This is a genomic window from Synechococcus sp. PROS-9-1 (assembly GCF_014279775.1).
Taxonomy (GTDB): Bacteria; Cyanobacteriota; Cyanobacteriia; order PCC-6307; family Cyanobiaceae; genus Synechococcus_C.
In genome coordinates this window covers 461,374-515,385 of the sequence record NZ_CP047961.1, presented here as the reverse complement: position 1 = coordinate 515,385, position 54,012 = coordinate 461,374, and the positions used below count along the sequence as shown (strand labels likewise).

At 49.6% G+C, this 54,012-nt stretch carries 70 protein-coding genes and 3 tRNA genes (2 of these 73 cut by a window edge); 50 read left to right on the top strand and 23 right to left on the bottom strand.

Going from position 1 to position 54,012, the window contains the following annotated elements; translation table 11 throughout:
* The 3 genes from minE to SynPROS91_RS02655 all read left to right on the top strand — a co-directional run.
* A protein-coding gene (minE, locus tag SynPROS91_RS02665; RefSeq protein ID WP_186518237.1) for a cell division topological specificity factor MinE crosses the window boundary here: on the top strand, positions 1-237 show its 3' portion. Its footprint begins 48 nt before the window's first position; only the last 237 of its 285 coding nucleotides appear in the window; the start codon falls outside the window, past its left edge; its stop codon occupies positions 235-237.
* Between the two features lie 6 nt (positions 238-243).
* On the top strand, positions 244-513 hold the full coding sequence (locus tag SynPROS91_RS02660; RefSeq protein ID WP_186518235.1) for a response regulator transcription factor: 270 nt from the start codon (positions 244-246) through the stop codon (positions 511-513).
* Positions 504-575 (top strand) — tRNA-Thr (locus SynPROS91_RS02655). Before SynPROS91_RS02660 ends, SynPROS91_RS02655 begins: the two co-directional genes overlap by 10 nt.
* Positions 576-624: 49 nt before the next feature.
* Here SynPROS91_RS02655 and SynPROS91_RS02650 read toward each other — a convergent pair.
* Genes SynPROS91_RS02650 through SynPROS91_RS02630 form a run of 5 tightly spaced genes read right to left on the bottom strand, consistent with a single transcriptional unit; the run spans position 625 to position 3,903 of the window.
* Positions 625-786: a hypothetical protein gene (locus SynPROS91_RS02650; RefSeq protein ID WP_186518233.1), complete on the bottom strand. Its 162-nt coding sequence runs from the start codon at positions 784-786 to the stop codon at positions 625-627.
* Positions 774-1,391 carry a Sua5/YciO/YrdC/YwlC family protein gene (locus SynPROS91_RS02645; protein WP_186518223.1) on the bottom strand — a complete coding sequence of 206 codons (618 nt, stop codon included), beginning with the start codon at positions 1,389-1,391 and terminating at the stop codon, positions 774-776. Before SynPROS91_RS02645 ends, SynPROS91_RS02650 begins: the two co-directional genes overlap by 13 nt.
* Complete coding sequence (prmC, locus tag SynPROS91_RS02640; RefSeq protein ID WP_186518214.1) at positions 1,388-2,308, bottom strand: peptide chain release factor N(5)-glutamine methyltransferase; 921 nt, start codon at positions 2,306-2,308, stop codon at positions 1,388-1,390. The genes SynPROS91_RS02645 and prmC overlap by 4 nt, the downstream gene beginning before the upstream one ends.
* Positions 2,309-2,317: 9 nt before the next feature.
* A complete protein-coding gene (locus SynPROS91_RS02635; protein ID WP_186519345.1) occupies positions 2,318-3,424 on the bottom strand; it encodes a DNA-processing protein DprA in 1,107 nt (368 codons plus the stop codon).
* A 29-nt stretch (positions 3,425-3,453) separates the two neighbouring features.
* Entirely contained in the window at positions 3,454-3,903 is a 450-nt protein-coding gene (locus SynPROS91_RS02630; protein ID WP_186519343.1) for an acyl-CoA thioesterase, read from the bottom strand.
* A 52-nt stretch (positions 3,904-3,955) separates the two neighbouring features.
* On the opposite strand from SynPROS91_RS02630, the gene SynPROS91_RS02625 reads away from it, so the two are divergent.
* A complete protein-coding gene (locus tag SynPROS91_RS02625) occupies positions 3,956-4,804 on the top strand; it encodes a universal stress protein (protein ID WP_186518212.1) in 849 nt (282 codons plus the stop codon).
* A 28-nt stretch (positions 4,805-4,832) separates the two neighbouring features.
* Here the strand turns inward: SynPROS91_RS02625 and psbM are convergent, their stop codons facing one another.
* Positions 4,833-4,943 (bottom strand): photosystem II reaction center protein PsbM, encoded by a 111-nt coding sequence (gene psbM / locus SynPROS91_RS02620; RefSeq protein ID WP_006854919.1) that lies wholly within the window; start codon positions 4,941-4,943, stop codon positions 4,833-4,835.
* Positions 4,944-5,003: 60 nt separating this feature from the next.
* Positions 5,004-5,471 carry a 2Fe-2S iron-sulfur cluster-binding protein gene (locus SynPROS91_RS02615; RefSeq protein WP_186518210.1) on the bottom strand — a complete coding sequence of 156 codons (468 nt, stop codon included), beginning with the start codon at positions 5,469-5,471 and terminating at the stop codon, positions 5,004-5,006.
* Positions 5,472-5,714: 243 nt separating this feature from the next.
* Here SynPROS91_RS02615 and psbB point away from each other — a divergent pair, with 243 nt between their 5' ends.
* The 11 genes from psbB (at position 5,715) to SynPROS91_RS02560 (ending at position 14,862) form a co-directional block, all read left to right on the top strand.
* Positions 5,715-7,277, top strand: a complete 1,563-nt coding sequence (psbB, locus tag SynPROS91_RS02610; RefSeq protein WP_186518208.1) for a photosystem II chlorophyll-binding protein CP47 — start codon at positions 5,715-5,717, stop codon at positions 7,275-7,277.
* A 21-nt stretch (positions 7,278-7,298) separates the two neighbouring features.
* Complete coding sequence (locus SynPROS91_RS02605) at positions 7,299-7,394, top strand: photosystem II reaction center protein T (protein WP_006854916.1); 96 nt, start codon at positions 7,299-7,301, stop codon at positions 7,392-7,394.
* A gap of 136 nt (positions 7,395-7,530) precedes the next feature.
* On the top strand, positions 7,531-8,007 hold the full coding sequence (nrdR, locus tag SynPROS91_RS02600) for a transcriptional regulator NrdR (protein WP_186518206.1): 477 nt from the start codon (positions 7,531-7,533) through the stop codon (positions 8,005-8,007).
* A gap of 101 nt (positions 8,008-8,108) precedes the next feature.
* Positions 8,109-9,209 (top strand): 30S ribosomal protein S1, encoded by a 1,101-nt coding sequence (locus tag SynPROS91_RS02595; protein WP_186518204.1) that lies wholly within the window; start codon positions 8,109-8,111, stop codon positions 9,207-9,209.
* A gap of 13 nt (positions 9,210-9,222) precedes the next feature.
* Positions 9,223-10,014: an HAD family hydrolase gene (locus SynPROS91_RS02590; RefSeq protein WP_186518202.1), complete on the top strand. Its 792-nt coding sequence runs from the start codon at positions 9,223-9,225 to the stop codon at positions 10,012-10,014.
* A 37-nt stretch (positions 10,015-10,051) separates the two neighbouring features.
* The gene (metK, locus tag SynPROS91_RS02585) at positions 10,052-11,278 is read left to right on the top strand and encodes a methionine adenosyltransferase (RefSeq protein WP_186518200.1); all 1,227 of its coding nucleotides are present in this window, start codon (positions 10,052-10,054) and stop codon (positions 11,276-11,278) included.
* 43 nt (positions 11,279-11,321) lie between these two features.
* On the top strand, positions 11,322-12,593 hold the full coding sequence (locus SynPROS91_RS02580) for an FGGY-family carbohydrate kinase (RefSeq protein WP_186518199.1): 1,272 nt from the start codon (positions 11,322-11,324) through the stop codon (positions 12,591-12,593).
* Between the two features lie 168 nt (positions 12,594-12,761).
* Positions 12,762-13,049 carry a DUF2470 domain-containing protein gene (locus SynPROS91_RS02575; protein ID WP_186518197.1) on the top strand — a complete coding sequence of 96 codons (288 nt, stop codon included), beginning with the start codon at positions 12,762-12,764 and terminating at the stop codon, positions 13,047-13,049.
* A gap of 88 nt (positions 13,050-13,137) precedes the next feature.
* Positions 13,138-13,698, top strand: a complete 561-nt coding sequence (locus SynPROS91_RS02570; protein ID WP_255439883.1) for a ComF family protein — start codon at positions 13,138-13,140, stop codon at positions 13,696-13,698.
* Between the two features lie 30 nt (positions 13,699-13,728).
* Positions 13,729-13,801, top strand: a tRNA-Phe gene (locus SynPROS91_RS02565).
* Between the two features lie 884 nt (positions 13,802-14,685).
* Entirely contained in the window at positions 14,686-14,862 is a 177-nt protein-coding gene (locus SynPROS91_RS02560) for a hypothetical protein (protein ID WP_186518193.1), read from the top strand.
* A gap of 193 nt (positions 14,863-15,055) precedes the next feature.
* Here SynPROS91_RS02560 and SynPROS91_RS12120 read toward each other — a convergent pair whose 3' ends face one another.
* A complete protein-coding gene (locus SynPROS91_RS12120) occupies positions 15,056-15,373 on the bottom strand; it encodes a hypothetical protein (protein ID WP_255439881.1) in 318 nt (105 codons plus the stop codon).
* A gap of 72 nt (positions 15,374-15,445) precedes the next feature.
* Between SynPROS91_RS12120 and SynPROS91_RS02550 the strand changes: the two genes are divergently transcribed.
* The 3 genes from SynPROS91_RS02550 to SynPROS91_RS02540 all read left to right on the top strand — a co-directional run bounded on the left by SynPROS91_RS02550 (position 15,446) and on the right by SynPROS91_RS02540 (position 17,520).
* Positions 15,446-15,985 carry a hypothetical protein gene (locus tag SynPROS91_RS02550; protein WP_186518191.1) on the top strand — a complete coding sequence of 180 codons (540 nt, stop codon included), beginning with the start codon at positions 15,446-15,448 and terminating at the stop codon, positions 15,983-15,985.
* A 212-nt stretch (positions 15,986-16,197) separates the two neighbouring features.
* Positions 16,198-16,860 (top strand): hypothetical protein, encoded by a 663-nt coding sequence (locus tag SynPROS91_RS02545; RefSeq protein ID WP_186518189.1) that lies wholly within the window; start codon positions 16,198-16,200, stop codon positions 16,858-16,860.
* Positions 16,861-17,265: 405 nt separating this feature from the next.
* Entirely contained in the window at positions 17,266-17,520 is a 255-nt protein-coding gene (locus SynPROS91_RS02540; protein WP_186518187.1) for a hypothetical protein, read from the top strand.
* Here the strand turns inward: SynPROS91_RS02540 and SynPROS91_RS02535 are convergent.
* On the bottom strand, positions 17,512-17,940 hold the full coding sequence (locus tag SynPROS91_RS02535) for a hypothetical protein (RefSeq protein WP_255439880.1): 429 nt from the start codon (positions 17,938-17,940) through the stop codon (positions 17,512-17,514). The genes SynPROS91_RS02540 and SynPROS91_RS02535 overlap by 9 nt on opposite strands.
* A gap of 509 nt (positions 17,941-18,449) precedes the next feature.
* Here SynPROS91_RS02535 and SynPROS91_RS02530 point away from each other — a divergent pair.
* The 11 genes from SynPROS91_RS02530 to SynPROS91_RS02480 all read left to right on the top strand — a co-directional run bounded on the left by SynPROS91_RS02530 (position 18,450) and on the right by SynPROS91_RS02480 (position 27,513).
* Complete coding sequence (locus tag SynPROS91_RS02530; RefSeq protein ID WP_186518186.1) at positions 18,450-18,878, top strand: hypothetical protein; 429 nt, start codon at positions 18,450-18,452, stop codon at positions 18,876-18,878.
* Between the two features lie 7 nt (positions 18,879-18,885).
* Positions 18,886-19,464, top strand: a complete 579-nt coding sequence (locus SynPROS91_RS02525) for a hypothetical protein (protein ID WP_186518184.1) — start codon at positions 18,886-18,888, stop codon at positions 19,462-19,464.
* A gap of 207 nt (positions 19,465-19,671) precedes the next feature.
* Complete coding sequence (locus tag SynPROS91_RS02520) at positions 19,672-20,502, top strand: phycobilisome rod-core linker polypeptide (protein ID WP_186518182.1); 831 nt, start codon at positions 19,672-19,674, stop codon at positions 20,500-20,502.
* Positions 20,503-20,754: 252 nt separating this feature from the next.
* A complete protein-coding gene (locus SynPROS91_RS02515) occupies positions 20,755-21,513 on the top strand; it encodes a phycobilisome rod-core linker polypeptide (RefSeq protein ID WP_186518180.1) in 759 nt (252 codons plus the stop codon).
* A gap of 4 nt (positions 21,514-21,517) precedes the next feature.
* The gene (locus SynPROS91_RS02510) at positions 21,518-22,207 is read left to right on the top strand and encodes a pentapeptide repeat-containing protein (RefSeq protein WP_186518178.1); all 690 of its coding nucleotides are present in this window, start codon (positions 21,518-21,520) and stop codon (positions 22,205-22,207) included.
* A 160-nt stretch (positions 22,208-22,367) separates the two neighbouring features.
* Complete coding sequence (locus tag SynPROS91_RS02505) at positions 22,368-23,252, top strand: phycobilisome linker polypeptide (RefSeq protein ID WP_186518176.1); 885 nt, start codon at positions 22,368-22,370, stop codon at positions 23,250-23,252.
* 51 nt (positions 23,253-23,303) lie between these two features.
* Complete coding sequence (locus SynPROS91_RS02500; RefSeq protein ID WP_186518174.1) at positions 23,304-24,950, top strand: phycobilisome rod-core linker polypeptide; 1,647 nt, start codon at positions 23,304-23,306, stop codon at positions 24,948-24,950.
* A gap of 78 nt (positions 24,951-25,028) precedes the next feature.
* Positions 25,029-25,763: a phycobilisome rod-core linker polypeptide gene (locus SynPROS91_RS02495; protein WP_186518172.1), complete on the top strand. Its 735-nt coding sequence runs from the start codon at positions 25,029-25,031 to the stop codon at positions 25,761-25,763.
* Between the two features lie 274 nt (positions 25,764-26,037).
* Positions 26,038-26,577, top strand: a complete 540-nt coding sequence (locus SynPROS91_RS02490) for a phycobiliprotein lyase (protein WP_186518170.1) — start codon at positions 26,038-26,040, stop codon at positions 26,575-26,577.
* Between the two features lie 14 nt (positions 26,578-26,591).
* Positions 26,592-27,218 carry a chromophore lyase CpcT/CpeT gene (locus SynPROS91_RS02485; protein WP_186518168.1) on the top strand — a complete coding sequence of 209 codons (627 nt, stop codon included), beginning with the start codon at positions 26,592-26,594 and terminating at the stop codon, positions 27,216-27,218.
* Positions 27,208-27,513: a CpeR family transcriptional regulator gene (locus SynPROS91_RS02480; protein ID WP_186518166.1), complete on the top strand. Its 306-nt coding sequence runs from the start codon at positions 27,208-27,210 to the stop codon at positions 27,511-27,513. The genes SynPROS91_RS02485 and SynPROS91_RS02480 overlap by 11 nt, the downstream gene beginning before the upstream one ends.
* Positions 27,514-27,522: 9 nt before the next feature.
* Here SynPROS91_RS02480 and SynPROS91_RS02475 read toward each other — a convergent pair whose 3' ends face one another.
* The 3 genes from SynPROS91_RS02475 to SynPROS91_RS02465 are packed head-to-tail and all read right to left on the bottom strand — an operon-like array spanning position 27,523 to position 28,403.
* Complete coding sequence (locus tag SynPROS91_RS02475) at positions 27,523-27,756, bottom strand: Nif11-like leader peptide family natural product precursor (RefSeq protein WP_186518164.1); 234 nt, start codon at positions 27,754-27,756, stop codon at positions 27,523-27,525.
* Between the two features lie 24 nt (positions 27,757-27,780).
* On the bottom strand, positions 27,781-28,089 hold the full coding sequence (locus SynPROS91_RS02470; protein ID WP_186518162.1) for a Nif11-like leader peptide family natural product precursor: 309 nt from the start codon (positions 28,087-28,089) through the stop codon (positions 27,781-27,783).
* Positions 28,083-28,403 carry a hypothetical protein gene (locus SynPROS91_RS02465; RefSeq protein WP_186518154.1) on the bottom strand — a complete coding sequence of 107 codons (321 nt, stop codon included), beginning with the start codon at positions 28,401-28,403 and terminating at the stop codon, positions 28,083-28,085. The genes SynPROS91_RS02470 and SynPROS91_RS02465 overlap by 7 nt, the downstream gene beginning before the upstream one ends.
* Before the next feature lie 174 nt (positions 28,404-28,577).
* Between SynPROS91_RS02465 and SynPROS91_RS02460 the strand changes: the two genes are divergently transcribed.
* The 5 genes from SynPROS91_RS02460 (at position 28,578) to SynPROS91_RS02440 (ending at position 33,220) form a co-directional block, all read left to right on the top strand.
* Positions 28,578-29,774, top strand: a complete 1,197-nt coding sequence (locus SynPROS91_RS02460; RefSeq protein WP_186518152.1) for a HEAT repeat domain-containing protein — start codon at positions 28,578-28,580, stop codon at positions 29,772-29,774.
* A 194-nt stretch (positions 29,775-29,968) separates the two neighbouring features.
* Positions 29,969-30,505 (top strand): bleomycin hydrolase, encoded by a 537-nt coding sequence (locus tag SynPROS91_RS02455; protein ID WP_041426329.1) that lies wholly within the window; start codon positions 29,969-29,971, stop codon positions 30,503-30,505.
* Positions 30,506-30,548: 43 nt separating this feature from the next.
* Positions 30,549-31,046 carry a class 2 C-phycoerythrin subunit alpha gene (gene mpeA, locus SynPROS91_RS02450; protein ID WP_186518150.1) on the top strand — a complete coding sequence of 166 codons (498 nt, stop codon included), beginning with the start codon at positions 30,549-30,551 and terminating at the stop codon, positions 31,044-31,046.
* Between the two features lie 275 nt (positions 31,047-31,321).
* The gene (locus SynPROS91_RS02445; protein ID WP_186518141.1) at positions 31,322-32,203 is read left to right on the top strand and encodes a phycobilisome rod-core linker polypeptide; all 882 of its coding nucleotides are present in this window, start codon (positions 31,322-31,324) and stop codon (positions 32,201-32,203) included.
* Positions 32,204-32,314: 111 nt separating this feature from the next.
* Positions 32,315-33,220: a HEAT repeat domain-containing protein gene (locus SynPROS91_RS02440; protein ID WP_255439878.1), complete on the top strand. Its 906-nt coding sequence runs from the start codon at positions 32,315-32,317 to the stop codon at positions 33,218-33,220.
* Here the strand turns inward: SynPROS91_RS02440 and SynPROS91_RS02435 are convergent.
* The 3 genes from SynPROS91_RS02435 to SynPROS91_RS02420 form a co-directional block, all read right to left on the bottom strand.
* Complete coding sequence (locus tag SynPROS91_RS02435; RefSeq protein ID WP_255439877.1) at positions 33,217-33,882, bottom strand: HEAT repeat domain-containing protein; 666 nt, start codon at positions 33,880-33,882, stop codon at positions 33,217-33,219. The two genes, SynPROS91_RS02440 and SynPROS91_RS02435, sit on opposite strands and share 4 nt — an antisense overlap.
* A gap of 40 nt (positions 33,883-33,922) precedes the next feature.
* On the bottom strand, positions 33,923-35,251 hold the full coding sequence (locus SynPROS91_RS02430) for a HEAT repeat domain-containing protein (RefSeq protein WP_186518139.1): 1,329 nt from the start codon (positions 35,249-35,251) through the stop codon (positions 33,923-33,925).
* 486 nt (positions 35,252-35,737) lie between these two features.
* Positions 35,738-36,166: a DUF2656 family protein gene (locus tag SynPROS91_RS02420; protein WP_186518130.1), complete on the bottom strand. Its 429-nt coding sequence runs from the start codon at positions 36,164-36,166 to the stop codon at positions 35,738-35,740.
* Between SynPROS91_RS02420 and SynPROS91_RS02415 the strand changes: the two genes are divergently transcribed.
* Positions 36,165-37,148 (top strand): HEAT repeat domain-containing protein, encoded by a 984-nt coding sequence (locus SynPROS91_RS02415; RefSeq protein ID WP_255439874.1) that lies wholly within the window; start codon positions 36,165-36,167, stop codon positions 37,146-37,148. The two genes, SynPROS91_RS02420 and SynPROS91_RS02415, sit on opposite strands and share 2 nt — an antisense overlap.
* Positions 37,149-37,202: 54 nt before the next feature.
* Here the strand turns inward: SynPROS91_RS02415 and cpeA are convergent, their stop codons facing one another.
* Positions 37,203-37,697, bottom strand: coding sequence for a class 1 C-phycoerythrin subunit alpha (gene cpeA, locus SynPROS91_RS02410; RefSeq protein ID WP_186518129.1), 495 nt, complete (start codon positions 37,695-37,697; stop codon positions 37,203-37,205).
* 59 nt (positions 37,698-37,756) lie between these two features.
* Entirely contained in the window at positions 37,757-38,311 is a 555-nt protein-coding gene (gene cpeB / locus SynPROS91_RS02405) for a class 1 C-phycoerythrin subunit beta (protein WP_186518127.1), read from the bottom strand.
* Positions 38,312-38,676: 365 nt separating this feature from the next.
* Between cpeB and SynPROS91_RS02400 the strand changes: the two genes are divergently transcribed.
* The 9 genes from SynPROS91_RS02400 to SynPROS91_RS02360 all read left to right on the top strand — a co-directional run bounded on the left by SynPROS91_RS02400 (position 38,677) and on the right by SynPROS91_RS02360 (position 44,899).
* Entirely contained in the window at positions 38,677-38,910 is a 234-nt protein-coding gene (locus tag SynPROS91_RS02400) for a hypothetical protein (RefSeq protein ID WP_041426326.1), read from the top strand.
* Entirely contained in the window at positions 38,907-39,509 is a 603-nt protein-coding gene (locus SynPROS91_RS02395) for a phycobiliprotein lyase (protein ID WP_186518125.1), read from the top strand. The genes SynPROS91_RS02400 and SynPROS91_RS02395 overlap by 4 nt, the downstream gene beginning before the upstream one ends.
* A gap of 13 nt (positions 39,510-39,522) precedes the next feature.
* The gene (locus SynPROS91_RS02390; RefSeq protein WP_186518123.1) at positions 39,523-40,230 is read left to right on the top strand and encodes a 15,16-dihydrobiliverdin:ferredoxin oxidoreductase; all 708 of its coding nucleotides are present in this window, start codon (positions 39,523-39,525) and stop codon (positions 40,228-40,230) included.
* Positions 40,230-41,003: a phycoerythrobilin:ferredoxin oxidoreductase gene (locus SynPROS91_RS02385; RefSeq protein WP_186518121.1), complete on the top strand. Its 774-nt coding sequence runs from the start codon at positions 40,230-40,232 to the stop codon at positions 41,001-41,003. The genes SynPROS91_RS02390 and SynPROS91_RS02385 overlap by 1 nt, the downstream gene beginning before the upstream one ends.
* Before the next feature lie 189 nt (positions 41,004-41,192).
* The gene (locus SynPROS91_RS02380; protein WP_186518118.1) at positions 41,193-41,711 is read left to right on the top strand and encodes a phycocyanin subunit beta; all 519 of its coding nucleotides are present in this window, start codon (positions 41,193-41,195) and stop codon (positions 41,709-41,711) included.
* Positions 41,712-41,752: 41 nt separating this feature from the next.
* A complete protein-coding gene (gene cpcA, locus SynPROS91_RS02375; protein WP_186518117.1) occupies positions 41,753-42,241 on the top strand; it encodes a phycocyanin subunit alpha in 489 nt (162 codons plus the stop codon).
* 65 nt (positions 42,242-42,306) lie between these two features.
* Positions 42,307-42,885, top strand: coding sequence for a chromophore lyase CpcT/CpeT (locus SynPROS91_RS02370; protein WP_186518115.1), 579 nt, complete (start codon positions 42,307-42,309; stop codon positions 42,883-42,885).
* 116 nt (positions 42,886-43,001) lie between these two features.
* Positions 43,002-44,372 (top strand): HEAT repeat domain-containing protein, encoded by a 1,371-nt coding sequence (locus SynPROS91_RS02365; protein ID WP_186518113.1) that lies wholly within the window; start codon positions 43,002-43,004, stop codon positions 44,370-44,372.
* A 44-nt stretch (positions 44,373-44,416) separates the two neighbouring features.
* Positions 44,417-44,899, top strand: a complete 483-nt coding sequence (locus tag SynPROS91_RS02360; protein ID WP_186518111.1) for a low molecular weight protein-tyrosine-phosphatase — start codon at positions 44,417-44,419, stop codon at positions 44,897-44,899.
* A gap of 4 nt (positions 44,900-44,903) precedes the next feature.
* Here the strand turns inward: SynPROS91_RS02360 and SynPROS91_RS02355 are convergent, their stop codons facing one another.
* A complete protein-coding gene (locus tag SynPROS91_RS02355) occupies positions 44,904-46,388 on the bottom strand; it encodes a bifunctional pantoate--beta-alanine ligase/(d)CMP kinase (protein WP_370586779.1) in 1,485 nt (494 codons plus the stop codon).
* A 62-nt stretch (positions 46,389-46,450) separates the two neighbouring features.
* Positions 46,451-46,960 (bottom strand): septal ring lytic transglycosylase RlpA family protein, encoded by a 510-nt coding sequence (locus tag SynPROS91_RS02350; RefSeq protein ID WP_186518109.1) that lies wholly within the window; start codon positions 46,958-46,960, stop codon positions 46,451-46,453.
* 334 nt (positions 46,961-47,294) lie between these two features.
* Here SynPROS91_RS02350 and purM point away from each other — a divergent pair, with 334 nt between their 5' ends.
* Both purM and SynPROS91_RS02340 read left to right on the top strand, forming a co-directional pair.
* Positions 47,295-48,335: a phosphoribosylformylglycinamidine cyclo-ligase gene (gene purM, locus SynPROS91_RS02345; RefSeq protein WP_186518107.1), complete on the top strand. Its 1,041-nt coding sequence runs from the start codon at positions 47,295-47,297 to the stop codon at positions 48,333-48,335.
* A 137-nt stretch (positions 48,336-48,472) separates the two neighbouring features.
* Positions 48,473-49,126: a histidine phosphotransferase gene (locus SynPROS91_RS02340; RefSeq protein ID WP_186518105.1), complete on the top strand. Its 654-nt coding sequence runs from the start codon at positions 48,473-48,475 to the stop codon at positions 49,124-49,126.
* Here the strand turns inward: SynPROS91_RS02340 and SynPROS91_RS02335 are convergent.
* Entirely contained in the window at positions 49,114-50,073 is a 960-nt protein-coding gene (locus tag SynPROS91_RS02335) for an aldo/keto reductase (RefSeq protein WP_186518103.1), read from the bottom strand. The genes SynPROS91_RS02340 and SynPROS91_RS02335 overlap by 13 nt on opposite strands.
* 49 nt (positions 50,074-50,122) lie before the next feature.
* Here SynPROS91_RS02335 and SynPROS91_RS12115 point away from each other — a divergent pair, with 49 nt between their 5' ends.
* Positions 50,123-50,302, top strand: coding sequence for a hypothetical protein (locus tag SynPROS91_RS12115; RefSeq protein ID WP_186519838.1), 180 nt, complete (start codon positions 50,123-50,125; stop codon positions 50,300-50,302).
* Between the two features lie 4 nt (positions 50,303-50,306).
* Positions 50,307-50,819: a hypothetical protein gene (locus SynPROS91_RS02325; RefSeq protein WP_255439870.1), complete on the top strand. Its 513-nt coding sequence runs from the start codon at positions 50,307-50,309 to the stop codon at positions 50,817-50,819.
* A 116-nt stretch (positions 50,820-50,935) separates the two neighbouring features.
* Here the strand turns inward: SynPROS91_RS02325 and SynPROS91_RS02320 are convergent, their stop codons facing one another.
* Both SynPROS91_RS02320 and SynPROS91_RS02315 read right to left on the bottom strand, forming a co-directional pair.
* Positions 50,936-51,709 (bottom strand): ion transporter, encoded by a 774-nt coding sequence (locus SynPROS91_RS02320; RefSeq protein WP_186518101.1) that lies wholly within the window; start codon positions 51,707-51,709, stop codon positions 50,936-50,938.
* Between the two features lie 458 nt (positions 51,710-52,167).
* Positions 52,168-52,238, bottom strand: a tRNA-Cys gene (locus SynPROS91_RS02315).
* A 54-nt stretch (positions 52,239-52,292) separates the two neighbouring features.
* Between SynPROS91_RS02315 and SynPROS91_RS02310 the strand changes: the two genes are divergently transcribed.
* Positions 52,293-53,522 (top strand): lipid-A-disaccharide synthase-related protein, encoded by a 1,230-nt coding sequence (locus SynPROS91_RS02310; RefSeq protein ID WP_186518099.1) that lies wholly within the window; start codon positions 52,293-52,295, stop codon positions 53,520-53,522.
* A gap of 20 nt (positions 53,523-53,542) precedes the next feature.
* Positions 53,543-53,812: a hypothetical protein gene (locus SynPROS91_RS02305; RefSeq protein WP_186518097.1), complete on the top strand. Its 270-nt coding sequence runs from the start codon at positions 53,543-53,545 to the stop codon at positions 53,810-53,812.
* A 36-nt stretch (positions 53,813-53,848) separates the two neighbouring features.
* Here SynPROS91_RS02305 and SynPROS91_RS02300 read toward each other — a convergent pair whose 3' ends face one another.
* On the bottom strand, positions 53,849-54,012 hold the 3' end of the coding sequence (locus tag SynPROS91_RS02300) for a ribonuclease D (protein ID WP_186518095.1). 481 nt of this gene lie beyond the right edge of the window; only the last 164 of its 645 coding nucleotides appear in the window; the start codon falls outside the window, past its right edge; its stop codon occupies positions 53,849-53,851.

Here is a 54,012-nt window from a genome sequence, read left to right as displayed (position 1 = left end):
AGCGCCAGTACCGCCAGAGACAGGCTTCAACTCGTTCTGGCCCATGACCGCAGTGACCTAAGCCCTGAGCTTCTCGACCAAATGCGTCGTGAAATTTTTGAAGTGGTGGCTAAGTACGTTGACATCGACCTGGAGGAAGGTGATGTGAGCCTGGAAACCGAGGATCGTGTGACGGCCCTTGTTGCCAACTTGCCGTTTCGTCGACCGGTTGCATCAACCAGTCCCAAATCTGACTAAGGGGGAATGGTTCTGGAAGCATTTCCAGACCTCATGGCTGAGCAAGGCTTCACTCCCGCAGAAACCACCGTGGTCAAACTCCTCCTGGAGGGGCTTAGTAATCGAGCCATTGCTTCCAGGCTGGTGGTAAGCATCCGCACGGTTGAAAGTCACATCAGCAACGCTCTCGATAAAAGTGGTTGCCGCTCGAGACTTGAACTTTCAATGTGGTGGCTCCGCACCCATTCAGAGTCCACGAGAACGTGCAGCGTTAAAGTCCCTTCAATGCCGGCTTAGCTCAGTGGTAGAGCAGCGCTTTTGTAAAGCGAAGGTCATCGGTTCAAATCCGTTAGCCGGCTTCAGTCAAGATCCATAAGGCACGATCAGCTCTCCAGCTCCAGGGTGGGATCAGCGGCCTGAACGACCTGTAAAGATCCAGATCCCAACGATGGCAAACAGCCACGGGAGCACATCCAAACCAGCCCATGGCGTGAGCAGTTGGACCACCGGTTCAAACAGCCAGTGCATGACGGTTTGAAGCAAAATCAACGAAGCAATCAACCAGAGCATTCGGGAAGGCTCACCACACCTGCTGGCATCACAGCGCCTCTGCGAAGCCAATGCCAGCCTTCAAGTCCTCGCCAAGCAATCACCGAGCTCGCTTGACAGGACGGAGCAGGCCAAGGGAGGGGTGCAAGCAAAGGCAAGTCCGGAAATGCACCTGCCGCCTCCATTTCGGTTCGACTGGCGGGTTCTCCCGAGGCATTGGCACTAGTCGTGGCAAGCGGACCGCTGCAACGCAGAAGATCCAACATGGGCTTGCAAGCTGGGATGCGCAAACCAAGGGTTGCCACTCCAGGGTTGAGGGCCTCTGCACAAGGGCCAAAGGCTGGTAAAACCAGGGTGAGGGCCCCTGGCCAGTGCAGTTGCGCCAGGGCGCTGGCATCAGCTCGAGCAGCTGGGGAGATATGGCATAACAACCCATCAAGGTCTGCACCCATCAGAATTAACGGCTTGTCCTGGGGCCGTTTTTTCAAGCGCCAAAGTTGAGCCGCCTGCTCTGGCAGCGCAGCCAATGCCGGAAGGGTGTCTGTTGGGAGTAGGGCGGCGCCCCCAGCACGCAAATGCGCTTCGATGCCATCGCGATCCAACAGATTGAGCGGATTGGTCGTCATCGCTCCTCCGTCTGCTGATCGGGGGCTATGGATTGGCACGCTCGCTGAGCAAGAGCAAAGCGGGGAATGCCCTGAAGGTCATAACGGGCTTCTGGCCGTTCGAGTCCTGCATCAGTGAGCAACTCCAGCACCATCGCACTCTGGTCATGGTGGTGCTCCAAGAGGATCCAGCCGCCTGGCGCTAGTGCTCTGCAAGCATCTCGGATGATCTGCCTGCAACAGTCGAGTCCATCACCACCACCACACAGAGCCAGATGAGGCTCATGGTCTTTAACGACGGGCTCGAGCTCATCCATCACAGCCGTTGGGATGTAAGGCGGGTTACTCAGCACAAGGTCCAACTGCCCCCACCATGGTTTGAGAGGTTCCCACCAACTGCCGAGATGGAGTTGACAACTACTGTCTCCAGCGAGGGCGATCAGATTGCGTTCAGCAAGAGCAAGCGCGTTTCTACTGGAGTCCACGGCATGGCCCTGCCAGTGAGGGAGAACACGGGCAAGCGCCACGGCCAAAGCTCCAGAGCCCGTTCCCAAGTCGGCCCAGATCCCTTCCACCTCGGGTGCATCCTCTTGCAAACACTGCAAAGCGAAGTCGATGAGCAGCTCGGTTTCTTGACGGGGGATCAAGGCGTCGGCCGACACCTCCAGCTCAAGATCTCGCCATGGACAAAGCCCAACCAAGTGCTGAAGGGGAATGTGCTGATCGCAATGCTGGGTCCAAAGATCCGTGAGCTGGTGCAACGAGGAACTCAGCTCGATCTCTACGTCTGGGCAAATTCGTAGTTTTTGAAGATCACCCCAAGAACAATCTGCGGCCATCGAAAGCAGCCAATCCAAATCCACAGCACGTCCTCCCTGTCGGATCAGCTCACGCCTCCACACCAGTAGATCTGTTCCCTTGCAGCGGATAACGCCCATCGGATCAGGTTAAACGGAGCGCCAACGCAAACCAGGCTTGGGCTCGATGACACCCTCAAGCTCAAGCTGCAACAACTCATGCGCCACCTGAGTTGGACTGCAGCTCAGTGCTGCAGATAGCTGCTCCAGGGTGAGCCCTTGATCAACGCAACGCAATAGCGATGGATTCCGCTCGGATGAAGACCGGGATCGTTCCAATGGCATCGACGCAGTCCTCGCGGCCGCAAGCGGTCCTGGTCCAAGGACATCAAGCAACGACTCAGGTGATAGCAAAGGTGTTGCCCCCTCCTGCAACAAACCATTGCTGCCTTTACAAGACCAACGCAGCGCATCCCCTGGAACCACCCAAACAGGACAATTCTGAGTGCGCGCGATCTGGGCTGATAGCAGTGAGCCGCTTGTCTCAGGGCACTCAACCACCACCAGGGCACAAGACACACTCACCAATAGGCGATTCCGCAACGCAAAGTTGGATCGCTGCACCCGAGCACCACAAGGCCATTCGCTCAACAACAAGCCAGCAGACTCAACTTGGGCCTGCAGGGCCTCATGCTCAGGCGGATACACACGGTCCAAAGGCGTGCCCAACACGCCAACCGGAAGGCCACCAGCTGCAAGACAACCATGGTGAGAGGCGGCATCTATTCCTTCTGCAAGACCACTCACTACGGGCCAACCAGCTCGCGCGAGGCACTCACCAAGCGCACGGGCCATCCGACAGCCATGATCCGATGGTCGGCGCGTTCCCACCACCGCGACAGCCTTTTGAGCTGATAAGGCAGGCCAGCACTGCTTGCGCCCAGACCAGTGCACAGCAAGTGGAGGACGCTTCAACAAATCGAATGAGATCGGCCAGTCCTGATCCAGGGGAAACAGAGCATTGTCTGGAACCAAAAGACTGGGCGACATCCCTTTGCGCAGCCGATAAGACTCGACACGCGCCATCAAGGAGTCGGGCCAGCGCAGGGCTGCTTGCAAACGCAATAGGGGCCATGACCACAGATCAGCCAAGGTCACCTGATGGGCTTGAGCAACAGCCCTCAGAGCCCGAATCCTGGCAAAACCCAGTCCTGGGCATGAGATCCACAGCCACCACCAGCCACGCTCTCCCAACAGCTCAGCTCAAGTACAAATGTACTAGCACATTATTGGGGCGGCCCTTGGGTCAACAGCTCAAGCGCTGTTGCAACAGACGCTGGAGGGCGGCGCAAAACCTGGCGCCTATCTCCGTTGAGACGGACCAAAACCAACTCCACATGCGCCTTGAAGGCGCAATCACCATCGGCTCTTAACAGGTGCGTCTGCCAGCGCCAGCGCGGACCGTCTGGCGCAAGCGCATGGCTTTGAAGCACAACCTGGTCGCCATGCATGAGGGCTCGCTTGTAAGACATTTCCAAGCGCACCACTGGCATTTCCAACCCTTCAAGAGCCATCAGTTGGTAGGGCAGCCCTACCGCCGCGAGTGCTTCCACACGAGCCTCTTCCAACCAACCGACATAGGCGCCGTGCCACATCACACCGCCGTGATCGGTGTGCTGTGGCAGCACACGCTTGTTCAATTGCCAAGGAAGACGCGTAACGCTCTCAGTCACCATCAACACGGCCTGGAGCATCAGCCATAGGCTGAAGCAGACCTAACTCTTCATCGTGTTCAAGAATCTTCTGATTGCTGATTCCGGCAAAGGGCATGTCGGAGAAATGGTGCGGATGCTCCGTGACCTTCCAGGGTTCAGAACGGCTCGTATCAACCTGCTGCACGTGGTTTCTGAGCAAGGCAAGGTCAACTCAGAAGATCATTGGACAACAGCAGGAAGCCTGCTGTCCAAGGCGGTGACTCAATTAGGGCTTGACCCGAGTGACGTGAATTCGATCATCCGCCAGGGGGATGCCAAACAAACCGTTCTCAAGGTGGCTGAAGAAATCAATGCCGACTTGATCGTGATGGGATCCAGAGGCCTTGGTCGACTCCAGTCCATCCTGTCCAACAGCACCAGCCAATACGTGTTTCAGCTGTCAACACGTCCGATGTTGCTGGTCCGTGACGACCTCTACGTTCGCCACGTGAATCGCCTCATGGTGACCATTGACGGAACGGGGGTTGGCGATGATGCACTCCGGATTGCCTGCGAAATGGTTCGCGACATCCCCGGCGGACAGCTCACGGGTGTTCACATCGCAAGGCAAGACCTATCGGCCTCCCGTGGTGGCGACAGCAAAGCCGATGGTTTGCTGACTGCCGCAGTCCAACGTGCTCGGAGCATGGGCGTTGACCTCAAACCCATGCATGTGGCGAATCAGGACATCGGCCGAGGGGTTTGCGAAGCAGCCGAAGAGATTGGCGCCGACCTCGTTGTGATCGCGTCACAGGACAGGCGCCCCCTTGTGGCAAGAGGTCTCGTGGATTTGGACAAGCTCCTTGGCGGCTCGATCAGCGATTACATCCGAGTCCACGCGCCTGCGCCGGTTCTTCTGGTCCGTGAGCCAGAACGCAATTGAAGCGGACCAGTTTTGAACCAACAGTCGATCAGGAGGACCCTTCTCGGCTGTTGGTCTGGATGAACAAGACGATCAGAAACACCGTCGGAACCAGGACGAACATGAGGCTGGCAACGAAGCCGAGATCGTTGGTTTCCATGGGCGATTAATGATGCAAGGCCGAACGTATCATCGTTCGGGAGCAACGATGAGCTTCAGCTCACCCCTCGTCACTGGGCGTAGCAGGCGAATCGGTTTCAGTCTTCTGTTCAGACCCCTCTTCAGCCTCGTCAGCGCTCTCGTCAACCGGCCATGACGTTGGCCCGGCTGGCAGCGCTTCAGCGCGTGCCGCTGCCTTTTTCTTATCGAGTTCAGCCAAGCGAACTTGCGGGCGGGTGAGCACGATCACGGATTGCTCCACAAGAGCCTGACAAGCCAATCTCCAGGACTCAGGACGTCGCCTGAGCTTGTTGTCCTCAACAACGGTTCGAGCCGTTAAGGGAGCGTCGGCGTCGGATCCCACAACATCGACAAAACAGGTGATGCACTGACCGCATCCACCACAATTCCCCAGTTGCCCCTTCAAGCCATAGAGCTCGATGTTTTCGCGCAGAGCGACGTCGCGCAGATTTTCTCCTGGATAACACTCCACATCACGTCCCTCACGCAGAAAACGAATGACTGGCATGGAGTGCTCCAGCGGTAAAGGTCCACTTTGCGCCCAAAGGTTGCGTTTTGTAACCCCCTCAGCCAGACCTGAATGCGGCAGCCAAAGAACGGAAGCACTGACAGGACAGTGCAGAAAACAATTCAAGCGGTCTCAACACAAGACATTGCAGCTCGCGACAACACGCCCCACTCAATTGAGCGAACCCCTTACGATCGCTAGGTCTGTCTGCATCAGCAGCTCCGTTCCACCTGAACCTGACCCATGGGATTGCCCTGGTATCGGGTGCACACCGTCGTTATTAACGACCCAGGCCGACTCTTGGCCGTGCACCTCATGCACACTGCCCTCGTTGCCGGCTGGGCCGGCTCGATGGCCCTCTACGAACTCGCAATTTTTGATCCATCGGATCCAGTCCTGAACCCCATGTGGCGTCAGGGCATGTTTGTCATGCCCTTCATGTCGCGTCTGGGCGTCACCGGAAGCTGGGGAGGCTGGAGCATTACAGGAGAAACGGGAGTCGATCCTGGCTTCTGGAGCTTCGAAGGCGTCGCAGCAGCTCATATCGTCTTCAGCGGCCTATTGATGCTCGCTGCGATTTGGCACTGGACGTATTGGGATCTTGAAATTTGGCAAGACCCCCGTACGGGCGAACCAGCTCTTGACCTCCCGAAAATTTTCGGCATCCACCTCCTGCTTGCAGGATTGGGCTGTTTTGGATTTGGTGCCTTTCACCTCACAGGTGTCTTCGGACCTGGCATGTGGATCTCTGATCCGTATGCATTAACAGGTCATCTAGAAGCGGTTCAACCGTCGTGGGGACCGGAAGGCTTCAACCCCTTCAATCCAGGAGGAATTGTTGCTCACCACATTGCCGCAGGCATCGTGGGCATCATTGCCGGCATTTTCCACATCACAACTCGACCACCGGAGCGTCTTTATAAGGCCTTGCGGATGGGAAACATCGAGACTGTTTTGGCTAGCGCCATCGCAGCTGTGTTCTTCGCTGCATTCATTGTCGCTGGAACCATGTGGTACGGCGCCGCTGCAACCCCGGTTGAGCTCTTTGGCCCCACTCGTTATCAGTGGGATCAGAGCTACTTCAAGACAGAAATCAATCGCCGCGTTCAGACGGCTCTTGATGAAGGAGCCTCCATTGATGAGGCCTACGCTGCCGTCCCCGAAAAACTCGCCTTCTATGACTACGTAGGGAATAGTCCCGCCAAAGGCGGCCTATTCCGTGTTGGTCCGATGGTGAATGGAGATGGTCTCGCGACTGGATGGATTGGTCACCCTGTCTTCACCGACAAGGAAGGTCGTGAACTTCAAGTACGTCGTCTTCCCAACTTCTTCGAGAACTTCCCCGTTGTTCTTGAAGACAATGACGGCATCGTTCGCGCTGACATTCCCTTCCGTCGTGCCGAAGCCAAGTACTCCTTTGAACAGAGAGGCGTTACAGCAACCGTTTATGGCGGTTCTCTCGATGGCAAGGTCTTCACTGATCCTGCTGATGTGAAGCGCCTGGCCCGTAAGGCCCAACTCGGAGAAGGATTCGATTTCGATCGCGAAACCTACAACTCGGACGGAACGTTCCGTAGTTCACCTCGCGGCTGGTTCACCTTCGGCCACGCAACCTTCGCTCTGCTCTTCTTCTTCGGTCACATCTGGCACGGTGCACGCACCCTCTACCGCGACGTGTTCGCAGGAATTGATCCAGATCTTGGTGAACAGGTTGAATTCGGCCTCTTCCAAAAACTCGGCGACAAATCAACACGTCGCCTACCCGAGGGATATGTTCCTCCCACGGGATCCACACCCCTCAGTTGATCGCTCTCTAGGAGACTCTCGATGGAAAGCTTCGCTTACATCCTCATTCTCGGCCTGGCGATTGCCACCTTGTTCTTCGCGATCGCATTTCGCGATCCACCGAAGATCGGTAAGTAGTCCGCCCAGCAGATCTAACCCCGCCTAAAAGCGGGGTTTTTTATTGCCCAAATTCAGATCCCTTAGTTCACAAACACTTTTCAAAGTTCCAGATGTTCTATACAATGTGAAGAATTCATATTGGATCGATTAGGGCGTGCAGTGCCCCTCTTGCCAAAACACGGATAGCCGGGTTCTCGAATCGAGAGCAGCCGAGGGAGGACGCAGTGTGCGCCGGCGCCGTGAATGCCTGAATTGTGAATTCAGATTCACCACTTACGAGCGGGTTGAAATGGTTCCAATCACCGTGATCAAACGCAATGGTCATCGTGAAATTTTCAATCGCAACAAACTTCTGCACGGCCTGAGCCGCGCCTGTGAAAAAACGGAGCTAACCCCCAGCAAACTCGAAGCGATTGTTGACGAGCTCGAACTCAGTCTTCAGCAAAGCAATAGCCGTGAGATCACCAGTTCAGAGATCGGTGAGTTGGTGCTGGGGCATCTCAAGGGGCTCAGCGAGGTTGCTTATGTACGTTTTGCCTCGGTGTATCGACACTTTCGCAGCGTCAGCGATTTCGTCTCCACGCTCGAAGGGATGAACGCAGACAAAGCTGAGCTCGCCGCACTCGTCTAAAAAGCAAGGCTGTTCTGTAAAATTAAAAAATACTGATCCTTTGTCGGCGGGCACTGGATCAATTTTTATCGCACTGTCCTCGGGCAGACCGCCAACCATCCATGACTGTTACCCCAACCGATCCGGCTCAGGATCTTGCTGTGGAGACCACCACTGCCATCGACGAGAGCACAGCCGTCGAAGCCACAGCGGACCAAGCCGATTTTGGAACGGACGAAGATCTCAGCATCCCGGAAGACATTCCTACTGCCGACGATCCCAGCAGTCGTGCCAACCCTAAGGATTTGGATGGGGCCGGCTTCACCATTGATGATTTCGCCTCACTGCTTAGCAAGTACGACTACAACTTCAAGCCAGGCGACATTGTTAACGGCACAGTCTTCGCGCTGGAAACGAAGGGGGCGATGATCGATATCGGCGCCAAAACCGCCGCTTTCATGCCCCTCCAAGAGGTCTCCATCAACAGGGTGGAAGGTCTGAGCGACGTGTTGCTACCCGGTGAGATTCGGGAATTCTTCATCATGAGTGAAGAAAACGAAGACGGCCAACTCTCCCTCTCGGTTCGCCGTATCGAGTACCAGCGGGCCTGGGAACGGGTGCGTCAGCTGCAAAAAGAAGACGCCACCATTTATTCAGAAGTGTTTGCCACCAACCGTGGTGGTGCTCTCGTTCGGGTGGAAGGCCTTCGCGGCTTCATCCCTGGATCTCACATCAGTACGCGCAAACCGAAAGAAGAGCTGGTTGCAGACTTCTTGCCTCTCAAATTCCTTGAAGTCGACGAAGAGCGCAATCGTCTGGTTCTCAGTCATCGCCGCGCCCTGGTCGAGCGCAAGATGAATCGTCTTGAAGTCGGCGAAGTGGTGATCGGCACCGTTCGTGGCATCAAGCCCTACGGCGCCTTTATCGACATCGGTGGAGTGAGCGGTTTGCTTCACATTTCCGAAATCAGTCACGAGCACATCGAAACACCTCATTCCGTGCTGAACGTGAATGATCAAATGAAGGTGATGATTATCGACCTCGATGCCGAACGCGGTCGGATCTCACTGTCTACCAAGGCTCTGGAGCCAGAACCCGGTGACATGCTCACCGATCCTCAAAAGGTCTTTGACAAGGCAGAGGAAATGGCAGCTCGCTATAAGCAGATGCTTCTTGAGCAAGCGGAAGAGGGAGAAGAACCCTTGAGCTCGATGATGGTCTGAGCGGCATGAGCCCATGGCTCATTTATCTCTGAGAGGCCATTCACTTGGCTTGATCCATGGGGTGCTGTTCGACAAGGACGGCACCCTTTCCCATAGCGAACCCCATCTCATCGAGCTGGCCGACGCCAGGATTGAGGAAATCATTCGCGTCTTTGCATCCCGTGGCGCATCAACCAACGTCCAAGCTGAACTCCAGGGCTTGCTCAAGCGCGCGATGGGCCGGTGCGACTCCGGCTTGATTCCTGATGGAACGTTGGCCGTTGCATCCCGTCAACACAATCTGTTGAGCACCGCAACTCTTTTCTGTCTGTTTGATCTCAGCTGGCCTCAAGCACTCGTGCTCGCAGAAGAGATCTTCGACACTGTGGACCGCCTCCACAAGCACACCGCAACGCAAGTAAGTCTCAGCGCCAGAACCCCTTTGCCCCATTCAAAGGAATTGCTCAACGAGCTGCACAGCGCAGGGGTGATCTGTGCCGTGATCAGCAATGACACCCGCCAAGGGATTGAACAGTTTCTTCAAGACCATGGCTTGAGCAACTGCATCACAGGAATCTGGAGCGCTGATGACAGCCCATGCAAACCAGACCCAGGGGCTGTGCATGGTTTGTGCAAACAGCTGCATTTGGATCCATCACAATGCGCACTGATCGGGGATGCCGACTCCGATCTGCTGATGGCACGCCGCGCAGGCATTGGTTGTGCGCTTGGCTATGTAGCGGGATGGCATCGAACCCCCGAGCTGACATCCCATCAATATTTGATCCATCACTGGCAAGAGCTAAGGGTTGAACAAGCTCAGTAAGGGCAACCCGTAAAATCCCATCACGCCCTAATTACTTATGAGTCGATACGTTTTCACCTCCGAATCGGTAACGGAAGGACATCCCGACAAGATCTGCGATCAAGTCAGTGATGCCGTCCTGGATGCTCTCTTAGCCCAAGACAGCACAAGCCGAGTGGCCTGCGAAACGGTTGTGAATACCGGTCTGTGCATGATCACAGGCGAAGTCACCTCCAAAGCCCAGGTGGATTTCATCCATCTCGTACGCGATGTGATTCGAGATATCGGCTACAGCGGAGCACGAGCTGGTGGCTTTGATGCCAACAGTTGCGCCGTGCTGGTCGCCCTTGACCAGCAATCACCTGACATTGCTCAGGGTGTCAATGAGGCCGATGATCACGAAGGCGATCCCCTCGACAAGGTGGGCGCCGGTGATCAGGGAATCATGTTTGGCTATGCCTGCAATGAAACTCCCGAGCTGATGCCTCTGCCGATCAGCCTTGCCCACAGACTTGCAAGGCGCCTGGCAGAAGTCCGCCACAACGGAACACTCGACTACCTGCTCCCTGACGGCAAGACCCAGGTGAGTGTCGTCTACGAGAACGACCAGCCGGTTGAGATCGACACCATCCTGATTTCAACCCAGCACACCGCCGAGGTGACTGGTTTGACCGATGAACAAGAAGTGCGCAACCGCATCAGTGAAGACCTCTGGACTCACGTTGTGGTGCCTGCCACTGCAGATCTCCCTCTCAAACCAGATCGCGCCAAGTGCCGTTATCTGGTGAACCCCACAGGCAAGTTCGTGGTCGGTGGTCCTCAGGGTGATGCCGGTCTCACGGGTCGGAAAATCATTGTGGACACCTACGGCGGCTATGCCCGTCACGGTGGTGGTGCCTTCTCAGGCAAAGACCCCACCAAGGTGGATCGCTCCGCTGCCTATGCCGCGCGATATGTGGCAAAAGCACTCGTGGCCGCTGGTCTTGCCAACCGTGTGGAAGTTCAACTGAGCTATGCCATCGGAGTGGCCAAACCTGTCTCGATCCTTGTGGAGTCGTTTGGCTCAGGCAAGATCTCGAATGCAGAGCTCACCGACCTCGTGCAAGAGCACTTTGACCTGCGCCCAGGCGCGATCATCGAACAGTTCAAGCTTCGGGAAATGCCTTCCCTCAACGGTGGACGCTTTTACCGCGACACGGCTGCCTATGGCCACTTCGGTCGTCCAGACCTGAACTTGCCTTGGGAAGATGTCAGCGACAAAGCCGCAGCCCTGAAGCAGGCGTAAGCCAGCCAAATCCAAGCCTGCAAGAGCTTTAGAGCCCAAACTCATGATGCAAGACCCGCTGGTGCTCGGCATTGACCTAGGCACAAGCGGTGTCCGCATTGCTGTCATCGACAGCAGCTGTGCCCTGCTCCAGACCGAAAGTGCGTCGTACCAGATCGGTCTGATCAACCCCTTCGACTGGCGCGAGCAATGTTGCACATTGATTGGGCGCCTCAAGCCCGACTACCGACATCGCCTTAAAGCCATCGCCGTGGATGGCACCTCAGGAACGTTGCTGGCATGCGATCAACAAGGGGTACCCCTTTCTGACGCCCTGCCCTATTCGTTCGCATGCCCAAATTACGTTGATCAGATCCAAGCTTTGAGTCCACAGGGTGGACCAGCTTCAAGCGCCAGTGGCAGCCTTGCAAGGGCGCTGCGCCTAGTCGACCAACACAAAACCCCTCTCCTGCTTCGCCATCAAGCCGACTGGATCAGCGGGTGGCTTCTTGACAATTGGCGCTATGGGGAGGAGGGCAACAACCTTCGCCTGGGATGGGACCTCAGCAAAAGAGCGTGGCCAGACAGCTTCTCCAGCCAACCCTGGTGGGATGCACTTCCAGAGATTCGCGCCAGTGGCTCAGTGCTTGGCCCCCTTTCGCCCCAACGCGCCAAGGATCTAGACCTGCCAGAGGATCTGTTGGTGGTCGCCGGGACCACAGATTCCAACGCTGCCGTTCTCACGGCTGATGCGGACGACGACGAGGGCATCACAGTGCTGGGAAGCACCTTGGTGCTTAAACGATTCACCGATCAGCCCCTGGCTCAAGGGCCAGGGACCTCGAGCCATCGCGTGGGAGGTCGTTGGTTATGCGGAGGAGCCTCTAATGCTGGTGCTGCGGTACTGAAACAACTCTTTCCTGAGATCAACCTCGCTGAACTGAGCCGTCAGATCGATCCTGAGCAGAACAGCGGCTTACAGCTGCGGCCCCTTCCCAGATGTGGAGAGCGCTTTCCTGTGGATGACCCCCATCTCGAACCCATTCTCACGCCCCGTCCTGTCAGCGATTCCCTCTATCTGCACGGCCTTTTAGAGGGTTTAACGCAAATCGAACACGCAGGATGGCAACGCCTCACAAGCCTTGGAGCCGATCCTCCGAGAAAGATCGTGACCCTTGGAGGTGGAGCGCGCAATCCTCAATGGCGTCGACTGCGCGAGCGCCAACTCGGTGTTCCGATTCGCAGCTGCAATACACCTCCAGCCGCAGGAGTAGCTCGTCTAGCTCTACAGGCTGTACAAGCTCCAGACAAGACGATTCATCTAGGCGAGAATTAAACAAGCATCACCGAGCCCTTGCCCAACCGACTTCGTGACGGCCTTGCCCTTGGCCTGTTCATCGTTCTTGCCGGATATGTGGGATTCAGCGGGTTTCGGCTCGCCATCCTGCTCTGGCAACGCTTTAGCTGAGCCACTCCCCCACCCTCACCTTCGCCCCTTTCCACCATGACCGCTGATCCGCTTACCCCCGCTGTTAGCGAACGCATCTGTCGTCACATGAATGATGACCATGGCGATGCAGTGCTTCAGTACGCCCTCCATTACGGAGGAGTCAGTGCTGCCAATATCGCCACCATGACGGCGGTTAACGCTGACGCTATGAGCCTTGAGGTAGACGGGAAACCCCTCAGGATCCCTTTTGATCACACACTCACTGACAGTGAGGACGCCCACCGCACCATGGTGGCCATGCTGAGAGCGATGCCCTCTGACGGGAGCAAAGGGGAATCCTGAAAGCAGTCGTTTTGATGCTTTGCTAACAGCACTCCAAGATTGCCTTCAAGACCTGTTCGTTGTGCCTTCTTGCCCGATATGCAAGAAGGTGATCCAACCCCATCAACACGCTGATCAAGCTTGCAGCGAGTGCACGCAAAGGCTGGGCCTCATAGAATCGGGGCTGCGCGGCGTCACGCCTGTTCGTTTCAACGCGGCAGGTTGGTATCGAGGAGAGCTTCGCCGAGAGATCTTGCGCCTAAGGCTCAATCAAGACGTATCAGTGCTGAAGGCGATCACCTTCGCTCTGCAACGAACCCTTCCCGCCAAGGCCCTCTTGGTTCCAATCCCAAGCTGGAAAACGCAGAAGCGAGCCAATCCGCTGCCGGCCTTGATCTGCCGGAGCCTGGGACGCACCACCAAGACGCTGCTGAAACGCTGTCGGCCCACCGTGGGCCAACACCATCTCAGTCGCCGTCAGCGGCTTGTGAACATGAAATCTGCTTTCGCGATCCACCCAGATCAACAATCCTGGTGCGTTTCTGCAACTCCCACCTGGATTGTCGATGACATCCTCACGAGTGGTGCCACAGCCCAAGAAGCACTCCATACGTTGAAGCGTGCTGGTTTAGAGGTCAGGGGATTGATCTGCCTGGGGCGCACCCCGTGATTTAAGATTCCGGTGTCGTGAAAGCGACGTGCCGGGATAGCTCAGTTGGTAGAGCAGGCGACTGAAAATCGCCGTGTCCCCAGTTCAAATCTGGGTCCTGGCATTTCCCAAAACGCCATTAAAAGCACGTTGCTGAAACGCATGCGCTGTAGCGACTGGCTTTTCACTGCTAGATAAGATTTTCCTCTCCATCCCCAATAGGCATTGGAGCGGTTGGGAATGTTCTGAGAACTCTTTAAACACAAAGCAAAGCCAGAACTCCCCTTAACCAATGCATAAAAAAAAGGAAGGTCTCCCCAGACCTCCCCAGTTCGACGCATTCCCCTTGGATTCCACCCCAAGAGGCTGGTGAGATTCTTGTGTATCAAACTGAACTCATTTGTAGGAACAAGCACTAAATCCCTATGAGGTCGTCAGCGGACCAAAAAAAGGGAGGGTCTCTCACAACCCTCCCCCTTGCCGTGCATTCCCAAACCAGGAACAAACAGAGTCTTATGTATCCGTAAGAACTCTTGTGTAGGGACGGACACCTGGTGACTCTTCGATCCCAAATCAGCAGTGAATTCAGTTGTGTATCGAACGGATACTGATTTCAGAATTTCTTCAGTGAATCTTGTGGGAGCATTGCCACAACAGCGATCTCAGTGCCCTTATTTTCCTTAGACGACGTATTCAGATCCAAATGTCTCCCACCGACCTATCCAGTCTCAAATGGGGCAAAGACGGAGAGTTGTCCAACAACGACACCCTCAACCTGGTAGAGAGACTGATGAGGGCGGAGGAGGAATCGAAGCGGTCTGACCTCAACTGCAGTTCTATTCATCAACTCCAACCGACGGAAGAATCTTGAGAGAGCTGGGCGCAGGAAACATTCGCCAATGAGCGGAACGAACTGAGATCGGATCCGAAAGTTTTTTGTTCTGGTAAAAACCGCTGCCGATTCCCAGTTGGCGGGCGCCTATACAACCTCAAAATGTTGTGAAAGGCATGCATCAGCAAGATAAGAAGCATCTTCAAGACACTCTTAAGCGACAAATCTGGAGCGAAGCAGGGTTATGGATGCAGGAAAGAGCGCAAACCCTTTGGGACAAAGGGATGTCCAATGAGGCAGCGGCGCTCTACTCAGAGTTCGCCCGAGGTCCAGCGATGGGCAAAGGATCATAAAAACGTAAGGCGAGGTAACCCTTTACAGCTTCAAGTCGCTTCCTCAGCACTAGATCTCATAGGTGTAGAACGATCGCCTAGACAATTGAATCTCCTCTGAACTCCAAAAGCTATTGGAGTTCAGAGGAAAGCAAAACATCGCTGAACAGTTGGCCAATTCCGAATCTGCTGCCAAAGGGCAGAGCCTTCATCCCTAGTCGATTTCTGGACGACGGCGCCCTGCATGGATGGTGGCCACCTCTGTGATCTCTTCAATCACCAAGTGCTTCCTCCAATCCTGGGAGCCGTTCAGCAACTCATCAAGCTCCTCTGCGGTCATTTTCCTGTCGAGACCGCCAAGCGTGCCTTTGATAGCGCACTTGATGATGACCTCTTGCTCGTACGTCATAAAGCGAACGCTGAAGCTTCCATCTTGCCGAAGAGGCCGCAGCGCATCATTCCTCAGCAGCCACTCCATTCCTATCCGCGGGGAGCTGAGACCTACGCCGAGGGACGACGGAGCGCGACCCAAGCAAAATTCGCCATTGAAGAAGCGGTTACGCTAAACAACCATTTCGTCGACTCTTATTTTGTCTAGAGATCAATGAACAGCAAGCTAAATAAAGAACTGATGTCACGGTCTCTTCAATTAACAGCTCTTGCAGAGCTGCAACCCGACGACCGTATTGCACGCATTACCTGGGACAGGATTCAAGACGACTTAGAGCAAGCCGACAACATGGTGTATGGGATGCATTTTTGCATTGCAAATATCGATGCATTGATCAAGACATCCTTTAAAGAAACCGAAAACACCATCGCCGCTCTGGAAGCATGCCATCAACTGATTACGACTCTTGGATGGAACAAAGAAGAGATTTTAGCAATGGAGCGATCAAGCATGGTCTTCATTGATTACATCAAGGATGTTGTCACCATGTACAACGACATCAAACAGAATCACTGTGAAAATGCTCAATGCATTCTTGCAATGAATATGAATTCCATGCTCTTACAGGACCTTGAGTACGTAATGAAACAAAACCCTCAACGGCAACGCAGCCTCACTCCTGCTCTGGAAGCCGCAGCTCAACTAAGGGTACAAATGGTTCTGGTCTTTGACTGGAATGCATCCGAGGCATGAGAAGAACACTGCCTCCACTCAGACGTCCAAGATTTCAAACAATCGGTCTGGCCGAAGGCATTGCCAGGGCCTCCAGATCCTGAGCATGAATGGATGAGTGCAATGAAATCAACGAATGAGATGCGAGGAAGTCCTTAAAAACGGATGAAATCACCCAGTGGCGAGGTAAGATAAGTGAAATAAATCAATCAGGAAGGCTCTAACCAAGCCACATGAGTTTTCTTCTTTCTAGTCGATCTGGTCATCTCTGTTTTAACGGAAATAGGGTCCTAAAGCAGCACACGGATGGACTCTTTCCATCTGATCAATTTTGCGATGGCGACCTATCAATCCCTTCAACTGATCAAAATATCCTGACGATTTCTCAGTGCTTCCTGGATCTCTTCATCAACCCGATGGGCATGATGCAAGAGAAAAGGTCAAAAGGGAAAAAGTGGTTGTATTCAACTGTTGAGATTGAAAGAGAATTTGGTGGGGCAATCCAAATAGAGAATCAAGAACACTCATCAAAAGACCCTCTGCCTACTTCACTCAATCAAACGAGAGGGTGGCACTTATTTACCATGCATACGCTACATCGCTTCTTTTGGAAAGATTTTGACTGCATCAGAGGTTCACGCAAACTTGAAGAAACAAATGACTACCACTGGTGGCTTGAAAATAGCAGTGGAGATATGATCGACCTTGCAGAAGAGCAATATCGAGCGGCAAAGATCCCTAAATTGAGAGATCAGGGCAAAAGACTCAAACCACTCGGCCATCGATATTCGGCAACATCTAGGACCATGGCACATAGGATTACGGAAGTCTTATCCTCCCATCATTACGACGCAAGCGTTATTGATCAGTATGCCAATGCATATATGAAGCGATAAAGCCAAGCGTGAAAGAGGCGGATGCAATGCTTCTAAACTGAGACCAGTGGCGTCAATAACGGATAGCAGAAACATTTAGGTATCGACCAATGGATTGGCTTCCCACCCGTAGAAAGAACTGACTCGCATGGTTACCAGGAAGCTGAAAAAGATCAAAGGCAGGCTCATCAAACCTGAAGAAACGGGCGAGGGATAGAGTTCTGAGATCCATGCATCCCTCAGGAATGCGTTGGACCTACCAAACAACTTGCTCTACGGCTTGAGAGAGGTAGATCAGCAGCAAGCAAAAACGCCTCCTGGGCGCTTTTTAGCATCACTGCTACACCAATTTGAGTGCTTGAAGGGGCAAATTGTCGAAATGCTCCCAGTTCAAATCTGGATCCTGGTATTTGCATCCATAAGCTGATGATCCGCGTACCGCTCGATGACGATCGCACCTTCAATAATCCTGACGGATTTGCGATGGTGTTTGACCGAACGTGGAAGCAATCAGCAAAAACTGAGGAATTTGCTGATCTGTCCATTGATGAACGCATCGATCTAGTGATTAAACAGATGGACGACCATCCATTCCTACAGAACGAACCCGAACAAGCACGTCAGGTTGCCATCTTCAGGGTTCGACTGCTCAAACTAGATGGCTCAAACCACTCAAGCTGACAGCAGCTCATCGATCTGCTCCATCTCTGGATCAAGCGTGTCTGAAGGTGGTTCCTGAGAATCATTGACGTACACGGTTGGCTCCAGATCAAAATCTTCAGGCTCATCCATCGTGGGGCCTGGGTCGACAGGAGAATCGTCAACGGCTTCAAGTCGAGGGGTCTCTAGCTGGATCGGCTCTTCGCTTCTCTCATGGAGCAAGCCGCGGAGTTGCTCAAGACGGTCGCTACTATCGGCGAGTAATAAAAAACTATTGGAGTCATCAGCCTTCTCCGGCTCAACAGACTCCAAATGCGCAGTGAGTTCGTGATGTTTTTCTTCGAGCGCTAGCAACCTGAGCGTCAAAGATTCAGCAATCTCGCTGACGAAGTGAAGTTGACCACTCAACTGCTGAATCATGTCTTGGCTAGAAGTGGACATTGGAGTGAACTCCGCGCTCATCACGCTGATGGTATCGATCATGATGAACTTGTCCACTCTGAACGAGCTCTTTTGCAGAGAAAGGCCTGCTGGCTCAATTGATCAGCGCAAGAGCTTGAGTCGCAGCAGTGCAATGGGAGAAAGGAAACCTGGGGTGCGGTGACTGCTTTGAAAACCACGAGCTCCTTCAGAAAGTCGATTGCTGAACGAAATTGACAGGACACATTGATTCACAGAAGGAACATCTCAGCAATTATCGAAAGATTGAAACTAGCAATAAAGTCGCTTGCCAAAAAAGATAGGATGAAAACAAAGAAAACGAACTTTAAGGGAAAAAAAGAAAAGGCAATGAAGTCACCAAGGAAAACTGAGAAGCAAACCAAACAAGCAGGAAAGCAGGATATATAAAGATTAATGATAAAATCAGAAAATAGCCAAGGATAACGAATCAAAGAGAAGAGAATAAAGACATATTTACTGATAGACAAAAAAAGCGGGAGGTTCAACAAATGCAAAGCAAAGCCAAACAGACACTTTCAAACCTGCTAAAAAGTAGTTCAGAGGAGGAAGAGGTTCACTTCAACGTCGGGGACGGAGTCCTTAGGCTAAATTTAAAGTCGGAAGACATAATGCTATGGGGAGATACCCTAAAAAATATCTCTAATCCAGGAAATATTCTTCTTGCATGCGAGAGCAACCAAGTAGAATTATCAGAGACAAAACTCACATGGATCGTAGGTGCTGCAATTCGATCCACAAAGATCGAAAAGACAAGTGACATCATAAACTTATTAATATCACTTGATGTACCTAGTGATATTGCCGAAGCAGCAAGCAAACACTGTCCAGGACTTGGAAATGACATTACTTGGGCATTTTATTTAGAACGACATGGGTGGCTAACGGCATCACCAATTATGGACACAACAACCACATAAATCAAAAATGAACAACGATTCGTCAGCCAAAATAAAAGAGCTAACAAAAAAAGCAGAGCTATTTGGATTACATAAAAATAATCAGTTACCAGAAAGCAATGCGAAAATTCTTGATTCAGCCGATAGAGCAAAAAGATTATTGAGCACTGAAGAGCTGAATATCCTCTGCGAGAGGTCTCATAGCGATGCCAGCAAGCTTGAAGAACTGCAAAATATATTGCCAAGATTAATTGATGAAGCGAAAGATGTTCTTCTCCGAAGATTTCCAGAGATCATAGAGCCGGGTGGTTCGCTCTATCCGGAGGAAAGAGCAGAGGCATGCTGGAGAGATTGCTTTCACTTTGCAAGAATCAGCATCTACGGAACAGCAGCGGGAAATACAGATATTACTGACAAGGAGGGGGTAAAGGCAGTTCAAGAATTGTATTCAATACTAGAAGTACCAGTCAACGCATTAATGATATGTCTAAAGGAACTACAAGTAAAATGCAGAGAGATATATTTCGAAAGCACTCAACAGAAAGATTTAGAACTGCTAGATGGGTGCTTCAACCATCTAGTCGCAACAATGGAGTCCATGCAATAAAAGCAGAGTCAACAATCTATAAAAAAATAAAAAAAGCTGGTTACAACCAAACAAATGATACGATACGGAATCGATTAGAGACAGCACTAACACGGTTCTGAACGGAAGCGAGTATTACTAAAATTTTTGTTGCGGAAAGAGGAAAAGCGGTAGAAGAAAGGCAAACGGAACTAGAGTCAAAAAAATCAAGACTTAATCCACAGAGCTATGGTAGCCATCAAGCCAACACGTGATTTCACGAATAATGCTCGTACTTCATTTACAACAACGAATCAAAAGACGAAAGGGATAGCCGCTCTAACAGTAGAACAATTCAAAGAGAACCAATGCAAATCTATGGGGATTGGCATTGGGCCAAGACATCATGGTGAATGCCCATTTGGAGTCACAGCAGAAGAATATGCGAGCACTGGAAATAATGCATTAGAATCCGCTATTAGCAGTGCGTATAAACAGGTGTTCGGCAATGCAAAACCAACTGATAGTCAACGCTGCAAAGAACTGGAATCTCAGCTCAGGGACGGAAGAATCACAACTAGAGATTTCATAACAGGGCTGGCAAAGTCAGAGTTCTATAAACAGAACTACTACCACAAAGTATCACCAATAAGAGGAGTAGAGCATAATTTCAAACATTTAATGGGACGACCGCCAATTAATCAAGCTGAAATTGGTGCTTGTATCAGTCTAATTGCAGACCAGGGATATGATGCCTTGATCAATAAAATGACCTCATCTGGTGAATATCTTGAAGTTTTTGGTACAGATACAGTGCCCTACGATCGAGCCTGGAAATCTGAAGCAGGATTTTACTGCTCCACATTCGTGAATATGTGCTCAGTGAGCACAGGAAACGCAGGTTCAGACAAAATCATTGGCGGAAGAAGCCAACTCGTGATGTCTTTAGCCAATGCCAGGAAGCTAAGCACCTCCTCAGGTAGTTACGATGTCACAGGATTTAGTTATTCGAAAGCCGTAAGAGACCCATCCTCAGGAGCGTTCCAAAGAATGTTCACGCCACAAACAACAAAAAGATAGACCTTTCCCCAACATGAGCATAAAAAGGCGCTAAACATCTCTATTAAGACCATTAAACTAAAAAACTCTAACGCGATTATGTGGATTCTTGATTCCACATAATCGCGTTTTTGCCTTGCAATTGCACAAAATGATAATATTTGACCCAGGCAAAATACCTTAGATACTTTAAGTTTTGGAAACAAAGAACGAAGCCAATGAACTAAACGCTTAAAGTTGGGCAATTCTACCTAGCAGAAACAAAAAATCTCCATGGCTATTCCTGTTCGCGACTATTCTCTGAAGAGCCAGAACAGTAGAGTCAACAATCTTGCTGGAAATAGTGATTCAATCAAATATCAAGCAACAGGAGAGATATCCACCTCTGGGACATCAACTCGTAGAGACATGGACAGCTTAATCGAACAGGCGTACAAACAGATTTTCTTTCATGCAATGACTTGCGATAAAGACAAACATCTCGAGTCACAATTAAGAAGTGGTTACATAACCATGCGCGACTTTGTAAGAGGACTCTTATTGTCGGAAAGATTTCAACAAGGATATTACCAATGCAGCTCTAATTACAGGATGGTAGATCAAGTAGTGGGAAGAGTTCTGGGTCGGTCAGTGAGCGGTGAAAGCGAAAGGTTGGCGTGGTCTATCATCATTGCAGAAAAAGGATTCGCATATTTTATAGATCAAATTCTTGAGAGTGATGAATATATGATCAACTTTGGATATGATGGAACACCAGCCCAACGTGGCAGGTTAATACCAGGCCGATCAACTGGAGATATGCCGATCTATCAAAGTTTTCCTCGCTATGGGCAAGATTGGAAAAATTCTCTCATTGAAAGAGAAGTAGTCAATAAAACATTCACCACTGGTGGAGAGAGAAGCGAAATAAAATCACTGGTTAATAAACCACCTGAATGGCTCATTAAGAGTTGGCTGGTCTTGTTTGCAGTTGGAGGATTTGAGATTGCTAGAGTCATACTAACAATTGGAATCTCTATGGTGAAAAATTAAGAGCATGGATTTGAACATAAGCACTTGGACACCACCTGAAAATGCATCACCAGATCAGATGATGCGATACCCAGTAGATGCCAGAGGTGCAGATTGGCGAAACAAAGATATTGGAACTATTGATTTAAAAGGTGCAAATCTATGCCGAGCTGACTTAAGAGGGGCCAATTTATCAGGCTGCCAAATGGAATATGTGGATTTGAGGCTAGCAAAATACGATAATAAAACACAACTTCCAGAAGGATTTAATATTCGAACAAGTGGGGCCATCGGGCCAGGAGCCCAACTAAATGGAGCATTCTTAAACAATGCGGATTTGAGAGGAATAGATCTCCGGAAAGGTTCATTAATGGGTACCTATTTAAGTGGTGCAGATCTGAGCGGTGCATTACTGGACAACATTTCATTGGCTGGCGCTGATCTTCGCCATTCAATTTTAAGAGGAGCGATGTGCCGAGGAACCCGATTTGGCACAAGCGAACTAAATATGGCAGACCTAAGAGGGGCTGATCTAACAGAGGCGAACCTAGAAACACTGGAATCAATCAAAGGCACCGATTTCTCAATGTGCAAAGGAATGGCACCCCACATTGAACGCCTGCTAGAGAGGCCTGCGATCGAGCTGGATCACTGGAATCCACTCACTCGAAGCACTACACGCTCAAGCCTCGAGTCCCTACGGTTAGAAACATAATTTCACAAAAAAAGGGTCGATTGAAGGCGCTCGGCGTCGAAATCGATCATGTCGTCCTGTCACGCAACAAAACTGAACACTTGATTGAGCTTTATAAAGAAGATGCCCAATCGCAGAGGTTTTGCAAGAGATTGATCAGAGATAAACGAGAGAGCAATTCATGCCCTTTGGTCCTGCCTCGCTACTAGGGGTTGAGCGCTTCTCCGCTGAGAGTGAAGCACCGCTCGAACTGCTTCCAGGCGACGACGACATCCAAAAGGAAGCCTTGATACGCGCTATCTACAAGCAGGTGCTTGGCAATGCCTATGTCATGGAGAGCGAGCGGCAGTTGGTCGCAGAATCCCAGTTCAAACTTGGTGAAATCAGCGTTCGGGAACTGATCCGCCGAATCGCGAAGAGCGATCTCTATCGAAGTCGATTTTTCGAATCATGCCCGCGCTATCGATATATCGAGCTTGCCTTCCGACATCTGATGGGACGAGCACCTGTCGATTTTGAAGAAATGCGCGCGCACGCAGAACGTCTTGACAGCCTGGGGTATGAGGCCGATATCGATAGCTTTTTAGATTCTGATGATTATCAAAACACTTACGGGGAGTGGGTTGTGCCCTATCAGCGTGGCTGGAAGACAGAAAGCTGCAAAACCCTTCAAGAGTTCACATGGAGTTTCCAACTGCTTCGTGGCAATAGCAGTAGCAGTCTGAAGGGTGACCTCTCAGGCATCACAGCAAAACTTGGAGGAGCGGTCTACCAAAACCTTCCACTCGCTGTTGTCCCACCATCATCCAAAGAAGCAACAGGTTGGAGCTTTAGGAGATCGAAAAACCTACAAGATGCGCCAACGCGACTGGGCGTGGGAGCAGGACAAGAGGGGACCACCTATCGCGTTGAAGTTACTGGTTACAGCGCTAACAACGTACGGCGAATATCACGCTATACAAAATCAAATCGAGTGTATTACATACCCTTCGATAAACTCTCTGAACAATTCATAAGAATACATCGTGAAGGGGGTAAGATTTCTAGCATTACACCAGTCACTTAAAGCGTTAAGTACTTAATCAGCTAACAACCTCAACAAACACTCAAATTGAACATGGCCACCAACAAAACATCCTCAGGATTCGGAGCAGAGAGCAAGTGGAATAATCCCGTTACCTTTCAAAGGAAGGGGAGATCCAACCAGAAAGCAGCTTTAACCATAGGAGAATTCCTCAAGAATTCATGCGATCAAATGGCAATTGGCGTAGGGCCAAGAAGCCATGCAGATTGCCCCCACAGAGTGACAACGGAATGCTATAGCCCAGATGACAACTCATCGCTTGATGATGTTATTGCAGCTGCATATCGTCAAGTCTTTGGCAATGCCCATGTCATGGATTTCGAGCGTTCCAAAGAACTCGAAGCACAGCTCCGTAATGGAGAACTAACAGTTCGTGATTTTATTCGTGGGCTTGCGAAGTCAAGTTTTTACAAACAGAGATTTTTCACACCTGTTGGTCCTCAAAGAGGCATTGATTTAAATATCAAACACCTGCTTGGGAGAGCACCACATTCACAGGCCGAAATTTCAGCGAAGATCTCGCTTCAAGCTGAGCATGGACAGGAAGCTGTCATCGATAGCATTATTGATTCTGCTGAATATCTCGAAGTATTTGGAAGTGATGTCGTTCCCTATGCGAGAGCCTGGTCTTCACCAGCTGATTTAGCAACCTCTGCCTTCCCGCTACTTGCAGCAATTCAAAAAAGCTTTGCAGGGAGTGATAGTGCCAGAGGTGGAAGTAGCAACCTAATCAGTAGTTATGCAAGTGGACGGGCACCAAAAATCAATGTGCCTTCTGAATCGATCGGAGTCAAACCCACTCCAAGCTATGCAGCAGGTCGTTTTGCAAGCAGAGCACCTGGTGTCACAAGTGGAAAAGATGGCGCACCCATGCGTGGTGACAGCTACGTCTTCTTTGGGCTTGGACAACGGGAACAAGAAACATTCCAACGTTGCCCAGGCGACTCTACGGATCAACTCAACGCCTTAATTAGGGCATCCTACAAACAGGTCATGGGTAACCCACACCTGATGGAATTCGAAAGAGCAATCTCAGCTGAAAGCAAGTATGTGGACGGCTATCTGAGTACTCGTGAATTTGTACGAGCATTAGGTCTTTCAGCCGAATACAAGCGTCGTTTCTTTGAAACAAATGCTCCTTATCGCTTCATCGAATTAAACTTTAAGCACTTCTTAGGAAGAGCCCCAAGTTCACAGGCTGAAATCAGTGAGCACACAAAAATACTCGCTGAACGTGGTTATGAAGCAGAGATTTGTAGCTATGTTGATAGCGTTGAGTATCAAACAACCTTCGGCGAAGATACCGTGCCATTTGCACGTATCCTTTCTGAGAATGGCCGGTCTCAAGTGGCCTTTAATCGTCACCTGAAATTAGCCGAGGGCTATGCGGCGAGTGACACAGTTCAAACAGGATCTTCACTCGTAACGTCTGTTGCAACAGGGACAGTTCCAGGGGGTTGGAGTGATACCACCACTCGAATCAACCGCACTGGTACACAATCAGGTGCCGCAGATCCAACCAAGAAGAGGTTCAGAATCGTTGTTTCGGCACAAGCTGCACGCAGCAGACAACGCACAGCGGGCAGCACTTATCTAGTTTCTGGGAAAGACATGTCCAGCCAAATGAAGTACATCCATTCACGTGGAGGAAAGATTCTTTCAATTACAGAAGTAATGTAAGAAGGAATTAATATTCAATAAGGGGGGCCTTCCAATCGGAAGGCCCCCCTTAACATTGGCCAACCCCAAAAAAAAGCAATGTCACAGCCACTCACTCTTGCCACAAAAGCAAATGTAGATCTTGATCACTCAAGAGACGTGATCAAAAGAATATACAGGCAAGTGTTCGGCAATCGACATCTCATGGAGTTGGACGTCAATACATCATTAGAGGCACTATTCATCAATGGAGACCTAACTGTCCAGGGATTTGTAACCGCACTTGCTCAGTCGGAAACTTATAAAAAACTCTTTCTGGAGAGGAATAGTCCTTATAAATTTGTTGAACTAAATTTCAAACATCTTCTAGGTCGAGCACCTCATGGCCAAAGTGAGATTATGGAACACGTAAAACTCCTAAGTGATGAGGGCTATGAAACTGAAATCGCAAGCTATACGTATAGCGCAGAATATTTAACTGCTTTTGGTATTGATCAGGTCCCTTACAGTCGTGGCTCAAACACAATGCAGGGTGGGAGTACAATCAATTACGCCAGAACTAATGCCTTTGAAGTTGGATATGCAGGATATGATGGGGCCCAAAAAGGTTCTACACTTCTGAAAAGCATCACAACAGGTTCAGTTCCAGATATCTCTCAAAGGAAGGGAGTTGGAAATGGAGGAGCGTTAACCATAAGCTGGAGTTCACGAAAGCAAATTGGTGCCAATCGTCGGGTCGCGCAGAAATCTGTGGTAAGCCAAACATCAATGTCATCAACAATAAAAAGCATTCTCTCCCAAGGCGGGAAGATCCTTAGTATTACAAAGGCTTAAAGGTCCTGGTTTTATGGCCTAGCCCCTTCGGCGTTAGGCCATAATTGAATCTATAGGAATAATAACTCAAAACATAACCAACCCCAATACCCAGACCTCATGCCAATCATCCGCCCAAATTCCCAAAAGATAAAAAATCAAAAGACAGCTTTTGAGAGATCGGTAGATAAAAACCCTATGGCAATGTCAATGATGATTGATTCAGTTGTCAACATGATGCAAAATACAAGGCCACCTCTACAGCAAGAACAACCTAATACATTCGCTAACTAAGATGGATATTGAGCAGTTTGTTGCTCAGACTGAAGGTGAATGGAGGTCAATGCGCTCAGCCCATTCTCTGGCCTTTCAACAATTTGAAGATGTCCTAAGCGAAATATCTGTAGAAAAAATCAGTGAAACAAATTCTGATTTGCAAACGATACTAAAACAAGAAGGTGACTTAAGTGTATCCGATATTAAGTCACCTTTTTTAATGAAATGGGCTGCTGAAAGTGATTGGGAACCTGAAGACCCCAATGATGTTGCGAATGGCCAGTGTATTATTGTGCCAATACCAAACAATCAACACTCCGGAGTACTTCTCAGAAGCATTGGTTACGCAGAATCTATAGCGGCAAGATCAGAATATAATTTTCTAGATGATGGAACATTTGTCCTGAGAACTAAATATGATCAATCAATTGCCGAAGAAAGGATTTGGTTTATAAGCGAAAACGTTCGCTGCCGCTCCTCTGTGCTTAAGACATCTGAGGGCTCGGGAATACTACAAACATCATTCTCTTCAGAAGTGCGTCGACTAACCAAATCATAACTACAAATAAATCTATGGATTCCATATTAGAGTTTGCTCAAACACTTGCAGGGATATACGACAACTTCGCGCAATCTCAACAAAATCCAAAAGATTTTGCTCGGATTAATATAATCTTCAGACCACTACCTTGGGGAATCTTTGATGGCCCAGGATTCTATTCAGAACAACACTATGACTACGCTCCATGGTCACCATACAGACAAGGAGTGCACAAATTAATTGCTCATAAAGAAATCTCAAATACCTTCATCATGGAAAATTTTGGATATGCAGATCCAATGCGCTTAGCCGGTGCTGGTAGAAATCCTGAACTTCTTGCATCCTTGAAAAAGGAAAACTTAAAAGCAAGGTGTGGGTGTGCAATGCATTTCAAAACAAAAAAAAATAGAGAATATATTGGATCAGTAGAGCCAGGAAAAAGATGCATGATCCCAAGAGATGGACAACTCACATATTTAGTTAGTGAAGTTGAAGTTACTCAAGAGAGCTGGACAAGCAGAGATCGCGGATATGATCCGGATACAAATAAACAGATTTGGGGGTCTGAGCACGGACAATTGATTTTCAAAAAGGTAGCAGATATTGGAGAGACAATTTCCAATGATTGGATCATTAAAAAACGTAGCCATGAAAGATAGTAAAACCCAAATAAAATCTTGGATTCGGTCTCAGCATCTTATTTGCGAGGGAAGTGATTTTATTTTTGAGACTGTTGATCAAACTCAATTGGAAAAATTTGAAGCAATTATGGAATCATTAGGAGGTCGAGTTAGAGCAGTAAAAGCTGTTGGTAATTGGCCGATGGGGCCAAATCGATCCTTTAAAATCTTAAGAGCAATCGCTTCAGTGCCAAGACCAGGAGGAGAAGAGCTCGTAACCTATTGGGCAAAAAAAGGATCTAAACAAACAAGATATTCAGAGATAAATTCGTAATGAATAACCTTAATCTGCAAACCATCCCATCCATGTAGGCTGAGAAAAATCAGTATGCTCACTCCATTGGCGAAGCAAAGTTAATGAATCAAAGTGATACCCCCTTTGCTCTGCAAGGGCAATAAGTTCATCTTGATTACGAGCAGACTTAATCTCGTCTTTTAGTTCACCATCATTCTGGGCGAGCTGAATAAAATCTTTAAGAATTTGATCCTTCTGGGAATCAGAAAGGGGGGAACTCATGGATTCGGAATGAAGTTATAGATTTTAAGAAGAACCTTGATCGGCTCCTTCCATCAGCATAGCTCTCCAAGACGAAACCTGACGAAAAGCCCAACTCCAGTGGTTCGTATTATCAAAATGAGCTGATTGCTTATCCTGAGAACTTAAAGACTCAGAATCTGAACGAATAAATTCATCCCAATCAGCTTTTGCGAAAGAGAATCCTTTCGAATTTGCATAGTCAACAATTTGTCCATGCGATGTAAGTTTTTTTAGCCCAGTTGCAATTTCATGACTCTGAACAACAGAGTGAATAAATTGTTGGATGATTTGGCGAGAAGATGAATTTAGCAAGGTTCAATCCAAATTGCAAAATTGGACTTCAAACAGATGAGCTGAAGAACTAGCGGGCCTCCAGTACAACGAAGGAGACGCCAAGGGATTTTTTGACTCGTATGGCCAGAATCAACCAAAATTTTAGGCGGTCGAGTGGCTTGTTCTAATGGGATCAAAGCAGCACCAGTCAGCAATGGTTCCACAGAAAGAATTAAGTTACGCAGAGAGTTAATATCATCAACAGAATTAAAGCGATCTTGAAGATCACCATCTTGAGCAATCAATTCTACAAAGCGAGGCAATGCTTTTTCTGCTTCAATTGAAACTGGCATCCTAAAACCAACCGTTGATATCAATACTACACCAATGCAGTATGGGGAGATTACGATTGCTCAAGTGAATCGGCTGAGAACAGAGAAGTCAACCAAGCCTATTCACTTGATGAACTGCCAATACAAAGTGGTAGATTTGGTAAGCTTACATGAAGTCAAGGTGATTGAAATATTATGGCAGAGCGATTCGATGTCTTATTCGAGGGACTGTCAGAAGAGTCGTCTCTAAAAATCCTCTTATCCGATCCCAGAGATCTCCCTAACCCTGTAGATAAATATATGGCTGCCACACGACTCGCAGCATGCTCAAGCGAGGAGTCATTACAGGGTCTCATCAGCGCGGTTGATCTCGATCCAGAGGACCTCTTTAACAGAATTACAAGGCGAAAAGCGATAGAAGCCTTAGGACGAAGAAAAGACGCACAAGCTTTAGATTGCCTATTTAAAGCCCTTGAATTTGATGATGAGCCATCGGTCATCAATGCCGCCGATTCAATTACACAAATATCTGCTCCCCTCAGCCAAAGTCAATGTGATTCACTCCTGAAAGCCTTAAAAGGAAGTGATCCACAAAGACGATCTGTTATTCAAGCTCATACAAGACTAGGCCTTCAGAGTGGAACATCATTCATTCAAACCCTTGTCCATGATGAAAATCCGTTAATTTCAGGAGCAGCAAGGGCTTTTTGCGCTCGGGTCGAGGGCGACCTAGATCAACTGAAGCCACTGATTGCTCAACTCCATGATCTTCAAGCAGGGCGTCGCCGTTCTGCGGTGATCGACCTTGGGGATGCTGGCGACATCAACATGTTGGGTGAGCTGATCAAGAGTGCTGTATCAATGCCATTACGAGCAAAGAGTGCCTTTCAGCTCGTTGATCCAAGCAAAAAAGCACAAGTCCCTGAAGAACACATCAAAACCATTACAACGCTTCTGCAAGATGACCCTAGAAATCTTTCCATGCGCGAAGAGTGGTTGAGCAACCAAGACCCAACAGAGATTGAAAACAACCTGCAGCACCGAGACGAAGGAAAACAATACGGAGCAGCACTAAGCCTGCTCAAAATGCCTAAGCCTCAACAAATCAAAATAATTGATGGGATTCACTCACGTCTGTGGAGTGATTACGGAGCAAACTATTTGCTCACGTCGTTGATTGGTCTCGCATCCATCCACGAGAGAGCGGAATTAATCAGAACTTCTCTAGCTGAGACCCTTCCTCAATATGCAAAGTCAAGAGTTGCCGCAGCATGGGCCTGCCTAGAACTGGATCTGAACGACCAGCTAGGACTCCTCAAGGACATCAGCACAAACTCACAGTGGCTGCCACTGAAATGGAGCTGCTCACAGGTGCTTAAAAAGTTTTCATGATGTTTTACAAACCACCCCAAAAGCCCTCCAACACTGGGATTGAGGGCGATCCCGTGCTGCTTTACATTTTCTTCGGATTGGCGATTGCAAACTTTTCTGTCTTGACATCGCCCTGAACAGGAGTAAGCAAAAAAAGAGAAGTAATGTCCATTTGGCGGATACGCATCCCCCCAAAAAACTCTTCCCAACTCCTCATGCTCGACGCATTCTCCAGGAAGGCCGTCTCGGCCGATTCAAGCGGCGCCTTCATTGGCGGAGGCGAGCTTGCCTCTCTCAAGTCATTCATTGCTGACGGCAACAAGCGCCTCGACGCTGTTAACGCCCTCTCATCAAACGCTGCTTGCATCGTCTCTGACGCCGTTGCTGGCATTTGCTGTGAAAACACCGGCTTAACTGCACCTAATGGTGGTGTCTACACCAACCGCAAAATGGCGGCTTGCCTTCGTGATGGCGAGATCGTTCTCCGTTATGTGAGCTACGCGCTTCTGGCAGGCGACGCTTCCGTCCTGCAGGATCGCTGCCTTAATGGCCTCCGCGAAACCTACGCCGCACTTGGCGTTCCCACAGGATCTGCTGCCCGCGCAGTGGCCATCATGAAGGCCGCTTCCGCAGCATTGATCACAAATACCAACAGCCAGCCTAAGAAGGCAGCTGTAACTCAGGGTGACTGCGCCAGCCTTGCTGGTGAAGCAGGTAGCTACTTCGATGCAGTGATCAGCGCAATCAGCTGAACCTGATCTCATTTAATCGTCAAACACCACTAACTTCCAACTCATGAAGTCTGTTATCACCACAGTTGTCGGCGCAGCCGACAGCGCTTCCCGCTTCCCATCAGCATCAGATATGGAATCCGTTCAGGGTTCTATCCAACGCGCTGCTGCTCGTCTTGAAGCTGCTGAAAAGCTTTCCGCTAACTACGACGCAATTGCACAGCGCGCTGTTGACGCTGTCTACGCTCAGTACCCCAACGGTGCTACTGGCCGCCAGCCACGCGCATGTGCAACTGAAGGCAAAGAGAAGTGCAAGCGTGACTTCGTTCACTACCTGCGTCTGATCAACTACTGCCTGGTTACAGGCGGCACTGGTCCTCTTGACGAACTCGCCATCAATGGCCAGAAAGAAGTTTACAAGGCTCTCAGCATCGATGCTGGTACCTACGTTGCAGGCTTCTCAAACATGCGCAACGACGGTTGCTCACCTCGCGACATGAGCGGCCAAGCTCTGACTGCGTACAACAACTTGCTTGACTACGTGATCAACTCCCTGGGTTGATTAATACCTCTAGGTATTAATTGATTCCGCATGGAACAAGGGGGTGGGCAATGCCCACCCTTTTTTTTCAGGAATTTAACCTGGCCAATGCAAAGTCTTCCTAAGGCATAGAAAGTCAGGAAGGATATCGCTTTTGAGTCTTTCTTTCAAAAGAGAAACAACTCCTTGACGAATCCTGATCGGGCAATATCAAGCCTTACAATTTCACGGCATAATTGATTTCTTGCCCTGAGATGTAGAGGCGTATTCAAACATCCACTCCCCCCATCTTCATCATGCTCGGAGCAGAAACAAGCCTGAAGTCCTTGACCTCGGCGACTAGGACAGGTCCAGCTTCATTCTCCACAAACAACAAAGCTGGAAAAAGCACAGTTCCATATACTCCTTCTGACGCAAGAGCTGAATACAAGAGAAAACACTGCGCTGCATCGGGAATCGGCATAGGCCCAAGACTTCATTCCGAATGTCCATTCGGAGTCGTAGCTGACAGATACAGCCCAGGTGACAGCGAAGCACTCAAGCGTGTCATCAAGGCTGCATATCGCCAGGTACTCGGCAATATGCCACCCACGGAAAGCCAGCAAGAGACCTCACTGGAAGCAAGGCTCCTTAATGGAGAAATCAATGTCCGTGATTTTGTCAACGGATTGGCAAAGTCAACCTTCTACAAAGATAACTTCTTCCATGCAGTGGGAGCACAGCGAGGCATCGAACTCAACTTCAAGCATCTTCTTGGTAGAGCACCACTCAACCAAGCAGAGGTTCAGAATCACATCAAGCTACAAGCAGAACACGGCTTTGATGCTCTGGTTGACTCACTGACCAATTCTGCTGAATACACCGAAGTATTTGGCAGCGACACCGTTCCCTACGAGCGTACTCAAGATTCATACGCAGGAATGTTCACTCGTTCCTACAACCTAATGAGGGATCTTGGTGGCATGAAAGTAGCCATCAGTGATAACGCACAGGGAAGAGAAAGCAAAACCATTAATGCTTTGGCAAATGCTCTGAGAGAGAGCACCAAACCGCAGCCTTTCTCCTATGTGTCTGTCACAAAAATTCCTGTCAAACTACCTCAGCAACAGTACGCAGGTCATAACCCACCAGCGATGAGTGATTATGTACCATTCCGTCCATTTGGAATCTTCTTCTAGATTCAAAATCTCGGAATAATTAGCAGGAGCCCTCATCAAAGATGAGGGCTTTTCTTATGGGGAAATACAGAAGAGATCAGCTAGATTCAATGAGGAAGTACAAGCTTAAAAATGACAAGAGTCCAATCTCAACAAGAAGACATGAAAAGTGAGACTCTTACGCAGGAAGAAGCACTGGAACTTGCTACGGTCTTAAAACAAAAATTGAGCGATGGAGAACTACCAAATAAAGATCTTGAATCCATCAACAAAATGGTTGCCGGATTAGGTGACAATAGAGGAGAGTTGAGATTAACCTTTGCAAAAAGCCTCGGCTCAGTTGGAGAAGAAGCCATTCCAATATTATGCGAAGCATTAAAAAACAGCTCTAATACAATTATTAGGCGAGCCTCCGCTAAAACACTAAACATTATTGGGAATAAAAAAGCACTCCCAAATCTCATCGAAGCATTTGAGACAGACGAAGATCCCGTTGTGCAAGGTTCATCAGCGGGAGCAATGGCCACCATAGGAGAACCAGCGATTCAGCCATTACTGAAAATTTTAACTGAGTCAAAATGCACAGCTTTTCAGATAGGATTAATCAATCTTGCATTGGGTTTCATAGGCTCTAAAAGCCCCATGGCCTTGCATTCGGCAACAAATTCTACAAATCCGGAAATAAGGATCGCAGCCCTGAGTGCTTTAGCTGAACAAGCTCAAAAGCAAGAAAATGGCGAAGTGCGATTATTAATACTGAATGCATTAAAGGATCCAGATAGCGAGGTGCGCGCAGAAGCAGCAACAATCGTAGGAAAATCGATGGATCAAGAAGAAGCTGCCAATCAGCTCCACGAATTATTAGAAGACAGTAATGATCAGGTGCGAAAGAATACTGCATTATCACTCATGAAAATGGATTCAGTGATTTCGATTGATACTATCGAGCACGCAATTCATAGAGAATCTGATGAGCAAGTTAAAGGAGTACTGATCGTTGCCAGGAATCAGCTAATCAACCGGCGAGATACGATCTAACCACCAAACAGACTTTGCCGGCGAGACACGCTCGATTCGAGAACGTCCTTAACCAACTCATCCGTTGATTCATTACTAATCAAACTCGCAAAACATTGATCAATATCAGAAGAACTAACTTCCGCAAGGGACATCACCGCTGATTGAACATGAGCTATATTTGCGCTATTGCATGCTTTAATTAAAATCGGGACAACACGTTCCTTCTCAAACTCTTGTTTTGCAAAATGCCCAAGAGTCATCAATGCAGATTGAGACACAACAGGATTAGAATTGTCTAGGGCACTCTCTAATACAATGATGGCTTCATTTGGAAAAGCCACTTCTGGAAAATTCACAGCAACTTGAACGAAAGCCTTGATACAGCAGGCTTTGACCGTGGAACTACTGGTTGTTTTATAAAGATCGAGTAGAGGAAGCACAACACGATGACCAAACACACCTAAACCTTTAACAGCGGTTCGATAGATGGAAGGATCAGGGTCATTTAACAGATCGAGAAGGCGAGGCAATGCCTCGTCAAAATAATTTTCCGACATTACTACACATGCATCCATTCTAATATTGGGATTCGGATGTGATAAATCTAGAAACAGATCATCAAGAGATAGTATTGAAGACACAACACAAGAGGAAGATTTTAAGAGCTTAGCAGGATGCAATAGCTATGACCTCTCATTGACAAAGCTCAATGACAATGACCTACAACGCCAGTGCCATGCGTGCTCTGGCCTGAACAAAGAGATCTTTATCATCATCAGAAATTTCTAAAATCATCTTGCTTTTATATGCCGTGTCTAGTTCTGAATAATTGTCTATAGCTTGAATCAATGAATAGCGCATATCCCAAGGCAATGAATCACGAGCAGACAAAATCTCTTCCATCAACTCACAAAGCATCCCAGGATTCAGCTTGGCAAGTGACAATACAGACGCAGACCTACTCTTCTGGAATTGTGGCCTAACATTAAAAACCGATGAAACAAGAACTTCAATAATCCAAGGCATAGACTCCCGAGGCCAATCAGAGATAGAGCCAAACAGACAAATAAAGCAATAATGTGCACCATAATCATTATGGGCTTCATCAATCCATGAATTCTTCAACAGCAGAAAAATCTCAGAAGCAGAGCAAGAAGAGAGATGATTGAGAGCTAAATAACATCGACTAAAGTCAGTGTTATAAAGGTCTCTGATCAGAGATTCACAAGAGGGGGGCTGATCATACCGATGGACACAATTAATCGAAGACAAGTCACAGGAGAGGAGGGAATCTAGAGAGGAAAGCAAACAAGTTTCAACACTATCAACTAAGTTGTTGCTATATAGCTTTCGAATAGCCCGCAGCTTAAAAACAGGTGAAACAGGAGCAGCAAAGATTTCAGCGCTCTGATCAATTACATTAGCATCTATTAAATCCTGTATAGCACAATGCCTATCCATTTGATTAGGTAATAATAAATTTAGAGAAATTTGAGGAACTTTTTCGTAATCATGCGCAAGCTTTGCAATAGCAGAAATTGCTGCACCTTTAATTCCAGGAGTAGGATTAAACTGAAAAGGACGAATAATATCAATACTGCTTGAAATATCCAAGGAAGCCAAGCACTGAATGATAATACGCTGATTAGCCACATCAGCTTGTAGGATGTCGATCATTTTCTCAATAAATGCATGATCATGACATTTCAACATTTGCAATGACCAAACAGTATTTTCTACTAAATAGACATCATCGGACCATAAGCAATTTCCGATCGCAGGAATTGCATCAACACATCCCAGCCGCGCCAGCACTTCAACGATCTTGCGTTTAGTGATTTTGACTGATTGGCACGAAGATAATCGATATTGCAAAAATCCAATTAATGCTTTTTCAGTTTCTACACAAGGGCAATTGATTAAGTGTGCTGCTGCTGTATAAAAATCACTTTCCGATTCTTGTTCACTTATAGACTTCATCAGCAATTGACGTGCATGCTCACAGGTCAGACCTGGATGGATGTTGTCAAATCTTGCGGACGTATGCAAAACAAGAACATAGACAATGAAATGATACTAGCACTTCTTCATAAAACTTTTACCAATCCTCTGTCCTCAAAAAGGTATATTCAAAAACCTTGCAGAAATGATGGTTAAGCCATAATCTTAGGCAAGTCAAGATTGAATCGATGGGACCCTTTTCAAGCAACTCTTTTCTGGTTAAAACAATTACCTATGGACGATCAAGGCCAACAACATCAACAAGCATACAAATTCCTTTTAACTTGCTGAGTCAAAGTATTCAAGCAATGCGTCAGTCTGGAATTACTGTTACTGCAGTTACCAATGCCTATGGGGGAGACGAGAGCAATCAATCTAACGCTAAAAATTCTGCTTCATCAGAGTCAAAACAACCAAAGCGTGAATTGAAGAGCGTCAGTACCAAAGAAACTGAGTTGAAATCAGAATCTAGAAGAGAGCGAAAAGCACCAACTCGCAGAGCCCGAAAAAAGAGCTAAGGAATAATATCGAAAACTAATCTCTATATTCAAAGACAGCATCCCCTGGGCGACCTGACTTGAGAGCATCCCAATTGATACTCTCAAGGAACGCATCTGGGTTCGTACATTCCACGACATCAACCCCCCAATAGCCTTCTTGCAAGGGTGCAGAACTTGTCATTGCTGCAGAATCTTTTCGTCCTCCTAGAGCAATCCATGAATGATCAACTGAATGCCCTTGATCAAGTCTAAAAATCTTCCAAGCTTTAACGAGTTCACTTGCCATATCTTCTGGAGACAGCTCAGATTCAATCCTTACTAGCCAATGCGAATGATTCAAAGCTACCGCAGATTTAAGGACTGATGAGCTACTGACTAAGCCAGTAGCCAAAACTTCCCCAGAGAAAGGCGGTGTAGATTCAGAATTAATTTGTAGATTATGCGATAAAACGAAAGTGGTCATGGTTTCGACTATGGTCAGGGGAGGTTGGACAGAGTTAAAGCTGGGAATTATGGAGACAGATGGCCCTTCTCGGCAGTTGAATCAACCAGACAACCACGAAGAAAGTGGTTCTGCTGAAATACAGCTGAGCGATCAGGAAGCTCTTGATCTAGCCACGCATCTCAAAGAGAAACTAACGGCAGGATTGCCGATTGATTCTGATCCTGAATCAATTAACACAATGATAGCTGGACTCGGTGACCCTCGAGGGTTGTTACGTCGTAGTTTCTCTGAAAGCCTTGGATCAGTTGGTAAAGCTGCTGTACCGGCCTTATGTCAGGCAATGAAACATAGCAGTCAAGTCACAGTAAGAAGGGCAGCGGCCAAAACTCTGATTCTGATTGCAGATCCTGCCAGTCTGCCTGACTTACTATCAGCTTTTCTTGCTGACGATGACTCAGTTGTTCAAGGTTCAACCATGGGTGCCATGGCTGCGATGGGTGAGAAAGCAATCGCAATAATTTTGAGCATTGTTGAGAATCCAGACAGCACGGAAATGCAGATTGGCCTCGCAAATTGGGCACTCACTTTAATCGGAGATCGAGCGCCAACAGAATTACGAAAGGCTGCTAATTCAGAAAATTTGAATGTGCGTAAAGCATCAATATTTGCCTTAAGTAGCCAAATCCAAACACTGGAAATTGAAGAAGATAGGACAATATTGATCAATGCTTTATCTGACTCTTGTGCTGAGATTCGTGCAGAAGCAGCAACCTTCTTAGGTCAAATTGGTGATACAAAACTAGATTCACCACTTCTGATACCTCTGCTTTCCGATCCTGATGCCTGGGTAAGAAAGAATAGTGCACTGTCATTGATGAAGCTTCGCGCAACCCAGTCAATTAAGGCTCTTCAGGACAGGATTCACAAAGAGGACGATAAGGTTGTTTTGAATGTTTTAGAGCTAGCTGTTAATCAAATAAATAAAACGACTAACAATTAAATTTGGCAAAAAAAAGGAGAGCAATTGCTCTCCTTGGATCGATAACAATGCTTCTCAGGAGAGAGCGTTGATGAGGTAGTCCAAATAGCTCTTGAACTCATTAAGAGCCTGGGGGCTCATATCACGAGGAGCACAAGCACGATCACGGGTGTAGGTCAGAGCTTCGACATAAGGACCGGTGGGAAGGCTCAGACTGCGATAAACCTCGCGAGCACCAGCAATACCCCACTCGTCCAAAGGACCAGTGCCACCAACAACCAAGCAATAGTTGATCAGGCGGAGATAGTGACCGAGATCTCGGTAGCACTTATCAACCTTCACTTGGCTGTCGCCAGCTTCACCGGGCTGCTTCAAGTAGGAGTACTTGTTGAAGCAAGCATCACCGGCTTCACGCGTCACAGCGTCAAGGCCAGCAGCCAACTTTTCAGCAGCTTCAAGGCGAGCGGCAGCTCGCTGAATGTTGCCCTGGACGGCTTCAAGATCGTTTTGAGAAGGGAAGCGACCGGCTGCATCAGCAGCAGTCACGACGGTTGTCACGACGGACTTCATTGGGGATTCCTAAAGATGAATAGTGTCTGAGAACGGAGAAAGTAGGCCTTTAATCCAGATCAGGAAATAGCGCCAACGACGCGATCGAAATAAGCACCTGCTTCTGCGACCAAAGCGGCACAGTCACCCTGTGTGGTTTCCATTTTACGGAAGCGCTTTCCGCCTGAAGCAGGAGAGTTCGTTTCGCCGATGAGAGCAGTCGCAGACGCCTTCATGATGGCCACGGCACGACCTGCAGACTGGGTAGGAACGCCTAGAGCAATGTAGGTTTCCTTCAGGCCATTCAGGCAACGATCATCAAGAACGGATGCATCGCCTGCCAAAAGGGCATAGCTGATGTAGCGGAGAACGATCTCTCCGTCGCGCAGGCAAGCTGCCATACGACGGTTGGGGTAGCAATTGCCACCTGCCTGGATCAGACCTGTGTTTTCACAAATCATGCCAGTAACAGCATCAGAAACGATGCAGGAGGCGTTTGAGGTGATGGCGTTGACGGCATCGAGACGCTTATTGCCGTCACGAACGTAGGAGCGGAGACCTGCGAGGTCACTACCACCAACGGGAGCTGTTTTAGCGTCGGCACTGACGACCGAACGTGAGAATGCGTCGAGCATGTGGGCCAGACAAATTGGGAGGGAAGAGGCTTCTCGAATCCCGCGAAGGCTAAGACTGAAGACTCCACTCTAGAGAGGAATCCGTTGTCAGAACTAGCCTTTTCAGGTGAAGCACTCGTCAAACCTAAGCCTAAATTCCCTAGGAGTGACCAAGTATCGGCTGATCACGCAAGAGTTCGTCACCTTGATGGCTGGTGGCAGATGAGAGAGGAGTACCCAAAGCCCTTTGGCGCCGATCTTGACCATCTGTTTAGAGGCACTTCCTCCGACTCCAGGGGTTATCAACAAACGCTGGATACGACAATTGCCGATTGATTCCAGGAGGTATGGTTACGAGACGTGTTTGCTGCAAATCACAGGTCGACATGACAGAACAAACAAGTCAGGCACCTTCACTTGAAGAGCTAATCGAAACAATTACAGAATTGACTGCTTATAGAGAACGACTTTACGATGATGTTGTGGGCCTTGGCAAAAAGCTTCGCTTATCCCAAAAGAAAATTGATGCAACCATCAAAGAGCACCCTGAACTCACTCGGATTGATGCAATTCTCACCCAACTAAAAGTTCAACGAGATACGCAAGAGAGTCAAACATGACTTTGATGGACAACCCTCCCGTGACAATGGAGGACTTTTTCGAAGCCAGCCGCGGGCTATGGCTTAACAGACGAGTTGTTCATCATCTTGATAGCCAAGACGATGAAGCCGCTGACTCTAATTTAGTGATTGAACCCTTTAATGCATCTGACGACGCAGTAGAAAAAGTTTGCAAAGTCTTTGGGATAGAAGCAAGAGAAGCTAATGGTGGAGCAAGATTTTGGTGGGAAAGCAACCTTCTGGCCGAAAAACGCAATGACGACTACGCGGCCATTGTCATTGATGTACCAAAGCCGGAACATTCTGACCAAGGGTATCTTTTAAGAGATGTTGGTTATGTTGAAAAAAAGCCAGTTCTTAGCACTTACGAATTCACTCCTGAAGGAGTCCTCACAATCAAGACCAGGTATGACACTAATTTTGGAATTGAACGCTGCTGGTTTGTCAACGATCAAATCAGAATGCGGGTTAGTTCAGTACAATTTCTTAATGGTGCTGCAATGACCACTTACTGCACGGAATTTCGATGCCCAAGCAAAGCCGATATTGAGGAGATCGCGAGCCAAGCCAAAACGTTCGCTCAGACCAATCCTTTGTAAGGACATTTAGACAATGTTTGATTCATTTCTCAATGAGCTTCATTCAGATATCACCAAAAGAGGTGGATCTCCTCTTCCTCTTCCGGAAGGTCTAGAAGAATGTAGATCTTCAAAATCATCAAGTGTTATTCAGAGCTGGCTTTGGGATGTTCCTGGATTTCGGCGTTGGAGGGTAACGCGACTTGATGCAGGCGATAGCCTCCAGGTCTTCAATTCGGTTGCATATCCTGATTACAACTATGACCACCCCCTAATGGGGGTGGATCTCCTTTGGTTCGGAGCCCGTCAGAAGCTTGTTGCCGTACTGGATTTCCAGCCATTGGTCCAAGATAAAGATTATCTGGATCGCTATTTTTCTGGTCTCAAGGACCTGAACCAACGCTTCCCTGATCTAAACAGTGAAGAAACCATGCGTTCATTCGATCCAAATCAGTATTTTTCTTCATGGCTACTTTTCTGTCGTGGTGGTGCAGAACAAGCAGAGTTATCGCTTCCAAGCGCTTTTAGTGCATTCTTAAAAGCATACTGGGAGTTACATGATAATGCCAAAAATATTGCCTCAACTATTCCTCCAGAAGATGTTAAAGGCCTGCAAGAGAAATACGACATCTACAGCGCTGAAAGGGATCCGGCTCACGGACTCTTTACCAGCCATTTTGGGAAAGACTGGTCAAATCGGTTCCTACACGAATTCCTATTCCCCGCCTCCTCTCCTCACTAATGATGATTCAAAGGTTAAAAAGCACAGATCCTGTGAACATCGAAGGATGGTCATGGCAACCCTTTCTTGAAGATGCCGTAAAGCGCCTAGAAGGATTAAATATTGAGCCTTACCCAGTCGCAGATCGGTTTTTGCAACGCGAAGATCAAACTGGATCAAAATCAAAACCAATTTCTGTCACGACAGCAACCTGGGCTTGTAAAACAGAGAAATTCAGGCAAGTCAGAGCTGCCTGCGTGAGTGCTGGATCAGCAGCGTCTGTTTTGAATTTTGTAATCAATCCAAATTCCAGCTACGACCTACCTTTTTTTGGGGGTGATTTGGTAACGCTCCCTTCAGGGCATCTACTTGCTCTTGACCTTCAACCCGCCATCAAAACCGACGACGTCCATACCGCTCATGTCTGGAATCGACTCATTCCAATTTTTGAGCGTTGGCGAGATCAACTTCCTTATGGAGGGCCCATTCCAGAAGAAGCGCAGCCCTTCTTCTCCCCTGGATTCCTTTGGACTCGACTGCCCCTAGGAGAGGAAGGCGACGATTTGATTCAATCCATCGTGCGACCTGCTTTCAATGAATATTTAGACCTTTACCTCGAACTAGCGGCTTCAGCCGAGCGCGTTGCGACTGAACGCAGCGATGTTCTGCTGCAAGGACAAAGAAAATACACCGACTATCGAGCGGAAAAAGACCCTGCGCGCGGAATGCTGACTCGCTTTCATGGCAGCGAATGGACTGAGGCCTATATCCACACTGTGCTTTTTGATCTATAAGGCAACCTTTTTTGGGCGATTGTCAGCCAGAACAATCGCCCAAAACCGCTATGGGGTTACACATTATGAACCGCTTCCAGGGGAGCCCTTGGCCTTTAGAGAGAATTGAGAGGAACCCGAAAGGACTTCCTTAGGATGTTCTCTCAGGTGCATAGACACCTCACCAGACATTGCACGCAGGAGTAAAAAATGTTCGACGCCTTCACCAAGGTTGTCGCCCAGGCTGACGCCAGGGGACAGTTCATCAGTGCCAGCGAGATTGATGCTCTGGCAGCCATGGTTTCCGGCAGCAACAAGCGCCTGGACGCTGTGAACCGCATTTCCAGCAATGCCTCCACAATCGTTGCCAATGCTGCACGCGAACTTTTCGCACAACAACCGGCTCTGATCTCTCCCGGAGGAAACGCATACACCTCCCGCCGCATGGCCGCTTGCCTGCGTGATATGGAGATCATCCTGCGTTACATCACATACTCAGCATTCACCGGTGACGCATCTGTCCTTGAAGATCGTTGCCTGAATGGTCTTCGTGAGACTTACCTTGCGCTAGGCACCCCCGGAGCATCCGTAGCAACAGGCGTGAGTCTGATGAAGGACGCCGCACTTTCTATCGTTAATGACAGTGCTGGGATTACCAATGGAGATTGCGCTTCGCTGAGTAGTGAGCTCGGAACTTATTTTGATCGTGCTGCTGCATCCGTTGCCTGATCATTCTGATCAATCAATTTCACTAAATTCTCCCTCTCCCAATGAAAACTCCTCTCACCGAAGCGGTTGCAGCCGCCGACTCACAAGGTCGTTTCCTTAGCAACACGGAAGTTCAAGCAGCTTCTGGACGTTTCAATCGCGCCAAAGCTAGTCTTGAAGCTGCAAAAGGCTTGACTAGCAAAGCCGAAACCCTTGTTAATAGCGCAGCTCAAGCTGTATACACAAAGTTTCCTTTCACTACACAGATGGAAGGCACTAACTACGCTTCAACATCTGAAGGCAAAGCAAAGTGTTCACGCGATATTGGTTACTACTTGCGAATGATCACTTACTGTCTTGTCGCAGGTGGCACCGGCCCCATGGACGATTACCTGATTGCGGGCTTAGCTGAAATCAATCGCACATTCGAGCTTTCACCTACTTGGTACGTTGAAGCTCTGAGGAATATCAAAAGTAACCATGGGCTCAGTGGAGATGCCGCTACCGAAGCCAACAGTTACATTGATTACGCCATAAACGCACTCATCTGAGTTAAAACCTTTTAATATAATCAAGCCCCCAAATAGGGGGCTTTTTTATTCAACACTTTATTTGAATGAAATATTCTACTCAACAATTTCTCAATCTTCTTTGTGGTGAGTACAGTAATCAACAACAGGCAATAGACAACCCACCTTTCTTTGCTCATATCTTTTTGCGATACAAGCCAATTGAACATCTGCAGCCAGGTTCAATCCTTCTCGAACAGAGTTATGCCGTGAATCCCACAAATCCCTACCGCTTACGCATGATTAGAGCAGAAGAGACCTCCGAAGGTGTAATCAAGCTCTGGAACCACAAATTCAAACACCCAGAGCGGTTTGCTTCAGCAGCAACTGATCTCTCACAAAGGCAAAAAATCACTGATAGTGATCTCATCTCTTTAGAAAATTGCCACTACCAGCTGGTGGAAAGAATCGATGGCTATTATGGAGATATTGAACCAGGCAGTTGCTGCATGGTTCGGCGTGATGGGAAAAACACATATCTGGTCAGCTCTTTCCATCTACAAGGAGATAAATTGAGTACATTGGATAGGGGATATGACCCTAAAACACATGAACGGCTATGGGGATCAATTGCAGGTAAGTTTCAGTTTATACGTACAAATTCCTGGGAAGCTAAGTGGAGCTAAAACAAAACTAGCCTTAGAGAGTAGAATCAATTAATCCATTCCTATCAACCCTCAATATGTAGACGAGCTGTTCTGCAATTTTCAATCAATAATTACCAAATAAGGCAACCTAGGACTTGACCACTATCAACTCTGTCGAAACCGCCATCAAGGCACTGAAAAACGATGATCCCGGAGTGAGGTACCACGCCGTATGGTGGCTTGGTAAAAATAGAGCCGGATCTGCCGTACGACATTTGATTGAATGCCTTCACGACGAAGGCGATCAAACATCAACGGGTGGATATCCCTTGAGACGGCAAGCGGCACGCTCGCTAGGACTAATTAAAGATACAAGCTGCACCCCATATTTATTGGAAACATTACACACCAAAGACATCCATCTCCATGAGGCAACATTAAGAGCGCTAATCGAACTCAAGACCGCTGACTGCAAAGACGAACTAAACAAATACGTTGAGAAAAACATTGAAGACAAGCCTATAGAGGCTTTAATCGAAACCCTAGCCACTTACAAAATGTGGAATGCCAAAGAGAAGGTAGAGCCTTATCTACATTCTGGCTCGGAACGCATCGCCAGCGCAGCAGCATCATACTTCTATGCTTGCACAGGTGAAGTCACTTACTTAAGCAAAGTCCACTCATATTTAAGACATAGCAATCGCTTTATAAGGCAGTCCGCAGCATTCGATCTCGCCAGGATTGCCTCAATCAAAAGTACAGAATCAATACTTAAAGCAAGGATACCCAACAATATAAAAATGCACGCCCTCAAGTCAATACTTGAGGGGTCAATACTTCAGCAAAAAGAATGCATGCATGCGCCCTATGGCAACCTCAACACAAATCAGCAAAGGATCATAGAGGACCTGGACAACCTAATACGTGAAAACTTTGCGGGCAACATTGTTGTTGACAAAGCAATCCTGCCGGGAAGGACAAGTGACAAGAATCAAGCCAAAAATGGAAATATTTGCCTTTCCGACACCCTAAATCTTCTAAAAAGCCCTTCCTTGGAAGATCGAGAACTAGGAATACATCTTTTAACCAACAACAACCAATTCATTCACTCAGACCTTTCAAACCTTTACTTTTCAGAATCAGATCAAGACATCAAAGTTGGACTCATTAAAGCAATGGCATCAACAGAGAATCCTCGATTTTTTACGGCATTACTAGACGCAGTTGGCGTCGAAATTGGCAATCATTGTCAAGGCAATATACGGCGTATTGCGACCTGTGCACTTGGAAGAATGATATCCCAAAATCACATCAACAAAGAGGCGGCTCAAAGCATCATAGAAAAATTAGCCTGGGCAATCACCAAGCCCGACGATTGGGGATTGCGCTATAGCGCATCTCTAGCGTTAGAAGAAATCAGCACCAATCAATCAACGGAATTATTAACCATGGCTAGTCGTTTAGAGTCAGACGCTGTTGTTTTGATGCGCATCAATTTAGCGAAACACAAGACAGTCAACTTATAACAGCTAATAAATGCCCCAAACATTCATTCCAACCGTATTGAACTTTGAAAGTTTTATTCGTCTGTCTCGGCAATATTTGCCGTTCACCCGCCGCTGAAGGCGTGTTTCTTCACCTCATCGAGCAGCGACAGCTCACCGACCAGTTCCTTGTTGATTCCGCAGGTACAGGGGGCTGGCATGTGGGGAATCCAGCCGATCGACGCATGCAAGCAGCCGCCATGCGACGCGGAATTCATCTACCCAGTCGTGCCCGCCAACTCGAACTCAGCGATTTAGAGACTTTTGATCACATCCTCACCATGGATCAGGACAACCTGCGCAACGTGAGCAGCATGGCCAAAGAATTCGGCCCCCGAAGCACCGCCAACATTCGCCTGATGCTCAGCCATGCGCGTCAGGCAGACACTCTTGAGGTTCCAGATCCCTATTACGGAGGTGAGCAGGGGTTCGAGCATGTGCTCGATCTGCTCGAGGATGCCTGTGAAGGACTTCTTGACGACCTTTTGGCTTCACCCCCTCAGGGCTAAACCGTTAAACAGGAGTGGGCCAAACCTCTTCGGCCACCCGACGACGGAACAGATCTTCCAGCGCATTAATCACCTGCTCGATGCTCATCCCATCGCTGATCAGCTCGATGGCATCGTCCGCCTGAAGCAGGGGCGCCACCTCACGGGTGCTGTCAAGACGATCGCGTTCCACAATCTGTGCTTCCAGCTCGGGTAGAGCTGGCACCTCATGTCCTCTCGCTGCCAAATCGAGGGCACGGCGTCGGGCTCGCTCTTTAGGAGTGGCAGTAAGAAACACCTTGAGCTCTGCATGCGGGAACACAGCAGTGCCAATGTCACGACCTTCAGCAACAAGACCACCCGCCTCGCCCATGCGCTGCTGCTGGGCGGTCATTGCAGCACGGACACAGGCATGGGCTGCGACCGCTGATACGGATGCCGTCACCCGCGGATCGCGAATCGCGTCGGTGACCTCGTGGCCATTCACCCGCACGGCCTGCACCCCTTGCTGCAAAGGCTCAAGCTCCACCTCGAGATCGTTCAACACCACTTCCACAGCAGCAGAATCAGCAGGATCAACCCCCTGTTCCAGCACCAACCAAGTCACGGCCCGATACATCGCTCCCGTATCGAGGTACACAAGCCCGAGGCGCTTAGCAAAGGCTCTGGTCACCGTGCTTTTGCCAGCACCAGCAGGACCGTCAATCGCAACGAGGGGAGAACGCGTCATTAAAAAAGCATGATCGATCAGGCGGGTGCTGCCGCATCGAACGGCAGCTGCAAGCAAAGTAAGTGATGCCTCATTGGGCTTGGAAGGCTGCAGCAACCAGGGATCAACAACCTCGACGTACTCCAAACTGAGGCCACCCTCTTCAAGACGGAAACGAAGCTGCCCAAGGTCCAACGGCGTAGCGCGATGCAAGAAAGCAGAGCTCGCATCACGTAAAACCTGGGCAAACAGCACCCCTTGCTGCCGCTGCTGAGCATTGAGGTAGCGGTTACGTGAACTGCTGGCCAGACCATCACCATCCCGCACGGTGGGCACACTGCGCACCCGTACGGCCAAGCCAAGATCCAAGACCATTCGGCGAAGGATGGTGAGTTGCTGCCAATCCTTTTCACCCAGAAACAACTGATGTGGCTTGGCTAATGCCAAAAGACGGCAGACCACCGTGACCACACCATCGAAGTGACCAGGCCTTGTGGACCCGCACAATCCTGATTGCAACGATTTCGGTGCTTGAACCCGCCAGGATTCAGCCATGCCACCGGGATATATCTGCTCCTCATCAGGGCACCAGATTGCTGAAGCACCACACTGCTCTGCTAGTTCGCAGTCGTCTTCAAAGGTGCGTGGATAGCGAGCGAAATCCTCATCTGGACCAAACTGCAAGGGATTTACGAACACGCTGACCAAGGTCTTTGCCTCATCAGCCTTGTGGCGCGAGGCCGCTGAAATCAAATTTGCGTGCCCTTGATGAAGCCCCCCCATCGTTGGCACAAAATGCACGAAGGCTTCAGAGGAGTGGCGCCAATCTTGAAGATCGTGCAGCGACCGAAGGACCTGAATGCTCAGCGCAGCACCTCAAGACGGACTTGCGCAATTCCACTTGATACCAAACCAAGGTGATGCGCTGCACCGTGAGCAATGTCGATCACGCGTTGGCCGATGAATGGGCCCCTGTCATTAATACGAACAATCGTTTCTCTGCCGTTTCTGAGATTCGTAACCTTCACTTGGGTTCCGAAGGGCAAGGTTCGATGTGCTGCCGTCATGGTTCCGGGCTTAAACACCTCTCCGTTGGCCGTGCGATTGCCAAAGAAACCAGGTCCGTACCAGCTTGCTTCTCCCGTTGAGGTGGAAACGACCAACCTTTTGGGAGGTTTTGGAGCGGCCACCACAGGAGGAGGAACAACAGCCGGAGCTGTGGTTGTAGAAGCCTGGAGGGCTTGAGGAGCTAAGGGCTCGAAAGGGTTGTAGAGCTCAGTGGTGGCAACATCACGCGCGACCACTGGAAGCAGTGCAAAGCCCGTAGTAAAAAGCCCGGTGGCAAGAGTGGCGAAGGGGAAAGTTCGGGACATGTAACTCGATCATTCAGCCTTGAGAGAGCAACCGATGTCCGTATAAAACGGAATGATTTAGCTCGTACGAACGATCTCTCATTTCAAATTTTCAGCAAGCTAAAAACCTTTTCAATCCTTTGCAGGCACTTTTGAACAACCCTGTGGAGCGAGATCCCTGACGCACCCCTGAGATCTCACATCCGCACAGGGCTAAGCAACACAACTCAATCAACAACCCATTAGGAAACCTGATCTCAGCAACAAGCTGAACTCATCAAGTCATCGGACGATCCCATATCAGTCACATCGCGAGCCGTGAAAGAGGAGGATCATTGAAGTGAAGCATTTTTGAATGGACTACAAAACCGCTGGGGTCGATGTGGAGGCGGGGCGTGCCTTCGTCAACAGAATCCGCAAGAGCGTGGAAGCAACGCACCGACCAGAGGTCGTGGGCGGACTCGGTGGTTTTGGCGGCCTGATGCGCCTTCCCGCAGGACTGAAGAAGCCCCTATTGGTGTCGGGGACCGATGGCGTTGGCACCAAGCTTGAACTCGCTCAAGACCATGGCGGTCATCACAACGTGGGGATCGACCTCGTGGCCATGTGTGTCAACGATGTGATCACCAGTGGGGCTGAACCCCTATTTTTCCTCGACTACATGGCCACTGGAGCTCTAAGCCCTGAAGCCATGGCCACCGTTGTGGAGGGCATTGCCGAGGGATGCCGCGTGAGTGGCTGCGCTTTATTGGGTGGCGAAACCGCTGAAATGCCTGGGTTCTATCCACCAGGGCGCTACGACCTAGCAGGCTTCTGCGTGGCCGTTGTTGAAGAGGAGCACCTGATCGACGGTCGGCAGATCCGCGCGGGCGATCGCATTTTGGGCATTGCCAGTAGCGGCATTCACAGCAACGGCTTCAGCCTGGTCCGCAAGGTGCTCACAAAAGCTGGCGCCAATGCTGACACCACATACGGACCCAGCGAGCAACCTCTGATCGAGACCTTGCTCACTCCCACTCAGCTCTATGGACGCCATGTAAAAGCCTTGCTCGACGCAGGAACACCCATTCATGGAATGGCTCACATCACAGGAGGAGGTCTTCCTGAGAACCTGCCGCGTTGCCTTCCACAGGGCCTAAAGGCAAGCGTGGACCCCTCGAGCTGGACACGACCGGCTATCTATGACTGGCTGAAGTCCTACGGCGACATCCCCGAAAGGGACCTCTGGCACACGTTTAATCTCGGAATTGGATACTGCCTGATCGTCCCCGAAGAAGCGGTTTCCATGGCTGAAAAAGCATGCGAATCGGAGGGAATTCAGGCCTGGACTATCGGACATATCGAACGTTCATCAAGCGGGGATGGGAAGGGATCCGTCTTGGGACTCCCAGCATGAGTTCTGCTCCATATACAATTAGATCCGTAAGCTCTTGAAACTGGCTGGGCTCTCAAACCTTGTCAGGGTTTCAATCGTTAGTGTTGTCAAGGCACCTCGGCATTCGCCGCAAATAGAGCGTTAATTTTTAACTAGAAATGGCTTTCGATAGAATTCAAAGAACAACTCGTAGACGAGCTTCTGCTGGACCTACGCCTCCACGCCGGCCTCTTGGCGGAAATTATGACCGTGCATCAGGTCATCGGCAAGGACCTAGGCCTACCTTTTTAGCCCTCAAAGATCACGGAAAAGTCTTTGTTGCAGATATGCCCTTCCTGTCGGACGGACAACTCGCAAATATCACAAAAGAAGCTGCCGAAGTTCTCGAAAGCCTCGAGCGCAGGATTGTTGAACTTGAAGAGATTGCCGATCAGCCAATTGCCGACCGAGACACCCTGATCAAAGCGTGTACGAAGCGTGATGTAACGCATCGCTTTCTTCGTGCCATTGAAGAAGAGCAGCAGCAGCGCCGTGACAACCCAGCTGTCCTGAGTGCAGCGGGGGAGTCTTTACCAAGAACATTTCTCGAAATCGCCAGGCATCGTTTGCCAGGTGCCACATTCGATTCACTGCTTCAAGAAGCATTGAATGCATGTGAACAATCCAAGGTGCAGGAAGAGAGTTCTGATCCTTCACCGGTGATCCCGGAGACCCCGGTGCCCCCGGTGAAGATCATTCCCTTCCAGAGCAAATCATCATCCTTGCCAGTGGTTGTAAGTCCCGATCCTGATCCTGCTGATCAGGCACTCTGAAATGGATTTGCTGGCATGCGTGCCGCTGTTCGTTGGCTGAGTTGATCCAACGATTGCCTCTCGGTTGCATTCAACGACCAATGCAAAGCTGCGGCCGCATCGAGAGCTTGGGCTGGCCGCCTTAGCCCAGGAATCGGGCAAGCTCCATGGGCCCGGCACCAATTCAAAGCCACTTGTGCCATCGAGGCGCTTCGTTGTGCAGCGATCTCACCCATCAGCGAACGCAAATCCTCACTGGCGGGTAGCAAGCGCTGAAACAACCTTGATCGCAGCAGCGTTGAGGTGTTGCCTTGCACTCCCGGAGGGATCGCCAAAATGCCGAGGGCTAGGGGGCTATAGGCCAACAACTCAACACCAAGCTCCTGGCACACTTGCGCCAACTCGCAACTCAGGACTGGTTCAGGTGCGAGCAGAGAGAGCTGAACTTGAACGCTCTGAAGTCGGATCCCTCTGGTCAAGAGATGTCCATGCAGGAAGCGAAGACGCTTCGGTCCCACGTTGGACAAGCCAAGTTCTGGCACCAAGCCTTGCTCGACGAGGTCTCCAAGCCCATCGAGCAAAGGCAACTCTTGCCAAGGGGCATACCGAGCAGTACTCCAATGCAATTGGATGCGATCCAAATGCCCTCCCAACCGCTTTTTGCTGGCATCAAAGGCACGCTTAAAGCCGCTGCGCCCCAGCCGCCAAGGGAATGGTGCCAGCTTGGTTGCCACCTTGAGCTGCCTGGACTGAGCAGGATCCATGGCGCGTAGAAACTGACCCAGCAACAGTTCGCTGCGCCCATTGAGGCGACCCGTGCCGTAGGAATCGGCGGTGTCCACAAGCGACAGTCCGCCTTGAACAGCTGCGATCAGCGTGGCCTCAAGATCGGGATCGTCGCGCTCCGGTTGGTACCCCCACAGCAATTGATTGCCCCAGGCCCAAGTTCCAAATCCGATTCCCGTCACGCCGACCTTTCACTCTGCACGCCATGATCGCCGTAAAGCAGCGCTCGCCATGGCATCGATCGCAGAATCCATCATCAGTGCAAGCAAAACAGCTGGGGATGACTCAGATGGAGCAGGGGATAGCAGCGCAACTAGCCAAACTGAAAAGGTCCTTTGTCCTCACTGCCGTCGTACTGCCTCAAACGGCATCCGTTGCATGGGCATCTGTGTAGCCGACAACGATTACTAAACAGATGATCGATCGCTCTTTCTCTCTGCGCCTCAGCACCTTGCTGCTGCTGAGCAGCATGCTGAGCTTTCCGATCAGAGGTGCAGCCGATCCGAATCCCAAGATTGGCCGCTACGAAACCGACACCAAGGAGTGTTTCTATACCGACAGCACGCAAGACAGCGTTGCTTGCATCACCTTGCAACTCAACGGACGCAGTGCCTCCGTTGTAGCCATCCGATTGATTGGTCACGGAACCACCAAAAATTCCCGTAGACAGCTCACGTTCGTGACCCTGACATCTCAAGGAGAATCGCCTTTGACATGCAGCGCTGGAACCTGTCGCTTAAGCGCTGCGTCCTGGAAAAGCGCTGTTTCAAGCGTGGCAGAGGCCTCCTTCAACTCCAATGGAATTGCTACGGGCTTACCCAAAGCTTGGGCCGCTAACAACGGAGAATGCAACTTGAAAGACAGAGTTCTGAAGTGCCGCGCTCTGCACATCAATGGTGAGGTTTATCAAGCGGAGGCCCATCTCTAGGCTTCAAAACTCTTGTATTCGAATGCATCAAACAACGAAGAACCAGCACCCCCCATAACCTGAGTGATTGAGACAACAATCGATTGATCATTCTTTGCTGTCGTTGGGTAGGGGTCTCAACCCTTCTTGGAATCTAAATTCGCTTTCTCCAAACTCAGGGAATCGGTAAACCCAGATGAAATTATTCCGATAGGGATAGCGATCACTGCAATCCCAAACAATGCCGTGATTGCAGCAACAATCTTCCCCGCCGCAGTTTCTGGAGACACATCTCCATAGCCAACCGTTGTTACGGTAATCACTGACCACCAAAGACACCTGGGAATGGAACCGAACTGCTCAGGTTGAATATTTCCCTCAACTAAATACATCAAAGCACTACTGAGACTAATCACTACAGCCGAATAAATTGCAGAAATTTGCAGCTCTTCTCTCTTCGAGGTGATGGCATGATTGAAATGCCTCACGCTTTTCTGGAAACGCTTAGAACGCCCTATTCGCCCAATTCGCGCAAGACGAATCGCACGAAGAAGGTAGAGCTCAGGAGAGATAAAACCAAGAATCGTTGGTGCAATCGCAACAAGATCCAGAATCGCCATAGGAGTGATTGCGAATTCCAGCGCTCCTCGTACTCCTTTTCGAGCCCCATCCCTTAACGGCGCAATCCACAGACGGGAAAGGTATTCCACTAGGAACAAGATTGCGACAACCAGATCTAATTTCGCCAAAAGATCAAGATTAGGACCACGAATCACTGGCTCGGTAGCAAGAATTGCCAGAAGGATTGAAAAGACAATCAAAACCCCAATCGCTCTGACAACGAATGTGCTTTTTTGACTACTTTGTCCTTCACCAAGCAAATCATGAACCCTATTTCTAATATTTTTCACCCAATTCGCCCATCGAAGTGCATTTTATTTTGATACCAAAAACCCTCAATGACCACCCAAGCGACCACGGACAACCGAACCTCCATTGGCGGCATTCCGTAAGCACAAATACTCAGCAACTCATTTAGAAAGACGTGGTCGCATGAGAACGACTCAGGCCTCAGGAGATCGAATTCTCCTGAGGCTTTTTTTTGCTTGCCCCATGCCCTTCAGCGCTTCATTCATAAAAACTGCCGCTTCAAGGCAAAACCAACCGCAAGATCAAGACTCTCCCGCTCACGAAGATCTGGGAAGATGCCTGAAAGGAGAACAAGCGCAAACTCCTTAAGAGCCCTTCAACGACAAGACCACAATTCAGCCCAAATGAAACAGATTCTGAGCGAAAAATTTGAGGATTTTGCGTAGCGTGGGCATTCGCAAAACAATCAAAAAAACCCTTTCGGGCCTGTTGAGATCAAAGGCGGCACCCAGATTCGAACTGGGGATAAAGGATTTGCAATCCTCTGCCTTACCACTTGGCCATGCCGCCATTCAGGGAGCGTCAACTCCACAAGCGGATCGTATCAGCGAGGGTTCAGGGTCCTTGCTGCTGATCAGCAATGGTCACGGGGAAGACCTCATCACCTTGAGGATCATTGAGGCACTGCGAAATCAACGTCCGCAACTAACGCTGAAGGTGTTGCCGCTCGTTGGAACGGGCGGAAGCTTCAAGGCAGCCATCGAGAAAGGCTGGGTTCAACAAGTCGGTCCCTCCGCGCCGCTCCCAAGCGGCGGGTTTAGCAATCAAAGTCTGCGCGGCCTCCTCGCGGATTTATTCGCCGGACTACCCCTGCTCACCTGGCAGCAGTGGCGATGCCTGCGCAAGCACCGATCTGAGGTCGGCGCCGTCCTTGCGGTCGGAGACCTTCTCCCGCTCTTGATGGCTTGGGGTTCGGGACGACCCTTCGGCTTCGTTGGTACCCCAAAAAGCGATTACACCTGGTGCAGCGGCCCTGGTCGTGACCTCAGCGACAGATATCACGCTCTTAAGGGAAGCGAATGGGATCCCTGGGAGTGGCTGCTCATGCGCAACGAACGCTGCCGGTTGGTGGTCACCCGTGACCGTTTAACGGCTCGAGGGCTACGAAAACACGGGGTCCGCGCAGAAGCCCCTGGCAATCCAATGATGGATGGGTTGAGCAACGCAACCGCCCCGGCCAGCCTGACTCGTTGCAGGCGCATCCTGCTGCTGTGCGGAAGCCGAATGCCGGAAGCAGAGCGCAACTTCAGCCGTTTACTACTCGGGTTGGCACCGTTGCCCAGCGACCGACCGATTGCTGTGCTGGTCGCGCTTGGCAGCACGGCAGGCCTTCAATCGCTTGGTTCAGAACTCAAGCGCCAAGGGTTTCAATCCAGCCCGCCACCCAGTGATGCCTTGCAGGCAGGAGCCTGCTGGCTGAAGGGACATGTCCTTGTCTTGTTGGGACCCGGTCAGTTCGACCTCTGGGCTCCATGGGCTGAGGTGGGCGTGGCAACGGCAGGAACAGCCACCGAGCAACTCGTCGGGCTGGGCATACCCGCTCTCTCCCTTCCAGGGAAAGGGCCTCAGTTCACCCAAGGATTCGCAAAACGCCAAAGTCGCTTGCTCGGTGGAGCTGTGCGTTCTTGTCAATCGAGCCATGAGCTCAACACACGTCTGAACCAGCTCCTCGAGGATTCATCGCTGAGATTGCAAATGGGTCGAAGAGGTCGCGAACGCATGGGCCCTGCCGGTGGCAGTGAAGCCATCGCCAAGCGAGTTCTGATCCAACTGCCGCTCGGCCGCGGATACTGAGAGGCAATCGTCCCTCAGCCATGCCCGCGATTCAGGACCATGACTACCTCAGGCTCTGCGCGGAACTGGCCACCCAACTTGGCATCAGCCAGTCTTCAGCCCGCCGCAGAATTGAACTCGCCGCAAACAAAACAGGTGCCAAAGATTTGACGTCTCGTAAAGAGGTGGCCACAACCCTGCTTGCAGACGCACAAACCGAACGTTCCAAGGGAGAACACGATCAGGGGCAAGTGCTGGACCGCTTGCTCGAAGCAGAGCCCCTGGATGAGAAATTCATGCTGGAGGATTGATGTGCAGATCAACAGAACTGCAGAGCGTTGAGGCCATCAATGTTCAAACGTCTGGGTGAAGCGGAAGCGATCGAGATCGGACATCACCGGAATGCAACCAAAGCAACGCTCGGCAAGCTCCCAGCGTCCCTCACGCTGCAACATCTCCTTCAAGCGGTCTCGGGCTGGCAGTAGGTAACGCGCATCGTTAGCCGCATAGG

Bases quoted from the DNA above. Each gene is read 5' to 3' on its own strand.
- psbM (WP_006854919.1), bottom strand. From the start codon at position 4,943: ATGGAAACCAACGATCTCGGCTTCGTTGCCAGCCTCATGTTCGTCCTG.
- SynPROS91_RS02540 (WP_186518187.1), top strand. From the start codon at position 17,266: ATGATCCGCGTACCGCTCGATGACGATCGCACCTTCAATAATCCTGAC.
- cpeA (WP_186518129.1), bottom strand. From the start codon at position 37,697: ATGAAGTCCGTCGTGACAACCGTCGTGACTGCTGCTGATGCAGCCGGT.
- SynPROS91_RS02530 (WP_186518186.1), top strand. From the start codon at position 18,450: ATGCAAAGCAAAGCCAAACAGACACTTTCAAACCTGCTAAAAAGTAGT.
- SynPROS91_RS02460 (WP_186518152.1), top strand. From the start codon at position 28,578: ATGGCAGAGCGATTCGATGTCTTATTCGAGGGACTGTCAGAAGAGTCG.
- SynPROS91_RS02490 (WP_186518170.1), top strand. From the start codon at position 26,038: ATGGATATTGAGCAGTTTGTTGCTCAGACTGAAGGTGAATGGAGGTCA.
- SynPROS91_RS02605 (WP_006854916.1), top strand. From the start codon at position 7,299: ATGGAAAGCTTCGCTTACATCCTCATTCTCGGCCTGGCGATTGCCACC.
- SynPROS91_RS02545 (WP_186518189.1), top strand. From the start codon at position 16,198: ATGAGTTTTCTTCTTTCTAGTCGATCTGGTCATCTCTGTTTTAACGGA.
- SynPROS91_RS02595 (WP_186518204.1), top strand. From the start codon at position 8,109: ATGACTGTTACCCCAACCGATCCGGCTCAGGATCTTGCTGTGGAGACC.
- SynPROS91_RS02630 (WP_186519343.1), bottom strand. From the start codon at position 3,903: ATGGTGACTGAGAGCGTTACGCGTCTTCCTTGGCAATTGAACAAGCGT.
- SynPROS91_RS02495 (WP_186518172.1), top strand. From the start codon at position 25,029: ATGTCACAGCCACTCACTCTTGCCACAAAAGCAAATGTAGATCTTGAT.
- SynPROS91_RS02400 (WP_041426326.1), top strand. From the start codon at position 38,677: ATGACAGAACAAACAAGTCAGGCACCTTCACTTGAAGAGCTAATCGAA.
- SynPROS91_RS02520 (WP_186518182.1), top strand. From the start codon at position 19,672: ATGGTAGCCATCAAGCCAACACGTGATTTCACGAATAATGCTCGTACT.
- SynPROS91_RS02550 (WP_186518191.1), top strand. From the start codon at position 15,446: ATGAACAGCAAGCTAAATAAAGAACTGATGTCACGGTCTCTTCAATTA.
- SynPROS91_RS02535 (WP_255439880.1), bottom strand. From the start codon at position 17,940: ATGTCCACTTCTAGCCAAGACATGATTCAGCAGTTGAGTGGTCAACTT.
- SynPROS91_RS02505 (WP_186518176.1), top strand. From the start codon at position 22,368: ATGCCCTTTGGTCCTGCCTCGCTACTAGGGGTTGAGCGCTTCTCCGCT.
- SynPROS91_RS02370 (WP_186518115.1), top strand. From the start codon at position 42,307: ATGAAATATTCTACTCAACAATTTCTCAATCTTCTTTGTGGTGAGTAC.
- SynPROS91_RS02350 (WP_186518109.1), bottom strand. From the start codon at position 46,960: ATGTCCCGAACTTTCCCCTTCGCCACTCTTGCCACCGGGCTTTTTACT.
- SynPROS91_RS02440 (WP_255439878.1), top strand. From the start codon at position 32,315: ATGACAAGAGTCCAATCTCAACAAGAAGACATGAAAAGTGAGACTCTT.
- SynPROS91_RS02590 (WP_186518202.1), top strand. From the start codon at position 9,223: ATGGCTCATTTATCTCTGAGAGGCCATTCACTTGGCTTGATCCATGGG.
- purM (WP_186518107.1), top strand. From the start codon at position 47,295: ATGGACTACAAAACCGCTGGGGTCGATGTGGAGGCGGGGCGTGCCTTC.
- mpeA (WP_186518150.1), top strand. From the start codon at position 30,549: ATGAAGTCTGTTATCACCACAGTTGTCGGCGCAGCCGACAGCGCTTCC.
- SynPROS91_RS02415 (WP_255439874.1), top strand. From the start codon at position 36,165: ATGGTTTCGACTATGGTCAGGGGAGGTTGGACAGAGTTAAAGCTGGGA.
- SynPROS91_RS02510 (WP_186518178.1), top strand. From the start codon at position 21,518: ATGGATTTGAACATAAGCACTTGGACACCACCTGAAAATGCATCACCA.
- SynPROS91_RS02420 (WP_186518130.1), bottom strand. From the start codon at position 36,166: ATGACCACTTTCGTTTTATCGCATAATCTACAAATTAATTCTGAATCT.
- SynPROS91_RS02515 (WP_186518180.1), top strand. From the start codon at position 20,755: ATGGCTATTCCTGTTCGCGACTATTCTCTGAAGAGCCAGAACAGTAGA.
- SynPROS91_RS02445 (WP_186518141.1), top strand. From the start codon at position 31,322: ATGCTCGGAGCAGAAACAAGCCTGAAGTCCTTGACCTCGGCGACTAGG.
- SynPROS91_RS02380 (WP_186518118.1), top strand. From the start codon at position 41,193: ATGTTCGACGCCTTCACCAAGGTTGTCGCCCAGGCTGACGCCAGGGGA.
- psbB (WP_186518208.1), top strand. From the start codon at position 5,715: ATGGGATTGCCCTGGTATCGGGTGCACACCGTCGTTATTAACGACCCA.
- prmC (WP_186518214.1), bottom strand. From the start codon at position 2,308: ATGGGCGTTATCCGCTGCAAGGGAACAGATCTACTGGTGTGGAGGCGT.
- SynPROS91_RS02385 (WP_186518121.1), top strand. From the start codon at position 40,230: ATGATGATTCAAAGGTTAAAAAGCACAGATCCTGTGAACATCGAAGGA.
- SynPROS91_RS02660 (WP_186518235.1), top strand. From the start codon at position 244: ATGGTTCTGGAAGCATTTCCAGACCTCATGGCTGAGCAAGGCTTCACT.
- metK (WP_186518200.1), top strand. From the start codon at position 10,052: ATGAGTCGATACGTTTTCACCTCCGAATCGGTAACGGAAGGACATCCC.
- SynPROS91_RS02560 (WP_186518193.1), top strand. From the start codon at position 14,686: ATGCATCAGCAAGATAAGAAGCATCTTCAAGACACTCTTAAGCGACAA.
- SynPROS91_RS02480 (WP_186518166.1), top strand. From the start codon at position 27,208: ATGAAAGATAGTAAAACCCAAATAAAATCTTGGATTCGGTCTCAGCAT.
- SynPROS91_RS02615 (WP_186518210.1), bottom strand. From the start codon at position 5,471: ATGCCAGTCATTCGTTTTCTGCGTGAGGGACGTGATGTGGAGTGTTAT.
- SynPROS91_RS02650 (WP_186518233.1), bottom strand. From the start codon at position 786: ATGCTCTGGTTGATTGCTTCGTTGATTTTGCTTCAAACCGTCATGCAC.
- SynPROS91_RS02580 (WP_186518199.1), top strand. From the start codon at position 11,322: ATGATGCAAGACCCGCTGGTGCTCGGCATTGACCTAGGCACAAGCGGT.
- SynPROS91_RS02485 (WP_186518168.1), top strand. From the start codon at position 26,592: ATGGATTCCATATTAGAGTTTGCTCAAACACTTGCAGGGATATACGAC.
- SynPROS91_RS02645 (WP_186518223.1), bottom strand. From the start codon at position 1,391: ATGACGACCAATCCGCTCAATCTGTTGGATCGCGATGGCATCGAAGCG.
- SynPROS91_RS12115 (WP_186519838.1), top strand. From the start codon at position 50,123: ATGGCATCGATCGCAGAATCCATCATCAGTGCAAGCAAAACAGCTGGG.
- cpeB (WP_186518127.1), bottom strand. From the start codon at position 38,311: ATGCTCGACGCATTCTCACGTTCGGTCGTCAGTGCCGACGCTAAAACA.
- cpcA (WP_186518117.1), top strand. From the start codon at position 41,753: ATGAAAACTCCTCTCACCGAAGCGGTTGCAGCCGCCGACTCACAAGGT.
- SynPROS91_RS02500 (WP_186518174.1), top strand. From the start codon at position 23,304: ATGGCCACCAACAAAACATCCTCAGGATTCGGAGCAGAGAGCAAGTGG.
- SynPROS91_RS02390 (WP_186518123.1), top strand. From the start codon at position 39,523: ATGTTTGATTCATTTCTCAATGAGCTTCATTCAGATATCACCAAAAGA.
- SynPROS91_RS02340 (WP_186518105.1), top strand. From the start codon at position 48,473: ATGGCTTTCGATAGAATTCAAAGAACAACTCGTAGACGAGCTTCTGCT.
- SynPROS91_RS02525 (WP_186518184.1), top strand. From the start codon at position 18,886: ATGAACAACGATTCGTCAGCCAAAATAAAAGAGCTAACAAAAAAAGCA.
- SynPROS91_RS02475 (WP_186518164.1), bottom strand. From the start codon at position 27,756: ATGAGTTCCCCCCTTTCTGATTCCCAGAAGGATCAAATTCTTAAAGAT.
- SynPROS91_RS02465 (WP_186518154.1), bottom strand. From the start codon at position 28,403: ATGCCAGTTTCAATTGAAGCAGAAAAAGCATTGCCTCGCTTTGTAGAA.
- SynPROS91_RS02325 (WP_255439870.1), top strand. From the start codon at position 50,307: ATGATCGATCGCTCTTTCTCTCTGCGCCTCAGCACCTTGCTGCTGCTG.
- SynPROS91_RS02575 (WP_186518197.1), top strand. From the start codon at position 12,762: ATGACCGCTGATCCGCTTACCCCCGCTGTTAGCGAACGCATCTGTCGT.
- SynPROS91_RS02395 (WP_186518125.1), top strand. From the start codon at position 38,907: ATGACTTTGATGGACAACCCTCCCGTGACAATGGAGGACTTTTTCGAA.
- SynPROS91_RS02305 (WP_186518097.1), top strand. From the start codon at position 53,543: ATGCCCGCGATTCAGGACCATGACTACCTCAGGCTCTGCGCGGAACTG.
- SynPROS91_RS02455 (WP_041426329.1), top strand. From the start codon at position 29,969: ATGCTCGACGCATTCTCCAGGAAGGCCGTCTCGGCCGATTCAAGCGGC.